At 69.1% G+C, this 56,287-nt stretch carries 56 protein-coding genes (1 of these 56 cut by a window edge); 34 read left to right on the top strand and 22 right to left on the bottom strand.

Features of this window, described 5'->3' with window-relative positions; all coding sequences use genetic code 11:
- Positions 1–2,150, top strand: the 3' portion of a protein-coding gene (locus GZ67_RS0112860; protein WP_029263841.1) for a TM0106 family RecB-like putative nuclease. It extends 1,321 nt beyond the left edge of the window; 2,150 of the gene's 3,471 nt are visible here — the last part of the coding sequence; its start codon lies off the left edge, out of view; the stop codon is at positions 2,148–2,150.
- 58 nt (positions 2,151–2,208) lie between these two features.
- On the opposite strand, the gene upp is transcribed toward GZ67_RS0112860, so the two are convergent.
- Entirely contained in the window at positions 2,209–2,841 is a 633-nt protein-coding gene (gene upp / locus GZ67_RS0112855) for a uracil phosphoribosyltransferase (RefSeq protein WP_029263842.1), read from the bottom strand.
- A gap of 81 nt (positions 2,842–2,922) precedes the next feature.
- Between upp and tadA the strand changes: the two genes are divergently transcribed.
- On the top strand, positions 2,923–3,378 hold the full coding sequence (gene tadA / locus GZ67_RS0112850) for a tRNA adenosine(34) deaminase TadA (RefSeq protein WP_029263843.1): 456 nt from the start codon (positions 2,923–2,925) through the stop codon (positions 3,376–3,378).
- A gap of 26 nt (positions 3,379–3,404) precedes the next feature.
- Here tadA and GZ67_RS0112845 read toward each other — a convergent pair whose 3' ends face one another.
- Both GZ67_RS0112845 and GZ67_RS0112840 read right to left on the bottom strand, forming a co-directional pair.
- Entirely contained in the window at positions 3,405–3,830 is a 426-nt protein-coding gene (locus GZ67_RS0112845) for a hypothetical protein (RefSeq protein ID WP_029263844.1), read from the bottom strand.
- A gap of 14 nt (positions 3,831–3,844) precedes the next feature.
- Positions 3,845–4,816, bottom strand: coding sequence for a cation diffusion facilitator family transporter (locus tag GZ67_RS0112840; RefSeq protein ID WP_029263845.1), 972 nt, complete (start codon positions 4,814–4,816; stop codon positions 3,845–3,847).
- A gap of 59 nt (positions 4,817–4,875) precedes the next feature.
- On the opposite strand from GZ67_RS0112840, the gene proC reads away from it, so the two are divergent.
- Positions 4,876–5,715: a pyrroline-5-carboxylate reductase gene (gene proC / locus GZ67_RS0112835; protein WP_029263846.1), complete on the top strand. Its 840-nt coding sequence runs from the start codon at positions 4,876–4,878 to the stop codon at positions 5,713–5,715.
- 3 nt (positions 5,716–5,718) lie between these two features.
- Positions 5,719–6,006 carry a DUF1905 domain-containing protein gene (locus GZ67_RS0112830; RefSeq protein WP_029263847.1) on the top strand — a complete coding sequence of 96 codons (288 nt, stop codon included), beginning with the start codon at positions 5,719–5,721 and terminating at the stop codon, positions 6,004–6,006.
- 15 nt (positions 6,007–6,021) lie between these two features.
- Here GZ67_RS0112830 and GZ67_RS0112825 read toward each other — a convergent pair whose 3' ends face one another.
- The 4 genes from GZ67_RS0112825 to GZ67_RS0112810 all read right to left on the bottom strand — a co-directional run bounded on the left by GZ67_RS0112825 (position 6,022) and on the right by GZ67_RS0112810 (position 10,544).
- Positions 6,022–7,614, bottom strand: coding sequence for a hypothetical protein (locus GZ67_RS0112825; RefSeq protein WP_029263848.1), 1,593 nt, complete (start codon positions 7,612–7,614; stop codon positions 6,022–6,024).
- Positions 7,596–8,372 carry an ABC transporter ATP-binding protein gene (locus tag GZ67_RS0112820; protein WP_029263849.1) on the bottom strand — a complete coding sequence of 259 codons (777 nt, stop codon included), beginning with the start codon at positions 8,370–8,372 and terminating at the stop codon, positions 7,596–7,598. The genes GZ67_RS0112825 and GZ67_RS0112820 overlap by 19 nt, the downstream gene beginning before the upstream one ends.
- A 77-nt stretch (positions 8,373–8,449) precedes the next feature.
- Positions 8,450–9,121: a potassium channel family protein gene (locus GZ67_RS0112815; protein WP_029263850.1), complete on the bottom strand. Its 672-nt coding sequence runs from the start codon at positions 9,119–9,121 to the stop codon at positions 8,450–8,452.
- A complete protein-coding gene (locus GZ67_RS0112810; protein ID WP_029263851.1) occupies positions 9,114–10,544 on the bottom strand; it encodes a TrkH family potassium uptake protein in 1,431 nt (476 codons plus the stop codon). The genes GZ67_RS0112815 and GZ67_RS0112810 overlap by 8 nt, the downstream gene beginning before the upstream one ends.
- A gap of 106 nt (positions 10,545–10,650) precedes the next feature.
- Here GZ67_RS0112810 and GZ67_RS0112805 point away from each other — a divergent pair, with 106 nt between their 5' ends.
- The gene (locus GZ67_RS0112805) at positions 10,651–11,058 is read left to right on the top strand and encodes an ArsR/SmtB family transcription factor (RefSeq protein WP_029263852.1); all 408 of its coding nucleotides are present in this window, start codon (positions 10,651–10,653) and stop codon (positions 11,056–11,058) included.
- Positions 11,059–11,065: 7 nt separating this feature from the next.
- Here the strand turns inward: GZ67_RS0112805 and GZ67_RS0112800 are convergent, their stop codons facing one another.
- Positions 11,066–11,893: an ABC transporter permease gene (locus tag GZ67_RS0112800; RefSeq protein WP_029263853.1), complete on the bottom strand. Its 828-nt coding sequence runs from the start codon at positions 11,891–11,893 to the stop codon at positions 11,066–11,068.
- Positions 11,890–12,783 carry an ATP-binding cassette domain-containing protein gene (locus tag GZ67_RS0112795; RefSeq protein WP_029263854.1) on the bottom strand — a complete coding sequence of 298 codons (894 nt, stop codon included), beginning with the start codon at positions 12,781–12,783 and terminating at the stop codon, positions 11,890–11,892. Before GZ67_RS0112795 ends, GZ67_RS0112800 begins: the two co-directional genes overlap by 4 nt.
- Before the next feature lie 102 nt (positions 12,784–12,885).
- Between GZ67_RS0112795 and GZ67_RS0112790 the strand changes: the two genes are divergently transcribed.
- From GZ67_RS0112790 to GZ67_RS0112750, 9 genes are all read left to right on the top strand, one after another.
- Positions 12,886–13,818, top strand: a complete 933-nt coding sequence (locus GZ67_RS0112790; protein WP_029263855.1) for a TetR/AcrR family transcriptional regulator — start codon at positions 12,886–12,888, stop codon at positions 13,816–13,818.
- A 139-nt stretch (positions 13,819–13,957) separates the two neighbouring features.
- Positions 13,958–14,149 carry a helix-turn-helix domain-containing protein gene (locus GZ67_RS0112785; RefSeq protein WP_017204627.1) on the top strand — a complete coding sequence of 64 codons (192 nt, stop codon included), beginning with the start codon at positions 13,958–13,960 and terminating at the stop codon, positions 14,147–14,149.
- 113 nt (positions 14,150–14,262) lie between these two features.
- Complete coding sequence (locus GZ67_RS20450; RefSeq protein WP_003792170.1) at positions 14,263–14,361, top strand: 30S ribosomal protein bS22; 99 nt, start codon at positions 14,263–14,265, stop codon at positions 14,359–14,361.
- 78 nt (positions 14,362–14,439) lie between these two features.
- Entirely contained in the window at positions 14,440–14,742 is a 303-nt protein-coding gene (locus GZ67_RS0112775; protein WP_029263856.1) for a rhodanese-like domain-containing protein, read from the top strand.
- Positions 14,739–15,035 carry a glutaredoxin family protein gene (locus GZ67_RS0112770; protein WP_029263857.1) on the top strand — a complete coding sequence of 99 codons (297 nt, stop codon included), beginning with the start codon at positions 14,739–14,741 and terminating at the stop codon, positions 15,033–15,035. Before GZ67_RS0112775 ends, GZ67_RS0112770 begins: the two co-directional genes overlap by 4 nt.
- Complete coding sequence (locus tag GZ67_RS0112765) at positions 15,032–15,334, top strand: Dabb family protein (protein WP_029263858.1); 303 nt, start codon at positions 15,032–15,034, stop codon at positions 15,332–15,334. The genes GZ67_RS0112770 and GZ67_RS0112765 overlap by 4 nt, the downstream gene beginning before the upstream one ends.
- Positions 15,335–15,507: 173 nt before the next feature.
- Entirely contained in the window at positions 15,508–16,326 is an 819-nt protein-coding gene (locus tag GZ67_RS0112760; RefSeq protein WP_029263859.1) for a basic amino acid ABC transporter substrate-binding protein, read from the top strand.
- A 34-nt stretch (positions 16,327–16,360) separates the two neighbouring features.
- Positions 16,361–17,158 (top strand): amino acid ABC transporter permease, encoded by a 798-nt coding sequence (locus tag GZ67_RS0112755; protein WP_029263860.1) that lies wholly within the window; start codon positions 16,361–16,363, stop codon positions 17,156–17,158.
- On the top strand, positions 17,155–17,910 hold the full coding sequence (locus GZ67_RS0112750; RefSeq protein ID WP_029263861.1) for an amino acid ABC transporter ATP-binding protein: 756 nt from the start codon (positions 17,155–17,157) through the stop codon (positions 17,908–17,910). The genes GZ67_RS0112755 and GZ67_RS0112750 overlap by 4 nt, the downstream gene beginning before the upstream one ends.
- Positions 17,911–18,010: 100 nt before the next feature.
- Here the strand turns inward: GZ67_RS0112750 and GZ67_RS0112740 are convergent, their stop codons facing one another.
- From GZ67_RS0112740 to GZ67_RS0112715, 6 genes are all read right to left on the bottom strand, one after another.
- Positions 18,011–18,190 carry a YegP family protein gene (locus GZ67_RS0112740; protein ID WP_029263862.1) on the bottom strand — a complete coding sequence of 60 codons (180 nt, stop codon included), beginning with the start codon at positions 18,188–18,190 and terminating at the stop codon, positions 18,011–18,013.
- An 85-nt stretch (positions 18,191–18,275) separates the two neighbouring features.
- Positions 18,276–19,367 (bottom strand): ABC transporter ATP-binding protein, encoded by a 1,092-nt coding sequence (locus GZ67_RS0112735; protein WP_029263863.1) that lies wholly within the window; start codon positions 19,365–19,367, stop codon positions 18,276–18,278.
- Positions 19,364–20,155, bottom strand: coding sequence for an ABC transporter permease (locus tag GZ67_RS0112730; protein WP_029263864.1), 792 nt, complete (start codon positions 20,153–20,155; stop codon positions 19,364–19,366). Before GZ67_RS0112730 ends, GZ67_RS0112735 begins: the two co-directional genes overlap by 4 nt.
- Positions 20,152–21,090 carry an ABC transporter permease gene (locus tag GZ67_RS0112725; protein WP_036304219.1) on the bottom strand — a complete coding sequence of 313 codons (939 nt, stop codon included), beginning with the start codon at positions 21,088–21,090 and terminating at the stop codon, positions 20,152–20,154. Before GZ67_RS0112725 ends, GZ67_RS0112730 begins: the two co-directional genes overlap by 4 nt.
- Positions 21,087–22,226 (bottom strand): ABC transporter substrate-binding protein, encoded by a 1,140-nt coding sequence (locus GZ67_RS0112720; RefSeq protein WP_029263866.1) that lies wholly within the window; start codon positions 22,224–22,226, stop codon positions 21,087–21,089. The genes GZ67_RS0112725 and GZ67_RS0112720 overlap by 4 nt, the downstream gene beginning before the upstream one ends.
- 220 nt (positions 22,227–22,446) lie before the next feature.
- The gene (locus GZ67_RS0112715; protein WP_029263867.1) at positions 22,447–22,962 is read right to left on the bottom strand and encodes a GNAT family N-acetyltransferase; all 516 of its coding nucleotides are present in this window, start codon (positions 22,960–22,962) and stop codon (positions 22,447–22,449) included.
- A 66-nt stretch (positions 22,963–23,028) separates the two neighbouring features.
- Between GZ67_RS0112715 and GZ67_RS0112710 the strand changes: the two genes are divergently transcribed.
- Positions 23,029–23,856, top strand: coding sequence for a sulfite exporter TauE/SafE family protein (locus tag GZ67_RS0112710; protein WP_029263868.1), 828 nt, complete (start codon positions 23,029–23,031; stop codon positions 23,854–23,856).
- Positions 23,857–23,995: 139 nt separating this feature from the next.
- On the opposite strand, the gene aspS is transcribed toward GZ67_RS0112710, so the two are convergent.
- Positions 23,996–25,777 (bottom strand): aspartate--tRNA ligase, encoded by a 1,782-nt coding sequence (aspS, locus tag GZ67_RS0112705; protein WP_029263869.1) that lies wholly within the window; start codon positions 25,775–25,777, stop codon positions 23,996–23,998.
- Positions 25,778–25,893: 116 nt separating this feature from the next.
- On the opposite strand from aspS, the gene GZ67_RS0112700 reads away from it, so the two are divergent.
- Positions 25,894–26,292 carry a DUF5684 domain-containing protein gene (locus GZ67_RS0112700; protein ID WP_029263870.1) on the top strand — a complete coding sequence of 133 codons (399 nt, stop codon included), beginning with the start codon at positions 25,894–25,896 and terminating at the stop codon, positions 26,290–26,292.
- A 1-nt stretch (position 26,293) separates the two neighbouring features.
- On the top strand, positions 26,294–26,923 hold the full coding sequence (locus GZ67_RS0112695) for a histidine phosphatase family protein (RefSeq protein ID WP_029263871.1): 630 nt from the start codon (positions 26,294–26,296) through the stop codon (positions 26,921–26,923).
- 95 nt (positions 26,924–27,018) lie between these two features.
- Here the strand turns inward: GZ67_RS0112695 and GZ67_RS0112690 are convergent, their stop codons facing one another.
- Positions 27,019–27,912, bottom strand: coding sequence for an NAD(P)/FAD-dependent oxidoreductase (locus GZ67_RS0112690; protein WP_029263872.1), 894 nt, complete (start codon positions 27,910–27,912; stop codon positions 27,019–27,021).
- Positions 27,913–27,967: 55 nt separating this feature from the next.
- Between GZ67_RS0112690 and GZ67_RS0112685 the strand changes: the two genes are divergently transcribed.
- The 6 genes from GZ67_RS0112685 (at position 27,968) to GZ67_RS0112660 (ending at position 33,483) form a co-directional block, all read left to right on the top strand.
- Positions 27,968–28,372 carry a MerR family transcriptional regulator gene (locus GZ67_RS0112685; protein ID WP_029263873.1) on the top strand — a complete coding sequence of 135 codons (405 nt, stop codon included), beginning with the start codon at positions 27,968–27,970 and terminating at the stop codon, positions 28,370–28,372.
- Positions 28,373–28,435: 63 nt separating this feature from the next.
- Entirely contained in the window at positions 28,436–29,086 is a 651-nt protein-coding gene (locus GZ67_RS0112680) for a TlpA family protein disulfide reductase (RefSeq protein ID WP_029263874.1), read from the top strand.
- Positions 29,087–29,102: 16 nt separating this feature from the next.
- A complete protein-coding gene (locus GZ67_RS0112675; RefSeq protein ID WP_029263875.1) occupies positions 29,103–29,888 on the top strand; it encodes a cytochrome c biogenesis CcdA family protein in 786 nt (261 codons plus the stop codon).
- Positions 29,869–31,716 carry a cytochrome c biogenesis protein ResB gene (gene resB, locus GZ67_RS0112670; protein ID WP_029263876.1) on the top strand — a complete coding sequence of 616 codons (1,848 nt, stop codon included), beginning with the start codon at positions 29,869–29,871 and terminating at the stop codon, positions 31,714–31,716. The genes GZ67_RS0112675 and resB overlap by 20 nt, the downstream gene beginning before the upstream one ends.
- Positions 31,717–31,720: 4 nt before the next feature.
- Complete coding sequence (gene ccsB, locus GZ67_RS0112665; protein WP_029263877.1) at positions 31,721–32,695, top strand: c-type cytochrome biogenesis protein CcsB; 975 nt, start codon at positions 31,721–31,723, stop codon at positions 32,693–32,695.
- 152 nt (positions 32,696–32,847) lie between these two features.
- Entirely contained in the window at positions 32,848–33,483 is a 636-nt protein-coding gene (locus tag GZ67_RS0112660) for a response regulator (protein WP_029263878.1), read from the top strand.
- 16 nt (positions 33,484–33,499) lie between these two features.
- Here the strand turns inward: GZ67_RS0112660 and GZ67_RS0112655 are convergent, their stop codons facing one another.
- Complete coding sequence (locus tag GZ67_RS0112655; protein ID WP_029263879.1) at positions 33,500–35,068, bottom strand: SLC13 family permease; 1,569 nt, start codon at positions 35,066–35,068, stop codon at positions 33,500–33,502.
- Positions 35,069–35,164: 96 nt separating this feature from the next.
- On the opposite strand from GZ67_RS0112655, the gene GZ67_RS0112650 reads away from it, so the two are divergent.
- Both GZ67_RS0112650 and GZ67_RS0112645 read left to right on the top strand, forming a co-directional pair.
- Complete coding sequence (locus GZ67_RS0112650) at positions 35,165–36,826, top strand: AbgT family transporter (RefSeq protein WP_051662523.1); 1,662 nt, start codon at positions 35,165–35,167, stop codon at positions 36,824–36,826.
- Positions 36,827–36,895: 69 nt separating this feature from the next.
- Positions 36,896–38,401, top strand: coding sequence for a leucyl aminopeptidase family protein (locus GZ67_RS0112645; RefSeq protein ID WP_029263881.1), 1,506 nt, complete (start codon positions 36,896–36,898; stop codon positions 38,399–38,401).
- A 129-nt stretch (positions 38,402–38,530) separates the two neighbouring features.
- On the opposite strand, the gene GZ67_RS0112640 is transcribed toward GZ67_RS0112645, so the two are convergent.
- Together GZ67_RS0112640 and GZ67_RS0112635 are read right to left on the bottom strand one after the other, a co-directional pair.
- Complete coding sequence (locus GZ67_RS0112640; protein ID WP_029263882.1) at positions 38,531–40,504, bottom strand: YhgE/Pip family protein; 1,974 nt, start codon at positions 40,502–40,504, stop codon at positions 38,531–38,533.
- On the bottom strand, positions 40,501–43,287 hold the full coding sequence (locus GZ67_RS0112635) for an MMPL family transporter (protein ID WP_029263883.1): 2,787 nt from the start codon (positions 43,285–43,287) through the stop codon (positions 40,501–40,503). Before GZ67_RS0112635 ends, GZ67_RS0112640 begins: the two co-directional genes overlap by 4 nt.
- Positions 43,288–43,418: 131 nt before the next feature.
- On the opposite strand from GZ67_RS0112635, the gene GZ67_RS0112630 reads away from it, so the two are divergent.
- A complete protein-coding gene (locus tag GZ67_RS0112630) occupies positions 43,419–44,042 on the top strand; it encodes a TetR/AcrR family transcriptional regulator (RefSeq protein WP_029263884.1) in 624 nt (207 codons plus the stop codon).
- On the opposite strand, the gene GZ67_RS0112625 is transcribed toward GZ67_RS0112630, so the two are convergent.
- On the bottom strand, positions 44,029–45,468 hold the full coding sequence (locus GZ67_RS0112625; protein WP_051662522.1) for an MFS transporter: 1,440 nt from the start codon (positions 45,466–45,468) through the stop codon (positions 44,029–44,031). The two genes, GZ67_RS0112630 and GZ67_RS0112625, sit on opposite strands and share 14 nt — an antisense overlap.
- A 78-nt stretch (positions 45,469–45,546) precedes the next feature.
- Here GZ67_RS0112625 and GZ67_RS0112620 point away from each other — a divergent pair, with 78 nt between their 5' ends.
- Positions 45,547–46,173, top strand: a complete 627-nt coding sequence (locus GZ67_RS0112620; protein ID WP_029273905.1) for a helix-turn-helix domain-containing protein — start codon at positions 45,547–45,549, stop codon at positions 46,171–46,173.
- Between the two features lie 31 nt (positions 46,174–46,204).
- On the opposite strand, the gene GZ67_RS0112615 is transcribed toward GZ67_RS0112620, so the two are convergent.
- On the bottom strand, positions 46,205–47,188 hold the full coding sequence (locus GZ67_RS0112615) for an o-succinylbenzoate synthase (RefSeq protein ID WP_029263887.1): 984 nt from the start codon (positions 47,186–47,188) through the stop codon (positions 46,205–46,207).
- A gap of 242 nt (positions 47,189–47,430) precedes the next feature.
- Between GZ67_RS0112615 and GZ67_RS0112610 the strand changes: the two genes are divergently transcribed.
- The 7 genes from GZ67_RS0112610 to GZ67_RS0112580 form a co-directional block, all read left to right on the top strand.
- On the top strand, positions 47,431–47,763 hold the full coding sequence (locus tag GZ67_RS0112610; protein WP_029259789.1) for a PadR family transcriptional regulator: 333 nt from the start codon (positions 47,431–47,433) through the stop codon (positions 47,761–47,763).
- 1 nt (position 47,764) lies between these two features.
- On the top strand, positions 47,765–48,760 hold the full coding sequence (locus GZ67_RS0112605; protein ID WP_029263888.1) for a permease prefix domain 1-containing protein: 996 nt from the start codon (positions 47,765–47,767) through the stop codon (positions 48,758–48,760).
- 84 nt (positions 48,761–48,844) lie between these two features.
- Positions 48,845–49,765, top strand: coding sequence for a 1,4-dihydroxy-2-naphthoyl-CoA synthase (locus GZ67_RS0112600; RefSeq protein WP_029263889.1), 921 nt, complete (start codon positions 48,845–48,847; stop codon positions 49,763–49,765).
- A gap of 13 nt (positions 49,766–49,778) precedes the next feature.
- The gene (locus GZ67_RS0112595; RefSeq protein WP_029263890.1) at positions 49,779–50,933 is read left to right on the top strand and encodes an AMP-binding protein; all 1,155 of its coding nucleotides are present in this window, start codon (positions 49,779–49,781) and stop codon (positions 50,931–50,933) included.
- Between the two features lie 27 nt (positions 50,934–50,960).
- Positions 50,961–52,037: an AAA family ATPase gene (locus GZ67_RS20210; RefSeq protein ID WP_029263891.1), complete on the top strand. Its 1,077-nt coding sequence runs from the start codon at positions 50,961–50,963 to the stop codon at positions 52,035–52,037.
- A 5-nt stretch (positions 52,038–52,042) separates the two neighbouring features.
- Positions 52,043–52,834, top strand: coding sequence for a methyltransferase domain-containing protein (locus GZ67_RS0112585; RefSeq protein WP_029263892.1), 792 nt, complete (start codon positions 52,043–52,045; stop codon positions 52,832–52,834).
- 130 nt (positions 52,835–52,964) lie between these two features.
- The coding region (locus tag GZ67_RS0112580; protein ID WP_156036633.1) for an Ig-like domain-containing protein at positions 52,965–56,287 on the top strand (3,323 nt) is incomplete at its 3' end.

Here is a 56,287-nt window from a genome sequence, read left to right as displayed (position 1 = left end):
TGCGCGTCGGTTCGCGCTCGTACTCGATCAAGAAGCTCGAGCCGCTGCACATGGGCGAAGACGTGCGAACCAGCGACGTGCAGAAGGGCGACGACTCGATCGTGCAGTACGTCGCGGCCCGTGAGCTCGCCGCTGCGGGGGAGCAGGCCGGGGCAGACGCAGTTCTCGCGGACCTCGCCGACTACAACCGCTACGACTGCGTGTCGACCAGGCGTCTGCGCAACTGGCTGATCGACATCGCGCGCAAAGAGGGCGTCACACCGGCTCCGCCCGACGCAGCCGACGAGGTCATCTACGAGCCGTCCCCGCGCTCGGTCGCACTGCTCGCAGATGCCGAGCGCGCGGTCGAGGCGGGTGGCGACGGGCTCGTCCATCGACTCGCGGCCGCCGCGATCGATTATTTCCCGCGCGAGGCGAAGAGCTTCTGGGTGTCGCATTTCCAGCGGCTGCGCGAACCGGTGACCATGTGGGACGGCACGCGTGATGTGGTGCGGGTCGACCGTCCGTCCTCGACCGTTCGTCGCGACTGGAGCATCGGTGAGGGGCGGCGGGTGATGTCCCGCGATGTCGAGATCCGCGGCGAGGTTTCGCCCGGCACGACGCTCGGCGCCGGGTCGCAGCCGTTCGCACTCTACGGAGTTCCGGCGCCGTTCGACACCGAGGTCCCGTCGCGTGCGGTGCATGTGCCGCACACGGTCACGGTGGCGGAGGTGCTCGACGACGGCTACCTCATCACCGAGTCGGCGGTCCAGGGACAGACGTGGGACGAGTTGCCGCTCGCCCTCACCCCGGCCGCACCACCGCGTGTCGTCTCCCTCCAGGGAGCGATCGACGAGTGGGCCGATGCGGTGCACGCCGCAGCTCCGGGGTTCCCGGACGACGCCGCGACCGACATCCTGCGCCGGATTCCTCCGCGCACCGTGTCGGGGAAACCTCTCACCGCTGCCGGCGCCGACACCGTCGGCGCGATCGTGTCGGCGGTGCTCGACCTCGACCGCAGCTATCTCGCCGTGCAGGGCCCTCCGGGAACGGGGAAGACCTATACCGGGTCCCGGGTGATCGCACGGCTCGTGAACGAGCACGGCTTCAAGGTCGGCGTCGTGGCGCAGTCGCACGCGATCATCGAGACGCTGCTCGAGCGGGTCGTGGCCGATGGGGTCGCACCGGCTCAGGTCGCCAAGGCTCCGAAGGATCCGGATGCGGCGCACTCGTATACGACCATCCCGAAGCCCGGGATGGCGGCCTTCCTCGCCGAGCACGCCTCCGAGGGTGCCGTCGTGGGCGGGACCGCCTGGGACTTCAGCAACACCCAGCGGGTCGACCGCGACGGGCTCGACCTGCTCGTGATCGACGAGGCGGGGCAGTTCTCGCTCGCCTCGACCATCGCGGTCGCCGCCGGGGCGAAGCGGCTCCTGCTCCTCGGCGATCCGCAGCAGCTTCCGCAGGTGAGTCAGGGCGCCCACCCCGAACCGGTCGACGCCTCCGCGCTCGGCTGGGTGATGGATGGCGACCCGGTCGTGCGGCCGGAGTACGGTTACTTCCTCGCGCGCTCCTGGCGGATGCATCCCTTCGTCGCGGCACCGGTATCCACGCTCGCCTACGCGGGACAGTTGGCGTCAGCCCCCGGTACCGAGCTGCGGGCGGTCCAGGGGATCGAACCTGGTCTGCACGTCATCCCCCTGCGGCACCGCGGCAACTCCACGCAGTCGCCAGAGGAGGCGGCCGAGGTCGTCCGGCTGGTCCGTGACCTGGTCGGTCGATCCTTCACCGACAACGACGAGTCCAGGTCCACCCGGCCGCTCGTGCCCGCCGACATCATCGTGGTCACGCCGTACAACGCGCAGCGTCAGCTGGTGCTCGATGCGCTCGCGGCGGCGGGATACCACGACGTCCCGGTCGGCACGGTCGACAACTTCCAGGGCAAGGAGGCGGTCGTCTCGATCACCTCGCTCGCGGCCTCCAGCGGGCGGGACGCTCCGCGCGGCCCGGAGTTCCTGCTGCTGCAGAACCGACTGAACGTGGCGATCTCCCGCGCGCAGGTTGTCGCCTACCTGATCCACTCGCCTGCACTGCTCGACGATCTGCCGTACACCCCGGAGGGAGTCGCTCGCCTCAGCGCGTTCGCCCGTCTGGTCGGTGCGGCGGACTGAGTGCCCCGCTTCGACGGGCTCTGTGAGACGACCGCGTCGCGGGGTGCAGTCGGCCGGGTCAGACCGTGCCGTAGAGCCGATCGCCGGCGTCGCCGAGCCCGGGCACGATGTACCCCTTCTCGTTGAGACGCTCATCGAGCGCACCCAGGACGAGGGTCACATCACGGTCGCCGGCCATGGCTTCGATCGCGGCCACGCCCTCCGGCGTACCCAGCAGGCAGATCGCGGTGACGTCCTTCGCGCCGCGGTCGAACAGGAACTGGATCGCCGCGGCGAGCGAACCGCCGGTGGCGAGCATCGGGTCGATCGCGAAGCACTGACGGTCGCTGAGGTCGTCGGGGAGACGCTCGGCGTAGGTCGTCGGCTCGAACGTCGTCTCATCGCGGACCATGCCGAGGAACCCGACCTCGGCGGTCGGGAGCAGCTTGACGAGGCCCTCGAGCATGCCGAGGCCGGCGCGCAGGATCGGCACCACGATCGGTCGCGGCTCGGAGATCTTGACGCCCATCGTCGTCGTCACCGGCGTGGTGATCTCGACAGGGCTCACCTTCACGTTGCGGGTCGCCTCGTACGCGAGCAGCGTGACGAGCTCCTCCGTGAGCTGCCGGAACACCGGCGAAGGGGTGCGCACGTCGCGCAGCACCGAGAGCTTGTGAGTGATGAGAGGGTGGTCGGCCACGTGAACGCGCATGGATACAGGGTAATGCGCCGCGCCTCCGGGAACGACATCGAGGGCACCGGCGGCGGCCGGCGGCTGTCGTAGGCTCGACGCATGACCGCTGCCGACGACCTCGCGATGCGGCGTGCGCTCGAGCTCGCTGCCGAGGCCGCGGCAGCGTCGGAGATCCCCGTCGGCGCCGTGCTCCTGGACGCGGCCGGGAGGATCACCGCCGAGGGGCGCAACACCCGCGAGGCGACGAACGATCCGACCGGGCATGCCGAGATCGAGGCGCTGCGGCGCGCGGCGGCATCCGTCGGGTCCTGGAATCTCGAGGGGCACACGCTGGTCGTGACCCTCGAGCCGTGCATCATGTGCGCCGGTGCGATCCTGCAGGCACGCGTCGGTCGGGTGGTCTTCGGTGCCTGGGATGACAAGGCGGGTGCGGCCGGTTCCATGTACGACGTGCTGCGTGATCGGCGGCTGCCCTATCGGGCAGAGGTGATCGGCGGAATCGAGGCGGAGGCGGCGACGGCACTGCTGCGGACGTTCTTCGAGCAGCGGCGCTGAGCCGCAGCGCGCACGCGTCGGGCTCGTCAGCCCTCGGATTCGACGGTCCACCAGGTGACGTCGACGACGCACAGCCCGTCGTCGGTCTCCTGGTAGAAGACGTAGCCGGGGAATTCCACGCCCCCGGCCACCCGCTCCGTGGGCAGGGAGAGGCCGATGTTCCAGCGTGGCTCCAGGGGGACCTGATCCGGCCAGTAGTCCGCCACGAAGCGTTCGGGCTCCTCCGCGGACAGCCCTTCCCAGTCCGCCGGTTCGCGAAGCTCCGGGTCGTGACCCTCGCACATGTACGAGTCGGCTTCGCCTTCCGTCGCTGCGTCGATCAGGCCCTCGGTAGTCTCGATCACCCCAGCTCCGTCGTCGCCCCAGAGCATCGTGTTCAGGGAGCAACCGGAGAGCAGGACGGCCAGACCGGCCGCGCCCAGGAGCCCGACGAGTTTCTTCGCCTGCATCATGTCGGACTCCGTGATCAGTCCGACGACTTCAGCACGAAGACGTCGGTCGATGGCTCGGGGTCGATCGCCGGGCGGTACACATCCGGCTCGATGTACACGATGCGCGCGACCGGCACGGCGTCGCGGATACGGGCCTCGATCGCGTTGATGTCATCGGCGGCCTCGCGCAGCGGCTTGTCGGCGTTGAGGGCGATCTTCGCGGCGACCATCAGCTCGTCCGGGCCGAGGTAGAGGGTCTTCATGTGGATGATCTTCTCGATCTCGTCGCCGGCGTTGATGGCATCGACGATCCGGTCGTGGTCGGCCTGGGTCGCGCCCTCACCGACCAGCAGGCTCTTGGTCTCGATGCCCAGCACGATGGCGATCAGCACGAGCAGCACACCGATCATCACGGTGCCGAGTGCATCGAACACGGGGTTTCCGGTGAGCAGTGTGAGCCCGACTCCGAGCAGGGCGAAGGTGAGACCGGTCAGAGCGCCCACGTCTTCGAGCAGCACGACCGGCAGCTCGGGGGCCTTCGAACGGCGCACGAACGACACCCACGACTGCCCCTTCTCCCGCACGAGGTTGCTCTCGCGCACGGCCGTGCGCAGGGAGAACGACTCCAGCCCGATCGCGACGGCGAGGACGACCAGGGGCAGCCACCACCAGGTCTTGTCCAGCTCGTGCGGGTTCGTGAGCTTGTCGATGCCCTCGTAGATCGCGAACAGGCCACCGACCGAGAACAGGATGATCGAGACGACGAACGCGTACACGTAGCGTTCCCGGCCGTAGCCGAACGGGTGTGCGCGGTCGGCCTCCCGCTGGGCCTTGCGTCCGCCGAGCATCAGGAGCAGCTGGTTGCCCGAGTCGGCGACGGAGTGGATGGCCTCGGCGAGCATCGAGGCGGAGCCGGAGAGGGCCCAGGCGATGAACTTCGCGATGGCGATACCCAGGTTCGCCAGGAACGCCGCGACGATGGCCTTGTTGCCTCCGGATGCACTCATGGGACGAGTCTAGAACCGCCCGCCCGAGGTTGCGGGAGTGCCCGCCGTAGGATGACGACATGGCTCACTCGCTTCCTTCTCTCGCTTTTCTCGGTGCCGGTTCGATGGGCGGTGCGATCCTCCGGGGTGTGGTCGCCTCCGGCATCCGGATCGACGGCGGGATCACCGCGACGAACCGCACCGCGGCGAAGGCCGAGGCGTTCGCCGGCCTCGACGGGGTCACGAGTATCGCGCTCGTCGAACGGCCGGACGGCAACGCCGAGGCCGCCGCAAGCGCGCGGATCGTGCTGGTCGGCGTCAAGCCCGCGATGGTGCCCGACCTGCTGCGCGAGATCGCTCCGCACCTGACGGACGACGCGATAGTGGTGAGCGTCGCCGCCGGCGTCACGCTCCAGACCTTTGCCGACGTGCTCGGCGCCGACGCCCGCGTCATCCGCTCGATGCCGAACACGCCGTCGACCGTGCGTAAGGGCGTCACGGGTCTCGCTGCCGGTTCCGCCGCCACCGCCGAGGATCTCGCCCTCGTCCGCCGGCTGTTCGAGACCGTCGGCGCGGTCGTCGAGGTTCCGGAGTCGCAGATCGACGCGCTGTCCACGATCTCGGGCTCCGGGCCCGCCTACGTGTACCTGCTGATCGAGGAGTTCACGAAGGCCGCTGTCGGCATGGGCTTCGCTGAGGCCGACGCCCGGCTGATGGTGGAGCAGACCTTCATCGGCGCGACCGCGCTGCTCGACGCGTCGGGGGAGGACCCCGCCGAGCTGCGTCGTCGTGTCACGAGCCCCAAGGGAACCACCGAGCGTGCGGTCGCCGTTCTGCAGGACGCGCAGCTCGACCGCACCTTCGCGGATGCCGCGGCCGCAGCCCTCGCGCGGGCGAAGGAACTCGCCGCCGGGGCCTGATCCATGCAGCTGCGGATCGAGGGAGTCATCTGGTACTGGCGCGGGCCGGCGCCGTTCCACTTCGTCACCGTGCCGCCTGCCGAGAGCGAGCTGATCCACGAGGTCGCGTCGATCGTCACCTACGGGTGGGGGATGATCCCCGCATCCGTCACCATCGGTTCCACCACCGTGACCACGGCCCTCTGGCCGAAGGACGGCGGCTACATCGTGCCGATCAAGAAGGTGCTCCAGGACCGCGAGGGCCTGGGCGTCGATGACGTGGTCGAACTCGTCCTCGACATCGACGCCTGACCGCCCGACCTCCGCTCAGCTCTCGCTGGAGACCTCGGCGAGAACTTCCGGCCAGCGCCGGTTCAGGATGCTGCCGCCCAGCACCGCCCCGCCCCACAGGGCCGCGGCGCCGAGCACGACGCCGCAGCCGAGGCTCACCCAGCCGAGCGCAGGATTCCAGATGCCGGCGATGGCGAACCCGAGCGCCGGCGCCCCGAGCACGAGCGTGATCGGCCCGATGATGATCATCGCCAGCAGCGACTGCACGCCGCCGGACGAGCCACGACCGAGCGGATTCGCCTCGGGTGCGGGCGCGCGGCCAGGAAGGAAGCTGCCCACCCAGGCCCCGGCGCCTGCCGAGATCGCCGTCAGGCCGAAGGCCGACCCGATGCTTGCGGGGAGCAGGTCCCATCGGCCGGCGATCAGGCAGGTGGCCGCGCACAGCAGCAGCGTCACGGGGATCGCGATCAGCCCGAATCCGAGCAGTCGCCCTGCCCGATCCGCGGCGCCGCTGACGCCGTTCAGGATGTGGGCCGCGACCGCGTCGTTGTCGTAGGCGATCGCCATCTGCACGATCGTGCCGGTGAGGAGCGCGTTGATCGTCGGGATGAGGATGATGGCCGGACCGAACCCGATGGACTCGTCCTGCAGCCCGTTCATCAGGGAGAGCCCGATGAAGATCGCGGGCAGCAGCAGGAGCATCACGATGTTCACGATCTGCCGGGGGTCGCGCCGGAAGTATCGCAGCGTGCGGGCGGCGATCGCCCCGACCGGGCTGGCCGGCAGTATCCGGTCGAGCAGCCCGGCCGAGCGCACGCGTCCGCCGCCGGCGTCCTGGATGGGGGCGACCAGGCGCGCAGCGAGCAGGCCCTGTGCCGCGAACCACAGGGCTGAGACTGTGGCGAGAGCGATGAGCAGCCGGAGCGCCGCCGTGAGGAAGTCGCCCTGAGCCACGGATCCGGAGACGCCGAAGACGGCGCCCATCGGAGTCCAGGCGGCGATGTCGGCGATGGTCGTGAAGGCTCCGCCGACATCGTTCACCCGGACCAGCGCGCCGATCCCCACGTTGAGCAGGACACCGGACGAGGAGAGAAGCACCACGCCGACGATCACCACCAGGTCGCGGGCGCTGCGTCGGGCGAGCCAGCCGGCCAGCACACCGCTCACCACGCGCGCGCCCAGCACGCAGGCGGCCACGGCGACGGGGATCATGATCAGGGCGGTCAGCAGCGCAGGCAGGCTCACCGACCAGCCGAGGAGCATGAGCAGGAGTGCGACGGTGGTGCCGATCCCGCCCACCGTCGTCGCCCCCGCGACGACGAAGCCCGGCAGCAGGGAGCTTGCGGTCAGGGGGAGCAGCGCGAACCGTTCCGGCGCGAGCGAGTCATCGGCACTGACCAGGATCGACCCGACCCACCAGCCGAGGACGATGACGGTGCCCGCCAGCACGATCGCGGTGACGGCGGCGTCAGGGGCGGCGAACCGCAGCGCCACGAGTCCCGCCGTCAGTGCGGCGAGGAATCCGAGGGCGATCAGTCCGGTGATGATCAGGGTGACGACCATCCAGGGATTGCGCGACAACTGGTGGCGCAGCTGGCGCCAGCGCAGGCTTACGAGGAGCGCAACCATGCGAGCGTCTCCGTCCCGAGGTCATGCGCCCCCACCAGGGCGAGGAACCGCTGCTGCAGCGACAGTCCGGCGCGCACCTCGTCGAGAGTGCCGTTCGCGAGCAGGCGTCCCTCGGCGACGATCGCGACCCGATCGCACATCGACTCGACGAGCTCCATCACGTGGCTGGACAGCACCACGGTGCCGCCGCCGTCGACGAACGCCCGGAGGATCTGCCGGATCGTCTCGCCGGACACCGGGTCGACGGCTTCGAGCGGCTCGTCGAGGATCAGCAGACGAGGTGCATGGATCAGCGCGCACGCCAGGCCGATCTTCTTGCGCATGCCCGCCGAGTAGTCGACCACGAGCCGGTCCCGAGCATCGGTGAGGCCGAGCGCGGCGAGGAGCTCGTCACTGCGCGAGACCACCTCGGCTTCGGCCATGCCGCGCAGCAACCCGGTGTAGCGCAGCAGCTCGGCACCGGTGAGGCGGTCGAGCATGCGGATGCCGTCGGGGAGCACGCCCATCCGGGCCTTCGCGTCGGCGGGGTTCTGCCATACGTCCGCGCCCAGCACCCACGCGGCGCCGGCATCCGGCCGCAGCAGACCCGTGGTCATGGCGAGCGTCGTGGTCTTGCCCGCGCCGTTGGGGCCGAGGAGCCCGAGCATGGATCCGGCCGGCACATCGAGGGAGAGGTCATCGACCGCGATCTTCTGCCCGAATTGCTTGCGGAGCCCGCGGAGGGCGAGGACGGGAGGGGCCGCTGCGTTGTCGGTCATGCGTCCCATCCCACCACGGCCGTGCACGACGATGCATCCGCCGCGAGGGGGAGTCGAGGGATCGAACGTCTCCGAGGTCAGCGGTCGAGGCCGGCGAAGCGCTCGATGTCGCTGTTGGTCCCCGAGACGATGATGAGGTCGTGGTTCGTGACGATGGTGTTCGCCTCGGCGTAGCGGAACGGCTTGCCGGGACTCTTCACACCGACGACCGTGACCTTGTACTTCGAGCGCACGCCCGACTCGTTCAGGCCGACGCCGCGGATGAACTTCGGCGGGTACATCTTGGCGAGGACGAAGTCGTCGTCGAAGCGGATGAAGTCGAGCATCCGCCCGCTCACGAGGTGCGCCACGCGCTCGCCGGCCTCGCGCTCGGGGTAGATGACATGGTTCGCACCGACACGGGCGAGGATCTTGCCGTGGGACTGCGAGACCGCCTTGGCCCAGATCTGCGGCACCTTCAGGTCGACGAGGTTCGCGGTGATCAGCACGGACGCCTCGATCGAGGAGCCGACCGCGACGACGGCGACCTGGAAGTCCTGGGCGCCGACCTGGCGGAGGGCGTCGATGTTCTTCGCGTCGGCCTGCACCGTGTGGGTGACGCGGTCGGACCACTTCTGCACGAGTTCGAGGTTGTCGTCGATCGCGAGCACCTCGCGGTCGAGGCGGTCGAGCTCTCCGGCGCAGGCAGCGCCGAACCGACCGAGACCGATGACGAGGACGGGAGCGTCGCCCCGGAGGACTTCAACCAACGATCGGCCTTTCCACGGGCAGTGAGTAGTACTGCGTTCGCGATGTCGCGGCGACCGCCGCGGCGAGTGTCACTGTACCAACGCGCCCCATGAAGATGGTCGCGGCCATGACGTACGAGGCCGAATCAGGGAGCTCTGCCGTGAGCCCCGTGGACAGGCCGACGGTGCCGAACGCCGAGATGACGTCGAACAGCACGTGACTGATGTCGTCCTTGGTGATCTGGGAGATCGTGATGGTCGAGAGCGCGACGATGGTCGCGCCCCACGCGACGACGCTGAGTGCCACGCGCTGCACGTCGCTGGGGATGCGGCGGCCGAAGGCCTCGACCGACTGGCGGCCCTTGGCCTCGGACCAGACGGCGATCGCGAGCACGGCCAGAGTGGTGACCTTGATGCCGCCAGCGGTCGAGGCGGAGCCGCCGCCGACGAACATCAGCATGCTGGCGGCCAGCAGGGACGAGCCGTTCAGATCGTCCATCTCGATCACGTTGAAGCCGCCGGATCTGGTCATGGCGGAGAGGAAGAAAGCTTGGAAGGTGGTGTCGGCCGCATCCATCGACCCGAACGTCTTCGGGTTGTTGAACTCGAGGACGACGAAGACCGCGGCGCCCAGGATGAACAGCAGCACCGTGGTGACGAGTGTCAGCTTGGTGTGCAGCGACCACCGCTTCACGTGCCAGACGTGCTTCGCGAGGGTGTAGATCACGGGGAAGCCGATGCTGCCGAGGAACACGCCCACCATGAGGAGGAACAGCACCAGGTAGTCGTCCGCGAACACGGCGACGCCGCCGTCGTTCGGAGCGAAACCGGTGTTCGTGAACGCCATGGCCGCGAAGTAGGGCGCCTCCCAGAGCGCGGCGATGGGGTCGACCTTCGCCATCACCAGCGCCGGGTACAGCAGGGCTGCCAGCGATGCCTCGATGATGAGGGCCGAGACGGCGACCGTGGTCAGCAGCTGCCCGACCTCGCCGAGTCGCACGGTCTGGCTCTCGTTCACCACGCCGCCGTGTGCCCGCAGAGGATTGGTGTCGCCCGCCGCCAAGAGCTTGGCCCGCAGCCCGAGCCGCTTCGAGATCAGCATCCCCATGAGAGACGCGAGCGTGAGGACGCCGAGGGCGCCGATGTTCACCCCGAGGAAGATCAGGACGTGGCCGAAGGGTGACCAGTGGTTGGCCATGTCGACGGTGGCGAGGCCGGTGACGCAGATCGTCGACACGGCGGTGAAGAGCGCATCGCTCAGCGGTGTGACCGTGCCGCTCGCGGAGGCGATCGGCAGCGACAGCAGCACCGTGAACACGAGGATCAGGAGCGCGAACACGACGATCGCGAAGCGGGAGGGCGAGGACGTGACGAGGTGCTTCACCCGTCCGGCGGCGCCTTTGAGGGCCTGTCGTGGGGACGACGCCGAAACGATGCCCGACATCGCTGCCCCCTCGTGATTCTCTCTTGCCCGCGCGCTGCGGACACGCGGCGCCTGTCGCCGAGCCTTCGTCATGGTACTCCGTGCCGGAGCCGACTACCCTGATCACATGACGGACATCTTCGACGTGATCGCAGACGGTACGAGGCGCGACATCCTCCAGCTCCTGCTGCGACGCACGGAAGAAGGAGAGACGGGCACCAGCGTCAGCCAGATCGTCGCCGACCTCGGCATCAGCCAGCCCACCGTGTCGAAGCACCTGAAGGTGCTGCGCGATGCCGAGCTGGTCTCGGTGCGCGAAGACGGACAGCGTCGTTTCTACAGTCTCGCCGTCGAGCCGCTCGAGGTCGTCGACGACTGGCTGGTCCCCTTCCTCGTCGATGCGTACGGCGACGAGGCCCCCGACATCGACTACCCCGTGAACGACAGCGCCGCGCACGCCGCGGAGGTCGTCGGTCGCGCCGCGGCCTCCGCGAAGCATGCCGTCGCCAACGCACTCAAGCGCCTCGGCGCCTGAGGCATCCTCAGCGACGTCCCGCCTTGCGGCGGAAGAGCCACGCGCCCCACGTCACCGCGATCAGCAGGATGACCAGGCACCAGCCGATCGCCCACCAGGCTTCGCCCTGCAGGGGCGTATCCATCAGGAGGGCGCGGATCGTCTCGACGATGGGCGTGATCGGCTGGTTGCCCGCGATCGGCTGCAGCCACTCCGGCATGCTCGCGACGGGCACGAACGCGCTGGAGAGATAGGGCAGGAACAGCAGGACGAAACCGTAGCCGTTCGCGCCCTCCGGGCTTCCTGCGGCGAGACCGATCGCCGCGAACAGGTAGGTGATCGCGAGGATGTAGAGGGTGATGAGGCCCGCCAGCGCGATCCATTCCCCGAGGTCCGCGGTGGGTCGGAACCCGACCAGCACGCCGACGCCGATCACGATCGCGGTGGCGACCAGGTTCCGCAGCACACTGGCGACGACGTGCCCGGTGAGCACGGCGCCTGCACGCAGGGGCATGGTGCGGATCCGATCGATGATGCCGGTGCGCATGTCGTTCGCGACATACACGGCGGTGGACGATGCTCCGAAGCCGGCGCAGGTCAGGATGATGCCCGGCACGACGTAGTCGACGTATGCGCCCGAAGGGTCGATGGCGCCGCCGAAGACCCACGTGAACATCAGCATGAGCATCACCGGCAGCATGATCGCCATCAGCAGCGATTCGCCGTCGCGCACGGAATGGCGCAGGCTCCGTCCGACGAAGACGGCCTCGGCGGCGAACCCGCGCAGCCTCGGACGCGGAGAGGGCGCGGAGGGGGTGGATGCCGTCGGTCGAGGCGTGGCCAGGGTGGCGTTCATGCGTTCTCCTTCACGGGTCGAGAAGTCGAGGTGGGCGAGGTGACGGCGAGGAAGACGTCGTCGAGGGTGGGGCGTCGCAGCGTGATGACACCGTCGGCGCCCTCCTCGTCGAGCAGGTCGAGCGCTCGTCGCAGGTCGGCGACCGTGCCGTCGGTGGGGATCCGTCGGCTGAGTGCGCCGTCACCGTCATGGAGCTCGACCGTGTCTCCGCCGATGCGCGCCTTCAGCTCCGCCGGTGTGCCGAGCGCGGCGATGCGGCCGTCGTGCAGCACGGCGATCCGGTCGGCGAGCTGATCGGCCTCCTCCAGGTACTGCGTCGTGAGGAACACCGTGGTGCCTGACGCCGCGAGCGTCCGGATGATGTCCCACAGGTCGCGGCGGCTCCGGGTGTCGAGGCCGGTCGTCGGTTCGTCGAGGAAGAGTACCTCGGGGGTCACGACGAAGCTCAGGGCGAGGTCCAGTCGACGGCGCATCCCCCCGGAGAACGTGCGCACGGTGCGGGCGGCGGCCTCGGTCAGATCGAACTGGGTGATCAGTTCGGTCGCACGACGCGCGGCGGCTGCGCGGCCGAGCCCGGCGAGCCGGGCGAACATGACCACGTTCTCCGTCGCCGTCAGGGCGTCGTCGACGGCGGCCGCTTGACCGGTGAGGCTGATGCGGCGTTGCACCTCGACCGCGTGGGTGTGCACATCCCACCCGGCGACGGCCACCGCACCGGCGTCGGCACGGGTGAGTGTGGTGAGGATGTTGATCGTGGTCGTCTTTCCCGCCCCGTTTGGTCCGAGCAGGGCGAAGACCTCTCCGCGTCCGACGGTGAAGTCCAGGCCGTCGACGACGGTCTTCTGGGCGAAGGCCTTGTGCAGGCCGCGCACCTCGATGGCTGTGTCCATCAGGTGATCCTTTCTGTGTATGAAGGAAACTGTGTATGAGCAACGCAACTGTGTATGACCGTAACACACTGTTTATGAAATAAACAGAAGTAGGATGAGCGCATGACTGAGACCGAGCCGCCGGAGCTGCCACGGGGGATCGCGCTCGCCTGGGGTGTCGCCGCGAACCCGCAGCGCGGACCCAAGCGGGAGATGAGCGTCGAGAAGATCGTCGACGCCGCCGTCGAGCTGGCCGATGCCGAGGGGATCGGCGCCGTGTCGATGGCGGCGGTGGCGGCGAAGCTCGGCTTCACGCCCATGTCCCTCTATCGCTACGTGACCGCCAAGGACGATCTGCTGCTGCTCATGCAGGAGGAGGCGACGGGGCTTCCGCCGGCGAGCCACCTCGAGGTCGACGGATGGCGCGCACGATTGCTGGCGCTGTACGAGGCGCAGATCATGCTCTACCTGCGCCACCCCTGGATGCTCTCGCTGCCGATCACCGGATCGCCGATCACTCCGAACAGCTCCGCCTGGCTCGATGCAGGCCTCGCCGCGCTCGAAGAGACCCCGCTGACCGCCGAGGAGCGGCTGGCCGTCGCGCTCGCCATGACGGGGCATGCTCGCTGGTGCGGGATCGTGCTGGCCGGCTACACGGAGCAGGCCCGCGGCAGCGGCCTCACTCCCGACGAGGTCTCTGCGCGCGAGGCCGAGCTCTTCGATCGGGTGATCACCGCGGAGGAATTCCCTGCTCTGCGTCGCGCGATCGAAGACGACGTGTTCCTCTCCGCGGCCGACCCCTTCCGCTTCGGGGTCGAGCGGACGCTCGACGGCGTTGCTGCGTACATCGCCGCCCTCGAGCATGGTGAGCCGCGATCCGTGGCGACCGACTGGGTCGACCTCGAGCCCGCAGAGCTCGCGGGGGACCGCCGCCTGAAGGAAGCACAGAGGGCGGTGCGCGAAGCGGAGAAGGCTCTGCGCGCGGCCCACAAGATCGAGCGGCAGGCGCTTCGCGAGGCGCGCGAACGACTGGCCAAGGCGAAGAAGCCGGCCTGACCCGCGTCCCGGGTTCAGTGCGTACCCTCGTCGCGGGTCAGCGACCGCGCATTCGTCCCGTTGATCACACGGGCCACATGGGTTTACATGCGTCCCAGCTACCCCATAGAGTGTGCACATCGAGAAAGGGGTACGTGGGATGCCCGAGGTTCCAGATGTCCGATTCCTCACGGTGGCCGAGGTCGCCGAGCTGATGCGCGTGTCCAAGATGACCGTGTACCGGCTGGTTCACGCCGGGGAGCTGCCGGCCGTTCGCTTCGGCCGCAGCTATCGCGTGCCCGAGTCCGCCGTGGCCGATGCGCTGCAGCGGCCCATCGCCGACGTCGGTTGAGGCGCGCGCGGCGGAGCCCGTCGGGTTTGCTAGACTGACCCGAGGCATTTTCCGTGCCCGTACCCGGGTGTCCGATTTCGGCGACACCCAGCCACTGACTTAGTGAGGTTTCCGTGGGTTCTGTCATCAAGAAGCGCCGCAAGCGCATGGCGAAGAAGAAGCACCGCAAGCTGCTTCGTAAGACTCGCCACCAGCGTCGCAACAAGAAGTAAGCGACCAGACACGAGCGCCTGTCTTCGGACGGGCGCTTTGTGTCTCTGCCCGCAGCTCCGTACCGCCGAGAGGATGTCATGAAGTCGATCACCGTCGCCGAACTCGCCGAGCGGTCGGGTGTTCCGCTCATCGACGTGCGGGAGGTGGACGAGTTCGCCGCAGGCCATGTGCCCGGCGCCGTCAACATCCCCATGTCCGAGATCGGCAACAGGCTCGATGAACTGCCGGCGGAGTCGTTCGACGTCATCTGCCAGGCCGGCGGTCGCTCCGCCCGCGTCGTCGAGGCGCTGGAGTCACGCGGCTTCGATGCCACCAACGTCGAGGGCGGCACGGGGGAGTGGATCTCCCAGGGGCGCGCTGTCGAGGTGCCGTCGGCGTGACCACGCTGACCCTGATCCGCAAGCCCGACTGCCATCTGTGCGAGGTGGCCTCCGACGTGATCGACGCTGTCGTCGCCGAGCTGCCCGACGCCGCCGCGGAGCAGATCGAGATCGTCGAGGCGTCCATCCAGGACGACCCCGCACTGTATGAGCTGTGGTGGGAGAAGATCCCCGTCGTCCTGATCGACGGCGATCTGCACGCGCACTGGCGCGTATCGCCCGAACGACTGCGTGAGGCGCTGGAGGCCGCGGTCCGCGGTGAGGCGCGAACCGAGACGAAGGAATCCCTGTGACCATCCGCCATGTCGTGATGTGGAAGCTCGCGGCCGAAGACGCCGCCGTGCGTGCCGAGCAGGCGGCCGAGGTCGCTCGTCGCCTCAACGCCCTGGAGGGTGTCGTGCCGCAGCTGCTGTCGATCTCCGCCGGTGCCAACGAGGCCTACCCGGAGACGAACTGGGACGTGACGCTCGTGGCCGACTTCGACTCGGTCGCCGACATCGACGCGTACCAGGTGCATCCCGCGCACGAGGAGGTCGCCGGTTACATCCGCTCGGTGGTCGCCTCACGCGCAGCGGTCGACTTCGAGGTCTGAGACCCCGTCGCACGCGCTGCGGGACTTGATTTCACGTCGCCACTGACGTGCACTTGCAACGCAAACGTGATACGTCGACCGACTGATGTCATTGGTCACGCGACGAGCCGCATGTTTAGATGTTCTCCTACCCGTCCGTGGGCACACCCCGCCCTCGTCCTACAGGAGCCGACATGCCTCGTCGTAACCTCATCGCCGGTCTCGCCCTCGTGGCGACCGCCACTCTCGCGCTCGCCGGCTGCGCGACCGGTTCGTCCGATGCGGGAAGCAGTGACGCTCCCGCCGCGGGCGAGGAGTACGGTCTGATCGAGGCCGGCACGCTCACGGTCTGCTCCGACGTTCCCTACCCGCCCTTCGAGGTCGAGGACCCGTCCAGCGACATCGAGTACTCCGGATTCGACATCGATCTCCTCGCGGCGATCGCCGAGAAGCTCGATCTCAAGGTCTCCGTGCAGGACGTGGGCTTCGACCCGCTGCAGTCGGGTGCGATCCTCGTCTCGGGTCAGTGCGACATCGGTGCGTCGGCCATGACGATCACCGAGGAGCGCAAGGCCAACATCGACTTCTCCGACCCGTACGTCGACTCGCTGCAGTCGCTGCTGGTCCGTGCCGATTCGGACATCAAGTCCATCGACGACCTCGACGGCAAGAACGTCGGCGTGCAGCAGGGCACCACCGGCGAGTCCTACGCGACCGAGAACGCCAAGGGCGCCCAGCTCGTGCAGTATCCGTCGGACGGTGAGCTGTGGCCGGCGATGCAGGCCGGGCAGATCGACGCGATCCTGCAGGACCAGCCCGTCAACTACGTGCACGAGCAGGACGACCCCGCGTACAAGATCGTCGAGACCTACCCGACCGACGAGTCGTACGGCTTCGCCTTCGCCAAGGGCGAGAAGGACGAGCTCCGTGAAGCCATCAACAAGGCGCTCAAGGAGCTCCAGGACGACGGCGGATACCAGGAGATCTACGACGAGTACCTCGCGGCCAAGTGACCGGCGGCGTCGGTAGAGCGGGAGGACCTCGACGATGGCGTTGAGGCGTACCACCAAGGGCAAGCTGTATCGGTATTCGGTCTATGCGGTGCTGATCGCGATCGCCGTCTGGGCGATCGTGACCACCGACTGGGCGAAGATCGGACCGCTGTTCTTCAACCCCGAGATCGCGGCGAAGATGTTCCCCGGGATCATCACGACCGCACTCGTGAACACCCTGTGGTTCACGGCCGTGGCGTTCGTCGGCGGCCTGTTGCTCGGCGTGCTGCTGGCCCTGATGAAGCTGTCGGTCATCGCGCCGTTCCGCTGGATCGCGACGTGCTGGATCGAGCTGTTCCGGGGACTCCCCGCGATCCTCACGATCTTCGCCATCGCCTTCATCCTGCCGATCGCCGTGGGCGTTCCCGGGACGAAGCTCGGCGGACCGGTCGTGCTCGGACTCATCGGTCTCATCCTCGTCGCCTCGGCGTACATGGCCGAGACGATCCGCGCCGGCATCCAGGCGGTCCCCAAGGGACAGACGGAGGCCGCGCGCTCGCTGGGTATGTCGCCCATGAAGACGACGTTCTGGATCGTCGTGCCGCAGGGTTTCCGGATCATCATCCCGCCGCTCACCAACGAGTTCGTGCTGCTGCTGAAGGACACGTCCCTGCTGTTCATCGCCGGGTCCTTCATCTGGTCGAAAGAGCTCACGAACTTCGCGCGTGACGCGAGCACCCAGAACGCGAACGGAACGCCGTTGATCATGGCGGCGATCCTGTACCTGATCGTGACGATCCCGCTCACGCGCTTCAGCGCGTGGCTGGAACGTCGGATGGCGAGGCAGCGATGATCACCGAACTGATCGATGTGCATGCCCCGGCGATCGACGTGCAGGGGCTGGTGAAGTCGTTCGGCGACAACGAGGTGCTCAAGGGCATTGACCTCACCGTCACCAGGGGCGAGGTCGTCTGCGTGATCGGGCCATCGGGCTCCGGCAAGTCGACGCTGCTGCGGTCGGTGAACCTGCTCGAGGAGCCGACCGCCGGCAAGGTGCTGATCGAGGGGATCGACATCACCGATCCCGACGTCGACATCGACGGTGTGCGCACGCGCATCGGCATGGTGTTCCAGAGCTTCAACCTCTTCCCGCATCTGGATGTGCTCGGCAACCTGACGGTCGCCCAGCAGCGGGTGAAGAAGCGCTCGAAGAAGGAAGCCGAGCTGATCGCGCGCGCCATGCTGGAGCGCGTGGGACTGTCCGAGAAGTCGGATGCCTACCCCGGACACCTGTCCGGCGGGCAGCAGCAGCGCGTCGCGATCGCTCGTGCGCTGTGCATGAACCCGGACATGATGCTGTTCGACGAGCCGACCTCGGCACTGGACCCCGAGCTGGTCGGCGAGGTGCTGCAGGTCATGCGCTCACTGGCCGACGAGGGGATGACGATGCTCGTCGTCACGCACGAGATGGGCTTCGCGCGGGAGGTCGGCTCGCGCCTGATCTTCATGGACGGCGGACACATCGTCGAAGAAGGAGACCCGCGCGAGGTGCTCGCGAACCCGCAGCATCCGCGCACGAAGGACTTCCTGGCGCGCGTGCTCTGAGGTTGCGGCGGCACGGTCTGCCGAGACCCCGCCTTCACGACGAGACCCCCTGGTGCAGACGTCTGCACCAGGGGGTCTCGTCGTGAAGTGGGCTCTTGAGCTAGTCGACCTCGACGACCTCGGCGTCGGCGGCGTTGCGGCGGACGGCGTCGATGCCGTTCAGCGCGCCGGACTTCGACGAGTAGCCCTCACCCGTCGCGATGACCTCGCCGTTGCCGGCCTTCAGACGGAACCGGTACTCACCGGACTTGTCGGTGTACAGCTCGAACGTGCCTGCCATGAGGCGTCCTTTCTCTTTCGGATGGAGGGAACCCGCCCTCGCGGCTCACGCTAGCGGTCCCGGTATATCGGAGGGAAGGGCGGCTTCACCCGCGCGGGTGAACCGCGACCGGCTCCGGGGCGACGGCGATGCGCACCCGGTCGCCGAACGAGGGATGGATGCCGGGGGCGTGCTGCACCCGGACGAGCTCGCCCGACTCGGTGCGGACGAGGGTGCGGCGCATGCTGCCGAGGAAGGTGCTCTCCTCGACCAGGGCGTCGGTGGCGGCATCCGCCTCCGACGCGAAGTGGACGTTCTCCGGTCGGAGGTACACATCGACCGGGCCGTCTGCCGGCGACTGCAGCGGCAGGCGCTGCCCCCACACCAGCACGTGGTCGCCCTCGGCGACGCCGGAGACGACGCTGGAGAGCCCAACGAAGGCCGCGACCCCCGCCGTCGAAGGGGTCGTGTACAACTGCTCCGGAGAGCCGATCTGCTCGATCCGCCCCGCGTTCATCACAGCGATCCGGTCGGAGACGGCCAGCGCCTCCTCCTGGTCGTGCGTGACGAAGACTGTCGTGATGCCGAGGCGCAGCTGGATGCGGCGGATCTCATCGCGCAGCTGCACGCGCACCTTGGCGTCCAGTGCCGACAGCGGCTCATCGAGCAGAAGCACCTTGGGCTCGGTGACGAGAGCCCGCGCGAGCGCGACCCGCTGCTGCTGCCCGCCGGAGAGCTGGTGCGGGAACCGGTCGGCGAAGTCCGCCAGGCCGACCAGCGCGAGGGCATCGAGCGCGCGCTTCTGCGCCTCCTGCCTGCCGACGCCGCGCCGCCGCAGACCGAATGCCGTGTTGTCGACCACCCGCAGATGGGGGAACAGCGAGTACGACTGGAAGACCATGCCGATGTCGCGCCTGTTCGTCGGCACGCGCGACACGTCGCCGCCCCCGAGCAGCACCGCACCCTCGTCGGCGCCCTCGAGCCCGGCGAGCACGCGGAGCAGCGTGGTCTTGCCGCATCCCGAGGGGCCGAGCAGCGAGACGAACTCGCCGGGTGCGATGTCGAGGTCCACCCCGTGCAGCACGCGCGTGCCGGCGTAGCTCTTCACGATGCCTTGCAGCTCGACGCGGGTCCCCTCACCGGCTCGTGCCAGGAGCAGGTTGTCCTTGGTGCGCGGCAGCGCCTGGTCGAGGGTCATGAGCGGGCCTTTCCGGTGCCGCGGGCGACGCGGCCGATGAGGAGGAGCAGTAGGAAGACGAACGCCAGCGCCAGCAGGGTGAAGATCGCCGGCGCGTAGGGATCCTGCTTCTGCACGACGACCATGGCGGTCTGGAACACCGGGCGGTTCAGGAGCGAGGCGATCGTGAACTCGCCCAGCACGACGGCGATCGAGATCAGCGATGCCGCGAGGAGCCCTTGCCGGAGATTCGGGGCGAGCACCTTCAGGATCACGGTCGGCCAGCTCGCGCCGAGTGAGCGTGCGGCTTCGGAGAGGGTGCGCAGGTCGGCGGCATCGATCGAGGCCTGGATCGATCGGGAGGCGTAGGGGAGAACGGTGATGCCGTAGGCGAACGCGAGGGTCCAGGTGCCCGTGCCCAGCGTCCGCCCGATCTGCAGATAGAGCGGCGCGAGCCCGACGACGAGTACGATCGCGGGGATCGAGATCGGCAGCAGCGCCGCGAACTCGAATGCGGGCTTGAGCTTCGGGAAGCGCAGGTTGACCAGGATCATGGTCGGCGCCAGCAGGAGCAGCACGATCACGACCGTGACGACCGCGAGGATGAGCGAGTTGCCCAGGCCCGTCCAGATCGGCTTGATGGCGGCGGAGGCGGCCGGATCGAAGAGGGCGGCCCAGTGTTCGAGAGTCGGTCCCTCCTTCCCGCGGAGCGTGAACAGGAAGGTCGAGGCGAGGGGGATGGCGAAGAACGCGCCGACGATGATGCCGATGACCCAGCGGGTCGTGCGAGAGGGACCGAGGCGACTCATGACTGCCACCGGGCGGCGCGGCGCTGGATGAGCGAGTACAGGGACATCACGACCGCCACCACGACGATCATGCCGAGTGCGAGGGCTCCGGCGAGGTTCTCCCGCCCGAGCAGCGTCTCGCTCGTGAGTGCGGTGCGGATCTGCAGCGGCACGATCTGCGAACCCTGGCTCGCGAGAGCGGCGGCCGTCGCATAAGAGGAGAACGCGTTGGCGAACAGTAGCAACAGGCTGGCGAGGAACGAGGGGGCGAGCACGGGGAGGCCGATGCGCAGCCAGAAGCTGGAGCGGCTACCGCCGAGCGTGAGGTTGGCCTCGGCCCACTGCGGCTTGAGCGCGGCGAGGGCGGGCATGAAGGTGATGACCATGAGCGGGATCTGGAAGTAGATGTAGGGCAGGATCAGCCCGGGCAGCTCGTACAACCAGGCGCCGTTCGCGAAGATGTCGATGCCGAACGCGTCCTGGAGGAACAGGGTGACCACGCCCTGGATGCCGATCGTGGCGATGAAGGCGAATGCCAACATGACCCCGCCGAACTGGGCGAGCACTCCGGCCGCGGCATCCACCGACTGGCGCATCGCCCCGTCGGGGTTCATGCCGAGGAGGGCGTAGCAGACGAGCGCGCCGACGACCGCGCCGACGACGGCCGTGAGCAGGGAGAGCCAGGCGGAGTTCGCGAAGGTGTTCAGCACGACCGGGTCGCCGAGCGCCGCGACGTTCGTCCAGGTGAAGGCGCCGTCGCCGTCGAAGAAGCCGGAGCCGATCGCGAGGATGGTCGGCACGGCGAGGAACAGCAGGACGTAGGCCGCGAACGGGACGAGCCCGAGCCACGCGGGGGACGGGCCGGACCGCCGGGCCCTCGCATGCTGCGAAGGCCCGGCGGCCGTGGCGGGGGCGGATGCCGCAGCATCCACCCCCGGTGCGGAGATGGTCGTCACTGGACGGCCGCGGCCCACTTCTCACCGAGCAGCGTGCCGGCGTTCGTCGACTGCTCCTCGGTCGGCACCACGGTCTCCTCGGGAGCCTCGGGGAGCGCAGCCGCGAGGTCGGCGTCGATCGTGCCCGCCTCGGTCATGGCCTCCATGCGCACCGGACGCGCGCCACCCTTCAGCCAGAGGTTCTGCACCTCGTCGCTGTAGAGGAACTCCTGCCACAGGCGGGCCGCCGCCGGGTTCGGGGCGTCGACGTTGATGGCCTGGTTGTAGTAGCCGGCGTATCCGGTGCCGTCGAGCACGACGACCTTCCAGTCCTCGTTGTCGGCCGTGTGCGAGGCGTTCAGGTAGTCCCAGTCGAAGACGACCGGGGTCTCGCCGCTCGCGATGGTCGCCGTGGTGACATCCACCTTGAGCAGGTTGCCGGCCTTCTGCATGTCCGAGAAGAAGTCGATGCCGGGCTGGAAGTCGTCGAGCGTGCCGTCGGACTGCACGGTGGCGAGGCCCACGGCGGCGAACGCGGCGCCGGCCTGGGTCGGGTCGCCGTTGATCGCGACGGCGCCCTTGTAGTCGGCCGACAGCAGGTCGGCGAGCTCGGACGGCGCGTCGAACTTTGACGAGTCGTACCCGATCGACATGTATCCGCCGTAGTCGCCGACGAAGAGTCCGGTCGGCTCCTTGAGCTCGTCGGGGATCTCGTCCCACGTCTGCACCTTGTAGGGAGCGAACGTGTCGGTGTTCTGCAGTGCGACGGTCAGTCCGAGGTCGAACACGTCGGGCGCGGTGTCGAGGCCCTTGTTGGTCTCGGCGGCCTGGATCTCCTCGGCACTGGAGACGTCGGGCGAGGCCTCGTTGATCGTGATCTCCGGGTACTTCTCGGTGAACAGGTCGAGGATCTCGCCGTAGTTCGCCCAGTCGCGGGGAAGGGCGATGACGTTGAGCGACCCCTCTTCCTTGGCAGCGGCCTCGAGATCGGCGAACGTGCCGAAGTCCTCCACGGACGTGGCCGCGGCGGCATCGACCGTCTCGCTGCTCGACGCCGGCGCGTCGGTGGCGGACGCGCAGGAGGTCAGCGCGAGTGCGGCCGTGGTGGCCAGGGCGATGCCGGCGCCGATGCGCGCGCGGCGGGTGAAGCGAGCCATGAGTGTCCTCTCGGTGTCCGGCGGGGGTGCGCCGGTTTCGGGTTGCGAGAGGACACTATGAGGCCCAGGTTGCCGACCGTCCCGGGTCGGGTGAACGGCGAGTGTCGTTGCGGTGGCGGGACGGAAGCGGGGTGCGGTTCGCTCGGCCTTCCGCGCTTCGCTCGGCCCGAATCCGAGAATCAGGCCGAGGATGCTGCGATCGGCCGCGCGAACGGGACGGTCAGACCTGCGGGACGTTGTACTTGAAGCCGCGGTGTGAGCCCACGTAGCCGAGGCGCTCGTAGAAGCGGTGTGCGTCGGTGCGGGCGGCATCCGAGGTGAGCTGCACCATCGACGCGCCGACAGCGGGGGCCGCCGCCTCACCCACCCAGCGCATCACCGCGGAACCGATGCCCGACGACCGCAGCCCGCTGTGCACCCGTACCGCCTCGACCAGCAGTCGCCGCGCGCCGCGGCGTGACATCCCGGGGATCGAGGTGAGCTGCAGCGTGCCGATGACCGCGCCGTCGAGCTCGACGACGAGCAGGTCGTTTGAGGGCTCGGCCAGGATCTCGGTGAGGGCCTGAGCGTAGACAGGGCGATCCTCGTCGGAGGCCACATCGCCTCGCGCCGCGCTGATCGGGTCGTCCGCGAGCAACGCGATCACGGCATCCGCATCGTCGACCACCGCACGGCGGAGCACCGCCGTCCCGATGCGCGATTCGAACGAATGGGGCAGCGGGAGGGCGTCGAGCATGCGACCAGTCTGCCAGCGGGCGGAGCGGATGCCGGCGTGCGGCCGACTCTCTGGAATCATGGCCGAGTGGATATCGGCGCCGTGCTCGGACTGGAGCAGCTCACCTGGGGGATGCTCCTCCTCGTCGTCATCGCCGCGTTCTGCGCCGGGTGGATCGATGCGGTCGTCGGCGGGGGAGGCCTGCTGCAGTTGCCGGCGCTGCTGCTGATCCCCGGCATCTCGCCCGTGCAGGCGCTGGCGACCAACAAGCTCGCCTCCGTCTTCGGCACCGCGACCAGCAGCGTCACCTACTACCGCCGCGCCAAACCCGACATCCGCACGGCGTTGCCGATGGCGGCGATCGCGTTCCTCGGCTCGTTCGGTGGCGCGGCCGTCGCGACGGTACTGCCGCCCGCCGCGTTCAAGCCCATCATCGTCATCGCTCTGCTGGTCGTCGCCCTGTTCACCGCGTTCCGACCGCAGATGGGCGCGGCGACGAAGCTGCGGTACCACGGGCACAAACACCACATCATGGCGGGTGCCGCCGGGCTCGGCATCGGCTTCTACGACGGGATGATCGGCCCGGGCACGGGCACTTTTCTCGTCATCACGCTCGTCGCCCTGCTCGGTTACGACTTCCTGCAGGCGAGCGCGAAGGCGAAGATCGTGAACCTCGCGACGAACGCGGGCGCGCTGATGCTGTTCATCCCGCACGGGGCGGTGCTGTGGCTGCTGGGCGGCATCCTCGCGGTGGCGAACGTCGCGGGCAGTTACCTGGGGTCGCGGATGGCGATCTCGCGGGGGACGACCTTCATCCGTGTCGTCTTCCTCGTGGTCGTGGTCGGCCTGATCGCGAAGCTCGGGGTCGACGTGTGGAACGAGAACATCGTCCCCGTGCTCGCGCTCCTCGGCTGAACGGCGTTTCGTCTCGTCGCTGCGCTCCTCGCTCAACGACCGAGGTTGGCGTTGGCTGGGCGTTGCGCTCCTCGTTCAACGACCGAGGCCCCTGGGAGGAACCCGGTCGTTGAGCGAGCGGAGCGAGACGAAACGGTCGTCAGGCCTCGTCGTCTTCGGGCTCGAAGTCGACGCCGGCCTCGGCGCGCTGCGCGTCGGTGATGGGCGCGGGAGCGGACGTCAGCGGGTCGAAGCCGTTGCCGGACTTCGGGAACGCGATGACCTCGCGGATCGACTCGGTCTTGGACAGGTGCTGCAGCACGCGGTCCATGCCGAGCGCGATCCCGCCGTGCGGCGGGGCCCCGAACTTGAACGCGTCGAGCAGGAAGCCGAACTGCTCGTCGGCCTGCTCGTCGCTGATGCCCATGACCTCGAATACGCGCTTCTGCACGTCTTCGCGGTGGATGCGGATCGAACCGCCGCCGAGTTCCGAGCCGTTGCACACGATGTCGTACGCGTAGGCGAGGGCCGAGCCGGGGTCGGTGTCGAACGTGTCCTGGAACTCGGGCTTCGGACCGGTGAAAGCGTGGTGCACGGCAGTCCAGGCGCCTGCACCCACGGCCACGTCGCCCGAGGCCACGGCGTCGGCGGCCGGCTCGAACATCGGAGCGTCGACGACCCAGGTGAAGGCGAACTCATCCGGGTTCAGGTAGCCGAGGCGGCGACCGATCTCGACGCGCGCGGCGCCGAGCAGTGCGCGGCTCTCCTTGGTCGAACCGGCGGCGAAGAACACGCAGTCGCCCGGCTCGGCCCCCACGAAGGCGGCGAGTCCGGCCTGCTCCGCCTCGGACAGGTTCTTCGCGGCCGGGCCGCCGAGCGAGCCGTCCTCGTTGAACAGGACGTACGCGAGACCACGCGCACCGCGCTGCTTCGCCCAGTCCTGCCAGGCGTCGAGCTGCTTGCGCGGCTGGCTCGCACCACCGGGCATGCGCACGGCACCGACGTACTCCGCCTGGAACACGCGGAACGGGGTGTCCTGGAAGTACTCGGTCGCCTCGACGAGCTCGAGGCCGAAGCGCAGGTCGGGCTTGTCGGAGCCGTACTTGGCCATGGCGTCGGCGTACGTGATGCGCGGGAGCGGGGTCGCGACCTCGACGCCGATCGTCTTCCACATCGCGACGATGAGCGACTCCATCAGCGTGATGACGTCTTCCTGGTCGACGAAGCTCATCTCGATGTCGAGCTGCGTGAACTCGGGCTGGCGGTCGGCGCGGAAGTCCTCGTCGCGGTAGCAGCGCGCGATCTGGAAGTACTTCTCCACGCCGCCGACCATCAGCAGCTGCTTGAACAGCTGCGGCGACTGCGGCAGGGCGTACCAGCTGCCCGGGCTCAGACGTGCCGGCACCAGGAAGTCGCGGGCGCCCTCCGGGGTCGAGCGCGTGAGGGTCGGCGTCTCGACCTCGGTGAAGTCCTCGGCGTGCAGCACGTCGCGGATCGCCTTGTAGACGTCCGAGCGCAGGCGCAGGTTCGCTGCCTGGGCAGGACGACGCAGGTCGAGGTAGCGGTACTTGAGGCGGGCTTCCTCGCCGACGGTCTCGGTGTCGGCGACAGCCGTGGAGACCTGGAAGGGGAGCGGCGCGGACTCGTTGAGCACCTCGACGTCGGTCGCGATGAGCTCGATCTCGCCGGTCGGCAGGTTCGGGTTCGCGTTGCCCTCGGGGCGCCGCGACACCTCGCCGGTCACCTTCAGGACGAACTCGTTGCGCAGCGGGTGGGCGATCTCCTCGTCGCGGATGACGACCTGGGCGATGCCCGAGGCATCCCGCAGATCGATGAAAGCGACTCCTCCGTGGTCACGACGGCGGTCGACCCAACCCGAGAGGGTGACGGTCTGACCGATGTGCTCGGCTCGCAGAGAGCCTGCCGAGTGGGTGCGAAGCACGGAGTATTCCTTCTGATCTGGGAAATGGGGAACCCGGCCATTCTACGGGGGTGCGCGACTCCTCCCGGCGGGGTGGGCCGACGATCAGTAGGGTGGCTGTGAACGGAAGGTGCCCCATGAATCTCACCCTCGTCCCCGCGGCCGACGTCCCGGTCGTCCCCGACTTCGTCAGCCAGATCTTCTCCGGAACCTCCGGCGTGGTGGCGCTGATCTTCTACATCCTCCTCGCCGTCGCGTGGTGGAAGGTGTTCACCAAGGCCGGATACCCTGGCATCCTCGCCCTCATCCCGATCGTCAACGCGATCTTCCTGCTGCGGATCGCCGGGATGTCGGGCTGGTGGGTGCTGCTCTATCTGGTGCCGATCGCCAACGTGGTGCTCGCGATCGTCGTCGCCGTCAAGGTCGGCGCGCGCTTCGGCAAGGGCGGGGTATTCTCGTTCTTCCTGCTCTTCGTGTTCTCGTTCATCGGATACTTCATCCTCGGCTTCGGCGACTCCCGCTACCGCAAGGCGTGACATGACGGCGTCTCGTCTGCACCTCGTCCGACACGGTGAGGTGCACAACCCTGCGCGCGTGCTCTACGGCCGTCTCCCCGACTACCACCTGAGCAAGGCGGGCCGGGGGATGGCGGCGGCTGCGGCCGATCACGTGGCGTCACTCGATCGTCCCGTCGTCGCGCTGTACGCCTCGCCTCTCGAGCGGGCGCAGGAGTCGGCGGAGCCCTTCGCCGAGCGGTTCGACCTCGTGCCCGAGACGGACATCCGCCTGATCGAGCCGGCCAATGTGTTCGAGGGCACGCAGATGCGTCGCTCCCTGATGAACCCGATGAATTGGTGGCATCTGCGCCAGCCTTCGCTGCCGAGCTGGGGCGAGCCGTACACCTCGATCGCGGAGCGGATGCTCAGCGTGATGGACGAGGCCTGGGATGCCGCGCCGGAGGGGGACCTCGTGATGGTCTCGCACCAGGCGCCGATCTGGATCACGCACCTCCGGGTCGCGGGTCTGCCGTTGCGGCACGACCCGCGCACCCGTCGCTGCGCGCTGTCGAGCGTCACCTCGTTCGAGCGGGTCGGTGATGTGTGGCGCGAGGTCGCTTACGCGGAGCCCGCCGCGACGGGCTCCGCTGTCGACGTCGGCGCGGTCTGACTTTCGTTCGCGTGGGCATTTCGTCTCGCTGCGCTCGCTCAACGACCGAATCGGTCGTTGAGCGAGGAGCGCAGCGACGAGACGAAACGTCCCGCTCAGGCGAGCGACTGGATGGTGCCGACTGCGGCGAGCTGACCGGCGGCGGCCGCGAGCAGCACCGAGGCCATCGGGCCGGGGAGGCTGGCGCGGTGGGCGAGGTCACCGGCGGCGAAGATGCCCGGGATAGAGGTGCGGCCGAACTCGTCGATCTCGATCGAGCCGGACTCGAGCATCGCCAGCCCGAGGTCCGCGGCGAACGGTGCCCGCTGGCGCATCGCTCCCGCGGCCACGAAGATGCCGGCCGCCACGCGCTCGCCGTCGTCCGTGCGGATCCGCACGCCCTCGGTGTCCTCCTCTACCGAGACGACCGGGGTGCTGCTCACCCGCACACCCTTCGCCTCCAGCGTCCGCACGTCTTCGTCGGCGAACGCCTCGTCGACGGGGAACACGGTGATGTCGCCGACGATCCTGCCCAGCAGGCCGATCAGGTGCTCCGCCCGTGGCGCTGCGCCGACGATGCCGATCGGCTTGTCCGCGTGCTCGTGTCCATCGCAGAACGGGCACATGAATGCGCGCGTGCCCCACAGATCCTGCAGTCCGGGGACGTCGGGCAGATCGTCCGCGACTCCCGTGGCCAGGATCACGCGACGTCCGTCGACCGTCGAGCCGTCGGCCAGGGCGACCTGGAAGCCCCCCTCGCTTCCGGAGATGCCGGTCGCACCGGTGTCGCGGACCTCCACGTCAGCGTAGGCGGCGAGCTCGGCGCGGGCGGTGGCGCGGAGCTCCGCCGGGGGTGCGCCGTCTTCACCGATCATGTTGTGCATGTGCAGGACGGTGCCGTTGCGGTACTCGCCCGAATCGAGGAGCAGCGTCGAGCGGTGCATGCGTCCGAGGGTCAGAGCGGCCTGCAGTCCTGCCGGTCCTGCGCCGATCACGATGGCGTCGTACATGGTGGTCCTTCCGGTGGATGTTGCGTTCTCCGCCAGTCTGTGACTTCATGTCAACATGAAGTCAAGCGCTGAGCATCCGTGGTCCGTCGGCGATGTCGCTGCCCGTTTCGAGCTGCCCACGAACGTGCTGCGGCACTGGGAGTCGGTGGGTCTGCTGCGGCCGCCGCGTGACTCTGCCGGTCGCCGCCGCTACGGCGAGGACGAGGTCGTCCGCATCGCCGTGATCCAGCGCAGCAAGGCCGCCGGGATGACGCTCGACCAGATCGCCGTGCTGCTCGACGACGGAAGTGCGGGGCGGCATCAGGTGCTGCAGCAGCATCTGGACGACCTCGATCGGCGCATGGAGGAGATGCGCCGGTCGCGTGAGATGACCGAACATGCCATGGGCTGCCGGGCTCATGACATCGCGACCTGTCCGCGGTTCCGGGCCGGCGTCGACGACGTCCTGGCGCGGTTCTGACCGGGGTCTCAGGCCCTTCCGCATCCACCTCGTGCATAGGATCCTCTGCGTAAACTCGGAGTCGTGCCACGCGATTCGACGGTCCGTCAGATCCGCAGCGGCCGCTCCTCCCGCACCCGGCGTTCACGCCGTGCGGTCGGTGCCGCGCTCGCTGCGGTGCTCGCCATCGGTCTGAGCGCCTGCGCTCCCGATCCGGTCAGCCAATCCTTCCTGAGCGGCGAGAACACCGGCTACGTCGCGGCCGACGGCGCGATCGTCGAGATCCCCGTCGCCGAGCGCGGCGAGCCCGTGGAGTTCGGGGGAGTCACCGAGACCGGCGAGAAGTTCGACAGCGCCGACATCGCCGGCGACGTCACCGTCGTCAACTTCTGGTACGCCGGGTGCGCGCCGTGCCGGCTCGAAGCCGCCGACCTCGAAGCCGTGTGGCAGGACTTCTCAGGCGAAGACGTCTCGTTCGTCGGTATCAACACCCGCGACCAGGCCGACACCGCCGTCGGTTTCGCCGAGGAGCACGACATCACGTACCCGAGCCTGATCGACGTCGACACCGCCGAGGCCAAGCTCGCGTTCGCGAAGGTCACGCCGATCGCCGCCACCCCGACCACGCTCGTACTCGACAAGCAGGGGCGTGTCGCTGCGCGCATCATCGGACCGATCGACGGCCCCTCGATCCTCTCGACGCTCGTCAAGGACGCGCTCGCGGAGGACCCGTGAACACCCCGGTAGCGCTGTGAACCCCGAAGCGATCATCGGGTCCGGGGCCCTCTGGATCGCGATCCCGGTCGCGATGCTGGCGGGACTCGTCTCGTTCCTGTCTCCGTGCGTGCTGCCGCTCGTTCCCGGCTACCTCGGCTTCCTCGGCGGTGCCGTGGCGCCCCGCCAGGTCGCTTCCGGCGGCGGCGACGGACGCGCCACGACACAGACGGCTGAGACCGCGACACGCGGCCGGCTCGTCCTCGGCGTGCTGCTGTTCATCTTCGGCTTCAGTCTGGTCTTCGTCTCCATCACCGCCCTCGGGGGCGTGGCGAGCGTCTTCCTGCTGCAGTGGGGCGAGATCATCACGCGCATCCTCGGTGTCGTGATCATCGCCATGGGCCTGGTCTTCCTCGGCCTGTTCGGCTTCGCGCAGCGCGAGCTGCGCTTCCACGTGGACTCGAAGGCCGGCATCATCGGCGCTCCGCTGCTGGGCATCGCGCTCGGCATCGGCTGGGCGCCGTGCCTGGGCCCGACGCTCACGGCGATCTTCGCGCTGTCGTTCAACGCCGGCGACCCGGTGCGCGCGGGGTTCCTCGGGCTCGCCTACTCGCTCGGGCTCGGCATCCCGTTCCTGCTCGTCGCGCTCGGCTTCGGCTGGGCGACGAAGGCGATCGGCTTCCTCCGCCGCCACATCCGCGTGGTCAACGTCATCGGAGGGGTGCTGCTGATCCTGCTCGGCATCCTGATGGTCACCGGCCTGTGGACCGACATCATGTCTCGACTGACGGCGGTGATGGGCAGTGTCGTCCTCCCGCTCTGACCGTTCCGAGAAGAACCGCCCCGAGAAGAAAACGACCAAGAACAAGGGTGCCGTGAACAGCGACTCCAGCGATCCGCTCCGCCCGTCCGACCACGTCGACGGCGACGACTCGATCACCCAGCCGCGCCTCGGCTTCGTCGGCTGGCTGCGCTGGGGCTGGCGGCAGCTGACGTCGATGCGCACGGCGCTGGTGCTGCTGCTCGTGCTCGCGATCGCGGCGATCCCCGGCTCGATCTTCCCCCAGCGCATGGCCGACCCGAACGGCGTCACGCAGTGGGAACGCGACAACCCCGATCTCTTCCCGGTGCTCGACGGACTCAAGATGTTCGACGTGTACCTGTCGCCGTGGTTCTCGGCGATCTACCTGCTGCTGTTCGCCTCGCTCGTCGGCTGTGTGATCCCCCGCATCAAGCACCACGCCAAGGCACTGCGCGCTCGTCCTCCGCGCACCCCCGCACGACTGCAGCGGCTCGAGGACTACCGTGCCGTCACGCGCGATCCCGCCGCCGACTCGGGAACGAAGACGGGCGACGCCGAGGCAGAAGCCGCCGCGTCGATCGACGTCGCCACCACGCAGCTCAAGGCTCTCGGCTACCGCGTGGAGCGCTACGACCGCGGCCGCGCGTTCTCGGTCTCCGCCGAGCGCGGCTACTGGCGCGAGACCGGCAACCTGCTCTTCCACCTCGCGCTCGTCGGGGTGCTGGTCACCGTCGGTGTCGGCGGCGGCTTCTCGTACACGGGCCAGCGGGTGCTGGTCGAGGGCGAGACCTTCGCGAACACCCTGCTCGACTACGACTCGATGAACCGCGGCCGCTTCGTCGCCGACGACGCCTTCTCGCCGTACTCGATGCGCCTCGACTCGTTCGACGTGACCTATCAGCCCTTCGGCGAGCCGGGCTCGGGACAGGCGGGCGACTTCTCGGCCAACGTCACGGTGCAGGAGAACGGCGAGGAGCGCACGGGAGCCGTCAAGGTCAACGAGCCGCTCGGCGTCGCCGACGACGACGTGTTCCTGCTCGGCAACGGCTACGCGCCGACCGTGACCGTGCGCGACCCGGACGGCAACGTGGTCTTCACCAACAGCACGCCGTTCCTCCCGCAGGACACGAACATGACCTCTCTCGGTGTGCTGAAGATCCCGGACGGCCTGGCCGAGCAGGTCGGCCTGGTCGGGTTCTTCTACCCGACGACGGGTGTGCTCGAGAGCGGGGCCTTCTTCTCCGCCTACGGCGACCTCACCAACCCGACTCTCACGCTCGATGTGTACACCGGCGACCTCGGCATCAACGAGGGCGTGCCGCGCTCAGTGTACGTGCTCGACACCACCGGCATGACCAAGCTCACCGGTCGCAGCACCGACGTCGAATCGATCGAGCTCGTCCCCGGGCAGACCGCGCAGCTGCCGAACGGCCTCGGCTCGGTCACCTTCGAGGACGAGTCCCCGGCCGGGGCGACGGATTCCTCCGAATCGGTGAAGAGATTCGCGTCGCTGCAGATCCACCGTGACGAGTCGGGTGTGTGGGTGCTCGGCTTCGCGCTGCTGGCGCTCGGCGGGCTCATGATCGCCCTGTTCGTGCCGCGTCGGCGCGTGTGGGTCAAGGCCACCGCGCACGACGGGGAGATCGCGCTGGAGTACGCCGCGCTCGCTCGCGGTGAGGACCCGACCCTCGCGGCCGCCGTGGACGATCTCGTCGCCGGTCACGCCCGGCTCCTCGACGCGGCGGGCGGCACCGTCGTGCGCGCCGAGACGGATGCCGCCGACGACGACATCGCCGAGGATCCCGCAGCGCCGGACGCCCCGGCTCCCGACACCCGGAAAGTAGACTGACACCATGCTCGAGCTCAACGTGATCTCGCCGGTCCTGCTGTGGACGGCGATCGCGATCTACGCGGCGGCCTTCGTGGCCTACGCCTTCGATCTCGCACGGCGCTCGCAGGCCACGGCCGACGCGCAGACCGTTCGCGAGCCGGCGCTCGTCGGCGCCGGTGGGGGCACCGCCGTCACCGCCACGGGCGCACCTGGTGCAGAGGTGCCGCCGCAGCGCTTCGTGATGGCACGGATCGGCACCTCGCTGACGGTGCTCGGCTTCGTCTTCCACCTCGCGGCAGCGGTCACCCGCGGTATCGCCGCCGGCCGCGTGCCCTGGGCGAACCTCTACGAGTTCGCGATGATGGGCACGCTGCTCATCGTGGCCGTCTTCCTCGTGGTCCTCACGCGCCTCGACCTGCGCTTCCTCGGCACCTTCATCACCGGTCTCGTCGTGGTGCTGCTCGGCCTCGGAGCGACGAACTTCTATGTCGACGTCTCGCCGCTCATGGACCCGCTCAAGAGTGTGTGGCTCGTCATCCACGTGTTCGTCGCCTCGCTCGCCACGGCGTTCTTCGCCCTCGCTTTCGCGCTCTCGGTGATCCAGCTCATGCAGTCGCGTCGGGAGCGTCTCGTCGCCGAGGGCGCTGCGAAGACGGGTCCCGGGTTCCTCCGCACCTTCCCGACGTCGGTGCGTCTGGAGAGCCTGGCGTACATGTTCACGATCATCGGGTTCATCCTCTGGACCTTCACGCTGATCGCCGGATCCATCTGGGCGTACTACGCCTGGAGCCGGTTCTGGGGCTTCGACGTCAAGGAGACCTGGACCTTCGTGATCTGGGTCATCTACGCGGGGTACATCCACGCGCGTGCGACGCGCGGCTGGCGCGGCAACCCTTCGGCGTGGCTCGCGATCGTCGGCTTCTCGGCCGTGATCTTCAACTTCACGATCGTGAACGTCTTCTTCAAGGGCCTGCACGCCTACTCCGGCCTGAGCTGAGTCTCGCCGACTGGCACACCTGAGACCCGTCCGCGGCACGATCCGCGCGGACGGGTCTCGTGCGTCCGACGCGCGCGGACACATGCCGCCGAAACCGCGAATACGCGGTTGTATGCTCATCGCAGGGGAGCGCGCCGGAGGCAGGAGCCCACATGCCCGTACTCGTCGGAATCGTCGAAGATCACCCTGCGATGCTGTTCGGCATCGCCACGATCCTCAATCGCAGCGGGGGCATCCGGGTCGCGGCCAGCGGTGCGACGGCTGCCGAGGTCGCGAGCCGCGCTCGGCGGCTCGACGTGATCCTGCTCGATCTCTCGCTGTCCGACGGTTCCACTCCGTCTGAGAATCTGCGCACCCTCGAACCCCTCGGCGCGAGCGTCGTCGCCTACACCGCAGGCGATCAGCCGCATCATCTCCGCGAAGCGGCGCGAGCGGGTGCCGTGGGCATGATCAACAAGTCCGACTCCCTCGAGGTGATCACCTCCTCGGTGCGACGGGCGGCGCAGGGCCACATCCTCGCCACGACCGAGTGGGCGGCCGCCCTCGACGCGGATCACCAGTTCGTCGCTGCGCATCTCAGCCGCCGGGAATCCGAGGTGCTGTCGCTCTACGCTTCGGGAGAGACGGCCGAGAGGGTGGCGCAGGCACTGTTCTTGTCCCGTGAGACCGTGCTCGATCACATCCGTCGCATCCGAGCGAAGTACGCGGCGGTCGATCGCGCCGCACCGACCAAGGTCGACCTGTTCCGGCGGGCCGTGGAAGACGGGCTGGTCCTGCAGAACCGGTGAGGGAGGCCGGACTCGCTCAGCCCGTGAACGGCCAGATCAGCGGTACGTAGAACACCGCGACGACGAAGAACAGGACCGTCAGCGGCCAGCCGAAGCGCGCATAGTCGCCGAAGCGGTAGCCGCCGGGCTCCATCACCATGAGGTTCGCCGGCGTCGCGACAGGGGTGAGGAACGCCGCCGCCCCGGCGATCGTGAGAGCCATCAGGAACGGCAGCACCGACGCATCCATCGCGGCCGCCAGAGCGACGGCCACCGGAGCCACGATGAGCACGGTCGCGGTGTTGCTGATGAGCTGCCCGAGCACCAGCGTGATCAGCACGATCACCGCCACGGCCGCGTGCGGACCCGCATCGCCGAGGACCGAGCGCAGCCCGTCGGCGATCAGCTGCGCGGCCCCGGTCTCCTGGAAAGCCGTGGAGAGCGGGATCATTCCCGCCACGAGGATGACCGTCGTCCAGGAGATCGCGCGGTAGGCCTGGGTCATCGAGACGACACGGGTGAGGATCAGCGCTCCCGCGGCGAGCAGCCCCGCGATCGCGGCCGGCACGATCCCCGTCGCGAGCAGCACGATCATCGCGAGCAGGATCACCGCCGTCCGCTTCGCGCCCGCACCGAGCGGCACGGAGCGGCGGAGGGTGAGTGGCGCGTCGACCACCAGGACCTCGTCGCGCTGGGAGGTGTGCCGTTGGAGGTCGTCCCAGGAGCCGTCGAGGAGCAGGGCATCGCCGGCCTGCAGGTCGGTGCCGGACTCGTCCAGCGCCTCCTGCCCGCGCCGCACACCGAGCACGACGAGGTCGCCCGACGGTGTGCACATCCCCGGGAACACGTGCAGGCCGATCAGGCTGGAGCGCGGCGGCACGACGACCTCGGCGACTCCGCGCGAGGCGGACACCAGTGCCCGGTCGGGCGAGAGCGCATAGTCGGCGCGCAGCAGGGACGCGAGGCGCTCGAGGTCGATCGGTGCGGATGCCGGAGTGCGCTCCGGCAGCAGCCGGTTGCCCAGGAGCAGGATGATCGCGAGCGTGCCGACGAGCAGCGGGAGCCCTGCGAGCGCGAACTCGAAGAAGCCGAACGGTCGGGCGCCGTTGTCGGTGGCGACCTCGGACACGATGATGTTCACCGGCGTGCCGGTAAGGGTCAGCATCGACCCCGCGTGGGCCGAGAAGGCGAGCGGCATGAGCATCTGCGAGGGGCGGATCCCTGCGCGGGCGGCGACCACGACGACGAGCGGCAGGAGCGATGCGACCGAGCCGTTCACGCTGATCACCGCCGTCATCGCGGCGGTCAGCAGCCCGATCGTGAGCAGCAGCCGCCGACGGCCGGTGCCGGAGTGGGCGACCACCTCCTGCCCCGCCCACGCGATGATGCCGGTCGATTCCAGCGCCTCGCTGACGACGAACAGGGAGGCGATGAAGAGCACCGTCGGGTCGCCGAATCCGGCGAGAGCCGAACCCAGGTCGAGCACGCCGGTCAGATAGAGAGCGACCGAGACACCGACGGCCACGACACCGAGGGGGATGCGGTTGGAGACGAAGGCGATCACCGCGCACAGCAGGATGACGAGGGTCGCGACGATCGGGTCCACGGCCCCACGATAGGGCGCGCCCCGGATCACGGCGACCCCCCTAGTTCTAGGGGGTGTGCTTGCAGGAGCTTCTCGCTCGACACGATCATGGGGGCTATGGCTGCGGAGAAGTCGGTGAGTGCCTCGGATGCCGAGAGCAAGGGGTTCCTGAACTGGATCGAGAAGGTCGGCAACAAGGTGCCGGATCCGACGATCATGTTCGTCTACCTGATCGGTCTGATCGCGGTGCTCTCCGCCATCCTGTCCTGGGTGGGGGTGTCGGTCACGGACGACGTCGTGATCCCGGTCCCGAAGGACGAGTTCTCCCAGGTCAACGAGCAGTTCGGTGGCAACTGGGAGATCTACGACACCACGACCGGCATGCCCGCGGAAGTTCCCGACTACACGATCGAGGAGCAGACCTTCGAGGTGCGCAACCTGCTGTCCATCGACGGCATCCGCTTCTTCTTCTCGTCCTTCGTCGACAACTTCGCCGGCTTCGGCGTCGTCGCGGTGGTGCTCATCGCGATGGCCGGTGTCGGCGTGGCCGAGCACGCAGGACTCATGGGGGCGATGATCCGCCGCGTGGTCAAGGTCGCACCGCGTCGCTGGCTCGCGTTCATCCTGATCTTCGTCGGTGTGCTCTCCTCGGTGGCGACGGATGCCGGCTACTTGATCCTGGTTCCCTTGGCTGCCGCCGCGTTCTTCACCGTGGGGCGGCATCCGCTCGCGGGTCTCGCTGGTGCGTTCGCCGGCGTCGGGGCGGCGTTCGGCGCGAACCTCCTCATCACACCGAGCGACAGCATGCTCACCGAGATCACGAACGAAGTGCTCACGAGCGCCGGGATGCAGCCGATCGAGGTGACGCAGAACTTCTACTTCGGGATCGTGTCGACGTTCCTGCTCACGACGGTGGCGCTGCTCGTGACCGTCCTCATCACCGAGAAAAGGCTCGGAAAGTACGACCGCAAAGAGATGACGATCGCGGACGAGGCCGAGAACGTCGACCACGACGCCGAGGCCCGTGGGCTGAAGTTCTCGTTCTGGGCGCTGCTGTGCTTCGTCGCCGTGATCCTCGCGCTCACCCTGCCGCCCGGCGCGCCGCTGCGCGACCCGGAGACGGGCGACATCATCGGCACCACGCCGTTCATGGCCAGCCTGGTCTTCATCATCTCGCTCGCGTTCCTCGTGTGCGGCCTCGCGTACGGGGCGGGGGCGAAGACACTGCGCGGTGGCTCGGCCGCGGTCGGTGCGATCGCGAAGACGTTCGGGAGCCTGGGCGGCCTGCTCGTGATGTTCCTGATGATCGCCCAGTTCATCGCCCTGTTCAACTGGAGCAATCTCCCCACCGTCGCCGCCATCTCGGCCGCCGAACTGCTGGAGCAAGCGAGCGTGCCCGCGATCGTGCTGCTGCTCGCGTTCATCGTCGTGATCGTGATCCTCGACTTCATCCTTCCCGGCCTGGTTCCGAAGTGGGTGATCTTCGCCCCGGTCTTCATCCCGATCTTCGCGACGCTCGATGTGGCGCCGCAGACGCTGCTCGCCGCCTACCGCGTCGGTGACTCGCCGGTGAACGTGCTGACCCCGCTCATGGTCTACCTGCCGTTCATGGTCACGGTCGCACAGCGCTACAAGAAGGAGGCCGGCATCGGCACGATCATCGCGCTGATGATCCCGTACGCGGTGTGGATGCTGCTGTCGTGGACGGCGCTGTACGTGGTCTGGTTCCTCCTCGGCATCCCCTGGGGCCCCGGCTCACCGGTCGACATGGTCGGCTGACCCGTCTCCCGTCCCGGCAGGGTGCAGGGACGGATCTCGACGCCGCATCGCAGAACAAGGAGCAGACTCATGGACCGCAGGCCGAACAAGCTGATCCCCGCCGATCTGAAGACCACACCGGGACTGGACGCCGTCGATGCGGTCCGGATCCGGGTGGGTGAGGTCGCCGCCGATGTCGGGGCGATCGGGATCGGGGTGTACTCCGACGGAGAGGTGCCCGCAGACATCGGGTTCGATCGCGACGCACTCGAGAACGCCGGCTTCACGGCGAAGCCGGGTACCACGATGGTGCTTCCGCGCGCGGGAGAACCCGACCTCGTCGCCGTCGGTCTCGGGGCGAAGGCCGATGCCGGGGCGGGCGGCCTGCGCGACGCCGCCGCGACTCTCGCCAGGGCCGCGTCGCGGCGGGAGACGCTGGGTCTGCGGCTCGACGATCTCGCGGGAGTGGATGCCGCAGCTGCCGTGCGCGCGCTCGCCGAAGGGGCGCTGCTCGCCCGCTACCGCTACACGGTGCTGAACGGGTCGTCGAAGCACGTCCCGCTCGCGGCGTTCACGATCGACGTCCCCGGAGGGACGACCGAGCCCGTCGCCGCTGCCCTCACCGCCGTGCGTGCCGCCGTCGTCGCCCGCGACCTGGCGAACACCCCTCCCGGACATCTGACCGCGGTGAACATGGGCGAGATCGCCGTCGAGCTCGGCGCCCGCTTCGGATTCGAGGTGGAGCTCTTCGACAAGCAGGCGCTCATCGATCTCGGCTGCGGCGGGCTGCTCGGCGTGAACCAGGGCTCGGTGGAGGAGCCGCGCATGATCAAGCTGGTGTACACCCCCGACGGCGGCGGTGCCGGTCATCTCGGGCTCGTCGGTAAAGGCATCATGTACGACTCGGGAGGCATCAGCCTCAAGCCCAGCGACCCCATGCACCTGCTCATGAAGATGGACATGGGCGGCGCGGCCGCCGTGCTCGGAGCCTTCGTCGGGCTTCGCGACGCCGGGGTCACGGCCAAAGTGACGGGCTGGCTGATGTGCACCGACAACATGCCTTCGGGCACGGCGTACAAGCTCGGCGACGTGCTCACCGCCCGCGGCGGCACCACGATCGAGGTGAAGAACACCGACGCCGAGGGGCGCCTCGTGATGAGCGATGCGCTCGTGCTCGCGACCGAAGACGAGGTGGATGCCATCATCGACATCGCGACGCTGACCGGTGCCGCGCTGGTGTCGCTCGGCGCCGCGACCGCTCCGGTCTTCGGCAACGACCAGGCGACGGTCGATCTGGTGCGGACGGCATCCGCTGCGGTCGACGAGTCGGTGTGGCAGCTGCCGCTGGAGCAGAAGTACCGCAGGCAGCTCGACTCCGAGATCGCAGACATCGCGAACCTCGGCGGTCCGTTCGCAGGGGCGACGACGGCAGCGCTGTTCCTGGAGCACTTCGTCGGCGGCACTCCCTGGGCGCACCTCGACATCGCCGGCACGATGCAGACCGAGAAGGACGACTCCTGGCGGACGGCCGGTGCCACGGGATTCGGGGCGCGGCTGCTGCTGGAGACGGCGCGCACCTTCGCGCCGGCATCCTGACCTCCTCGGTCTCGCTGACGCGGCGAAAACGGAGACCGAATGCAGTCGGCCCGGCGTGTCATGATGTGACGCGCCGGGCCGGGAGCGGATGGTCTCCGTTTTGGCAGGGGTCCAGGGGGAGGGGGCGGGTCAGGCGGTGGCGAGGACCGCCTTGGCCGAGGTCGTCCGGCGCAGAGTGACTGCGAGTGTGGTCGCCACGAGCGACAGCACACCCCAGACCACCAGCGCCGCGACCGCCGAACCGCTGCCGGCGATCAGTCCGGCAAACGCCGGGGCGGTGGGCAGCGCGGCACCGATGCTGGAGAGCCAGCCCGGAACCGTCGAGATGAGTCCGGTCGCGATGGCGAGCACACCGACGAGCGCGGAGATCCAGCGCCCGACGCCGCCGAACAGGGCCACGAGCGCCTGGTTCACGGCCGCGAACGCCACGCCGGCGAGCACGGCTGTTCCCGCGAACGCCCACCACGCTGCGGCGTCGTAGCTCGCGACGATCTGCACGATCAGCGACACCAGCAGCCCCTGCCCGGCCCCGATCAGGGCGGCGGGTGCGAACGCACGCAGCGTCAGGGCGGCGGACGAGCGCCGGGACGTGAGGGTGCGGGCGGTGTGGGCGCGCATCACGATGAAGGTGGCGAGTCCGCCGAACCACAGCACGACAGCGGCCAGCAGCGGGATCGCCGTCGGTCCGAAGATCGTGTCCATCGAGGAGTTCGACGACACCGGGTCGGCGATCACCGAGGCGAGCGACTTCGAGTCGCTGTCGCTGAACGAGGGGAGGGAGTCGGATGCTGTGCGCAGCCCACCCGCGAGGTCGCCGGTCCCGGTCGCCAGGGTGTCGATCCCGGTCGCCAGCTCGGTCGTGCCGTCGGCCAGTGCGGTCGCGCCGGTGGAGAGCTGGGTCGCGCCCGTCGCGATGCCGCGCGCGCCGGTGGCGGATGCGGCGATGCCCTGGTCGGCGAGCTGGGTCAGACCCCCGGAGAGCTGGGTGGCTCCCGCGCCCGCCTGGGTCATGCTCGAGGCGATCGTGCTGAGCGAGCCGGGGAGGGCGGTGATTCCGCCGGCGACCTTCGGGCTGTTGAGCACACCGGAGGCGGTTCCAGCCGAGGTCGCGACCGCGCCCGCGTCCGTGGCGAGCGAGGTCAGGAGGTCGCACTCATCCTGGTCAGCGACCGGCGGCGTGCAGGCGGTCTGCGCCAGCCCGCCCAGCTTCTGCGCGAGAGCGGCCGATCCGCTCGCTGCACTCTTCGCCGATGTCGACGCGCCCTGAATCGCTCCGACGAGCTGCTGTGTCCCGCCGACGCTCTGCTGCAGCTGGTTGCCGCCGCCGGTCAGCCCCGAACCGATCTGCGCAGCACCCGCCGCAGCCTCCCGCGTCTTCCCGGCGATCGTGTCGAGGCCCGTGGCGAGCGACGACGCACCCGTCCCGAGCTCGCCCGCGCCCGAGGCCAGCTTCGTGGCACCGTCGGGGATGGCTGCCGCTCCGGTCGCGGCGTCCCGCGCACCGTTCGCGAGCTTCAGCGCCCCGTCGGCGGCTTCGCCGATCTGGTCGCCGATGGTGGTGAAGCCGACCAGGATGTTCTCGGTCGTCGCCTCGGACAGCATGGTGCCCATCGTCGAGGCCGCGACATCGGCGATCTGGCCGGTGATGAGGTCGTCGGCGACGAGGCCGTCGTCGGGAGTGGTCACGGTGATGGTGGCCTGCTCGGCCTCACCGCCGCCGTCCGAGATCGCCTGACCGGCCGAGGTGGCCGCCGCGGAGAACTCTTCGGGGATCGTGATGACCGCCTGGTACGAACCGTCGGCGAGACCGTCGGCCGCATCGTCTTCGTTCGAGATCACCCACGTGAGGTTGGAGTCGAGGTCGTCCGAACCCTCGACGAGACCTGCGGCCAGCTGGCGTCCGAGCGGGGTGACCTGGTCGTCGATGGTCACCGGCTCGTCGAGGTTCACGATGGCCGCGGTCATCGAGTCCAGACGCTCGGTCGGGTTCTGCAGGGCCGCGACCAGGATGCCGCCGACCGCCGCCGGCAGCAGCAGCACGCCGAGGATGGTCAGCCACGTGATGGGCTTGCGGGAGCGCGCACGCTCGATGGGGAGGGTCATGCGGTCACCTCGGTGGATTCTGCGGCGCTCCGGCGAGGAGCGCGCGTGTCGAGAGTCTGTGCGTCGGGCCAACCGGCCTCCGCGAGAGTGGTCTGTGCCGCGTCGGCATCGGACGCGGTGGCGAACACCGCGAGCGTGCGGGAGGCCGCGGCATCGCGCAGCATCGCGGCCGCCTGGTCGCGCTGGCCGCCGGTCAGGCGATCGATCCCGTCGATCACGACGATCTGCGACTTTCCGCGCAGTGCCTCGGCGAGGTCCGCGAGGGCAGCGTCGGCGTCGTCGACCAGCACGCAGCCGACGTGTGCGCGCACCCAGGCGCCGCGTCCGGGCAGCAGATGGCCCGCGACGCGGAGCCGTCCGTCGGTAGGTGTCACCCGGCCCGCGATCGTGAGCGCCAGCGCCCGTCGTGCCCGCACGTCGCCACCGGTCGCGATGAGTGCTCCGCCTTCCGGGATGCGCAGCGAGAGGTTCTCGACGATCGGCGCATCGGCGCTGATGTCGAGATCATCCGCGGCGACGATCGAGCCATCTCCCGGCCATTCGGCCAGGTGGCGCTCGCGTTCCACGGCCTCGCCCTCGACGTCGACGCGCGGGAGGATCTTCTCCAGCCACGCGGGCAGCTCCCAAGCGCGCTCGCCGAGGATCGCCATGAGGGCGGGGATCAGTGTCATCCGCACCAGGAAGGCGTCGATCGCGATGCCGGCCGCGAGGCCCAGGGCGATGGGTTTCAGCGACGAGTCGCCCTCGGGGACGAACGCCACGAAGACCGCGAACATGATGAGTCCTGCGGCCGTGACGACCTTGGCCGAGCCCGTGAAGCCGCTGCGGACGGTGCGCAGCGCGGCAGCGCGTCGCGTCGCCCGATCGGGGCTCTTCGAGTCGGGGTCGTGCACGAAGTCCTCGCGCATCCGCGAGACGAGGAACACCTGATAGTCCATCGCGAGCCCGAACAGCACGCCCATCAGGATGATCGGCATGAAGCTGATGATCGGACCGACCTTGGCGACGTGCAGCAGATCGGCGAACCAGCCCCACTCGAACACGGCGCCGACCACGCCGAACGCGGCGACGATCGAGAGCAGGTAGCCGGCGGCCGCGGTGATCGGCACCCACAGCGAGCGGAAGACGATGGTGAGCAGGATGAGCGAGAGCCCGATCACGAAGATGCCGAACGGCAGCAGCGCATTGCCCAGCTGGTCGGAGATGTCGATGCCGACGGCGGTGAAGCCGGTGACCTTGAGGTCGATCCCGAACTCATCGAGCCACTCGTCGTGATGGCTCCGCAGCTCGCGCACGAGGTCGGCGGTCGCCGGGTCGTCCGGGGCGGTCTCCGGGACGATCTGCACGATCCCGGTGTCGGCCGTCTCGTTCGGCGTCGCGAGGGCGACCTCCTTGACGCCGGGAACCTCGGCGACGGCATCCCCGAGGTCTTCCATCAGCGTGAGCGGGTCGGTGGAGGTGACGATGGTGCCGGTGAGGATCATCGGCCCGTTGAACCCCGGCCCGAACTCGTCGGCGACCAGGTCGTAGGTCTGACGCGCCTCCGAGTCCTTCGGCAGCACGCCCGCGTTCGGAAGTGCGAGGTTGAGGCTGAGTGCGGGGATGGCCACGATGCCGAGGCCGATCACGACGGCGAGCGAGACGAGGATCGGGCGCTTGGTGACGCCGTTCACCCACCGCGCGCTGCCCTTCGCGCGCACCGGAGCGGCGGGCGCATCGTCGCTGTCTGCGTTCTTCTTCGCCTTCGGCGCGCGCCTCGGGCGACCCACCACCTTGCCCTTCATGAAGCCGAGGAATGCCGGGGTCAGCGTGACCGCGATCGCGACCGCGACGGCGACCGAGACGGAGGCCGCGATGCCCATGGTCGTCAGGAACGGGATGCCGGCGAAGCCGAGGCCGATCAGTGCGATGAGCACCGTGACGCCGGCGAACACGACCGCGGATCCGGCCGTTCCGACGGCACGCGAGGCGGACTCTTCGGGATCGACGCCCTCGCGGACCTGATCCTGATGTCGCGCCATGATGAACAGCGCGTAGTCGATGCCGACCGCGAGCCCGAGCATGAGTGCGAGCAGCGGGGTGGTGGACGACACGGTCGCGAAGGCCGTCGCGGTGAAGATGCCCGCCATCGAGATGCCGACGCCGAGGATCGCCGTGAGCAGCGGCAGCCCGGCCACCACGAAGGAGCGGAAGGTCACGATCAACACGAGCAACGCGATCAGGAGGCCGACCGCCTCAGTGAGCGTGACACCGGGGATCGAGATCGCGAAGAGGTCGCCGCCCAGCGAGGTCTGCGCACCATCGGGGAGCTCGGCGTCGAGGTCGCTCACGACTGAGCGCAGGGCGTCCTTCGTCTCGTCCGAGACATCGGTGGACTCGCCGTCGAACTGCACGCGCACGATGGCGGCGGTGTCGTCGTCGTTGATCATGCCCTCGACCATCTCGTCGTAGGGCGAGGTGGCGGCGAGCACACCGTCGAGGTCGCCGAGTTCATCGACGGCATCCTCGATGTGGTCGCGGTAGTCGTCGGCGGTGATCTCGTCGCCGTCGGCTGCCACGACGATGAACTGCGCGTTCGTGCCGCTCACCTGCGGGAACGACCGCGAGAGCTGCTCGAGGCCGGCCTGCGATTCAGTGCCGGGGATCGAGAACGTGTTGTCGGTGCCCGCTCCCAGCACGAGTGCTCCGGCTCCGGCGATGCCGAGCGCGAGCAGCCAGGACACGAGGACTCGCCAGGGGTGCCGGAAGGACCAGCGGCCGAGCGAGGACAGGAGTGTGGACACGCGTTCCTCCGAGGGGTACTGATTGGATACACAGGTGTATCCGATACATACATGTATCGTAAATTGACCGGCACGTCGGAATCTGTGTGCCGGGTGTGAATCGTGCGAGAGTGAAGGGTCAGGAGGTTTCGATGTCGACACCCGCAACCCGCAGCCGTGAGAACACGCGTGCCCGTCTGCTCGAGGCCGCCGCGCAGGTCTTCGCCGAGGTCGGTCTCGACGGCGCCTCTGTCGAGGCCGTGTGCGAGCGAGCCGGATTCACCCGCGGTGCGTTCTACTCCAACTTCGAATCCAAGGACGAGCTGTTCCTGATGCTCGCCGCGAGCGTCTCCGACGTGCGCGTGAGGGGAGTGCGCACCCGCGTCGAGGAACTGACGGCGGAGGGTGCCCTGGTGGAAGGGTGCGATCCGATCGAGCTCGTGCAGCAGATCATGGAGCTCGGCGGCGATGACCGCCTCGGCGTGATGCTGCTGAGCGAGATCCGCATCCGGGCTCTGCGCGACGCGAAGTTCGGCGAGGCGTACCTCGCGCAGGAGAGCGAGATGGTCGCGAGCATCGCGCAGATCATTGACGACATCGTCTCGGTGAGTGCGCTGAAGCTGCGCCTGCCGGCCGAGACCGCGGCACGCATGCTCATGATCCTCTGGGAGGGCATGACCGTGCGCGGGGCGATGGCCGGCCAGGACGACGCGCAGCTGCGCCAGGCGGGCAGCGAGCAGCTCGGCCGTCTCGTGCAGCTGATCATCGAGTCGTAGCGCGCGTCGCCGGAGCATCGGTCGCGGAATCGCTCGATCGTGCGCGGTTCGGCGCGAGCGACAGCAGGGCGCCGGCTGCCAGGAGCGCGGCCGTCACGAGGAACGTCGTCCGCAACGCAGAGGTCAGCGCGTCCGGGGAGGCGGCTGCGATCTCGCCGGAACCGGATGCTGCCGCGAAAAGCGCGGCGAGCACGGAGGCACCGGTGACGAGACCGAGATTGCGGGAGAGTCCCAGGAGGCCCGAGGCCGCACCGCGACGGTCGGCGGGGGTCGAGTTCAGAACGCCGGTGTTGTTGGCGGCGAGGAACAGCTGGTAGCCGGGAGCGAGCAGCACGGTGCCCGTGACGTAGCCCGGCAGCCCGCACCAGGCCGGCAGCAGCGCGAGCGCGAGTGCCCCGAGGAGCATGCCGCCGAGTCCGACCGACGTCATGCGGTGCGTGCCGAACCGGTCGACCGCGCGTCCGGCCAGCATGCCGGTGCAGATCGAAGCGAGTGGACCGGCCGCCATGACGGCGCCGATCGCCGCCGGCGGCAGGTGCAGAGCGCCCGCGAGGAAGAAGGGGCCGACCACGAGGGTGCTCATCATGACGGTGCCCACGATGAGGTTGAGGATCGCGCCGAGCGAGACGCGGCGGTTCCTGAGCAGGGTCGGCGGCAGCAACGGGTGTTTCGCGCGACGCTCGCGCATCACGAACAGTCCGGTGGCGACGACCGCTCCGCCGAGGAGGGGCAACGTCGGCCACGAGGCCTGATCGCCCGGTGCGGTGACGCCGAGCGTGTAGAGGGCGACCGCCACGGTCAGCAGGACCATGCCCGGAAGGTCGAAGCCGCGTCGGGGGCTGACTGCCTGCCGTGCTTCCGCTCCGGTCACCGCCGCCAGGGCTGCGGCGAGGAGTCCGAGCGGCACCATGGCGGCGAAGATCGCCGACCAACCCGCCACCGTGATGAGGAGCCCGGCGAGCACCGGACCGGAGGCGGTCCCCACCGCGGCCGTGGTGCCGAGCAGGCCCATGACGCGGCCGAGACGATCCGACGGCACCAGGTCGCGGGCGCGCGCCAGGGGGAGTGCCATCATGACGGCGGCACCGATGCCCTGCAGTGCGCGGGCGGCGATCAGCATCCACAGCGACGGCGCGATCGCACTCAGTGCCGCCGCGATCGTGAAGACACCCATGCCGAGCAGCAGCACCCGACGGCGCCCGATCAGATCGCCCAGGTGCCCCACCGTGAGGCTCGTCGCCGTCATCGTGAGCAGGTACGCGAGGGCCACCCACTGCGCCTGCGCGAAGGTGCCGTCGAGTTCGACGGCGATCGTGGGGAGCGCGACATTCGCGGCGCTCGTCCCCAGCGATGCGACCAGGACGCTGAGGGCGAGCCCGGCCGTGCCCGCGCGAAGGAGGGGTGTAGGGGTGGAAGTCTCCGTCATACCGTCAGCATCGATCGCGGAACGTCCCGCCAGCAACTAGTGTTGCCGAAACCGGGACTCCTGTGGTCCTATGAAGCCATGGAAGAACAGGAATCGGTGCTCGACGCGACACTGGAACAGATCGGCCCCCGTCTCCAGTCGCTGCGCGCTCGCCGAGGGCTGACGCTCGCCGAGGTCGCCACGGCCACCGGGATCTCGAAGAGCACGCTCTCCCGCCTGGAGACCGGTCAGCGGCGGCCGAGCCTGGAGCTGCTGCTGCCCCTCGCGCGGATGTATCGGGTCTCCCTCGACGACCTCGTCGGTGCTCCCGAGACCGGAGATCCGCGCGTACGACTACGCCCGCGACGCGTCAACGGTCGGACCGTGGTGGCGCTCACTCGCCAGCCGGGGGAGAGGCATGCGTGGAAGATCATCGTGCCGCGGGAGGCGTCGGAGCCGAAGGTCACCGCGCACGAAGGTTCATCCTGGATGTACGTGCTCACCGGCCGCATCCGGCTCATCGTCGGCGAGCGCGACGTGATGCTCGACGCGGGAGAGGTCGCGGAGTTCGACACGCGCACCCCGCACTGGTTCGGCGCCGACGGCGAGCAGGATGCGGAGATACTGACCATCTTCGGCGCGGACGGCGACCATGGCCCACGGGGCGCTGACCTTGCGACGCGTCACCTCGCCGAGATGCTCGGCGAGCAGGTGGAGACGCACTGACCACCGGTGGGGTGTCGCGCGCAGTATCGGTTCAGTTCGCGGTGGACGTCAGCTCGTAGTGGCAGCGGGCGAGCCGGGCGAGCCACCATTCGCGACGCTCGTCTGATGCTGCGAGGCGGGGGAGTGCCTCGGAGTCGGGCGTCACGCGGCCTACCGGGATCGAGCCGTCGACCGGACGCAGGTCGGCCACGTCGTCGAGGAAGAGTGAGGCGGTGCCGAGTCCGCAGTCGTAGTCCAATGTCGGGAGGGCTGCGGCCAGTGCGGCGCCCTGCGACAGGCCGATCGCCGTGTCGAGTGCGCTCGAGACGACGACCGGGAGCCCCGCTGCCGTGACGATCTGCAGCGCGTGCGTGATGCCGCCGAGCGGCTGGGCCTTGATGACGAGCAGATCGGCCGCACCGGCGCGGGCGACGGCGAGCGGGTCGGAGGACTTGCGCACGCTCTCGTCGGCGGCGACCGGGATGCCCATGTACTTGACCCGCTTGCGCAGATCAGCCAGCTCCGGCACGGTCGCGCAGGGCTGCTCCACGTACTCCAGGTCGTACTCGCCCAGGGCGTGGACGGCGTGTTCGGCCTCGTCGACGTTCCAGGCGCCGTTCGCATCCACCCGGATGCGTCCCTCCGGCCCCATCGCCTCACGCACGGCGCGGATCCGCGCCACGTCATCGGCGAGGCTCTGACCAGGCTCGGCGACCTTGACCTTGGCGGTGCGGCATCCGGGGAACCGGTCCAGCACGTCGGCGACGCGGGCGGCTTCCACCGCGGGGATTGTCGCGTTCACACCGATCCGGTCACGCAGTGGCGCCGGCTGCTCGCGCCACGCGAAGTCGATCGCCGCAGCGAGCCAGGTCGAGGCCTCGGCATCCTCGTACTCGGTGAACGGCGAGAACTCCGCCCATCCCTCCGGCCCCTCGAAGAGGAGGGCCTCCCGTACCTCGACGCCGCGGAAGCGGCTGTGCATCGGGAGGGCGACGACCCTGGCCGAGTCGATCAGGTCTGCGAGCGGCGGGATCATGTGCCCATTCTGCTCCGTGGAAGCCCCCGGCGCCGCTCGTCCCCCGGGTGAGTCTCCCCGCCCCCCCCGCCCCGCCCCTCTCCCGAGCGCACGGCTTGTTGCCGAGCGCACGGCTTGTAGACGCCACGAAGCCGTGCGCTCGACGAGAAGCCGTGCGCTCGGCGATCCCGAGGGGGAGGGGGGTAGGTCAGGCATAAATGTGTGATTGACAATGGTGTGTGACGCACAGTAATGTGATCGACATGAACGAGACGCTCGACACGCACCTGCAGGAACTGCGGCGCGGCACCGTGGTGCTCGCCTGTCTGCAGCTGCTGCGCACGCCGGGTTACGGATACTCGTTGCTCGAGCAGCTCGAGCAACGAGGCTTCGCGACCGATGCGAACACGCTGTACCCGCTGCTCCGTCGACTCGAGAAGCAGGAGTACCTCACGAGCGAGTGGAACACCGACGAGGCCCGGCCCCGCAAGTTCTACCGCACCTCGGATGCCGGCATCCGCCTCGCCGACACCCTCACCGACGAATGGCGGTCGCTCACCACGGCGATCGCCTCCCTCACCGCAGAGGAGAACTGACATGACCACCACAGCCACACTCACCGAGCGCTACATCAGCGCGACGATCCGCAGCCTCCGGCCCGAGGCACAGGACGACGTCCGCGCCGAGCTCGAAGCATCCATCGCCGACGCGATCGAGGCGAGGCTCGAGCAGGGCGAGGCGCCGGAAGACGCCGAGCGCGCCGTCCTCACCGAGCTCGGTGACCCCGGAGTCCTGGCCGCCGGGTACGCGGATCGCCCGTTGTACCTCATCGGCCCGCGCTTCTACCTGACCTGGTGGCGGCTGCTCAAGCTGCTGCTGATGATCGTCCCGGTCTGCGTCCTCGGCGGCGTGGCACTGGGGCAGACCATCTCCGGTGCCCCCGTGGGCGAGATCATCTCGACGTCGATCGTGGCGACCGGCGGGGCAATCCTCCACATCTGCTTCTGGACCACGCTCGTCTTCGTGATCCTCGAGCGCTCGAACAGCACGACGGCGATCGAGAAGTGGGATCTCGACCAGCTGCCGGAACCGACCGAGAAGGGAGTGGGGCGCAGCGAGCTGATCGCGTCGCTCGTCTTCCTCGGCATCGCGATCGGTGCTCTCCTCTGGGATCGCTACCGCGGCTTCGTCCACGTCGACGGCGAGACCTTGCCGATCCTGAACCCGCAGCTGTGGCCGTGGGGGATCGGCGTCCTGTTCCTGCTCATCGTCGCGGAGGCCGTGTTCGCGGTCGTGCTCTACCGCAGGGGCCGCTGGACCACGGGGCTGGCCGTGACGAACACGATCCTCGCCCTGGCGTTCCTCGCCTGGGTGCTCGTCCCGCTGCTGACCGGAGACCTGGTGAATCCGGAGTTCCTCGCGCAGATCACCGCGGCCGGCGGGGAGGGCTTCGCGGCCGGACAGGCGGAATCGGCCGACGAGGGCGGGGTGTTCCGCATCCTCGCCGTGCTGCTGGGATTCGGTATCGCGCTCGGCGTCGGCTGGGACATCGTCGACGGCTGGATCAAGACGGTCCGCGCTCGTCGTCGCTGACCACGCGCGATCGAGGAAGCGCCGTCCTGGTCGGGGCGGCGCTTCCTCCGTTGCCGGGGGCAGGCGAGGAATAGGGTGGATGCCGTGACCAGCGCATTTGTCTCCGACCTGTTCGATCCGGCTGAATGGGTGCTCGCGCCCGGCGCCGAGGACTACACCGACATCACCGCCCACGTGTCGCACGACGGCGGGGTCGCGCGCATCGCCTTCAACCGTCCGGAGGTGCGCAACGCCTTCCGCCCGCACACCGTCGACGAGCTCTACCGTGCGCTCGACATCGCCCGGCAGGATGCGCACATCGGAGCGGTGCTGCTGACCGGAAACGGCCCGAGCCCGAAGGACGGCGGCTGGGCGTTCTGCTCGGGTGGGGACCAGCGCATCCGCGGTCGCGACGGCTACAAGTACTCCGATGCGGAGACGGCGATCGTCGACGGTGCGAGCCGCGCGGCTGTCGGCCGCCTGCACATCCTCGAGGTGCAGCGGCTCATCCGCTTCATGCCCAAGGTCGTCATCGCGGTTGTGCCCGGGTGGGCTGCCGGCGGCGGGCACTCGCTGCACGTGGTGTGCGACCTCACGATCGCTTCGGCCGAAGAAGCCCGGTTCAAGCAGACGGATGCCGACGTGGGCAGCTTCGACGCCGGGTACGGTTCGGCGTACATGGCACGGCAGACCGGACAGAAGTTCGCCCGCGAGGTGTTCTTCCTGGCCGAGGAGTACTCCGCACAGCGTGCCTACGAGGCCGGCGCCGTGAACCGCGTGGTGCCGCACGCCGATCTCGAGCGCGAGGCCCTGAAGATGGCGCGCACCGTGCTCACGAAGTCGCCCACCGCGATCCGCATGCTGAAGTTCGCCTTCAACGCGGTCGACGACGGTCTGGTCGGACAGCAGGTCTTCGCCGGCGAGGCGACCCGTCTGGCCTACGGAACCGACGAGGCCGTCGAAGGTCGCGACTCCTTCCTCGAGAAGCGCGACGCCGACTGGTCGTCGTTCCCCTGGCACTACTGAGCCGGAGACCCGCATGACCGCCCTGACCCCCACGGACGCCGAAGATCCGGATCTGCTGCGGGAGGCCTTGCAGCGCGCGCTCGAGGGCGGACCTGCGCTGGGGCTCGGCATGGTGGCCGGTGCGCCCGAGAACGTGGCGGACGGCATCGCGGCGGTGATCGCGACCTCGGGGTCGAGCGGGATACCGAAGCGGGTCGCGCTGAGCGGTGAGGCGCTGCGCGCGAGCGCCGAGGCGACGGCGGCGAGGATCGGGAGCGGCCGCTGGCTGCTTGCTCTGCCGGCCGGCTACGTGGCAGGGCTCCAGGTGATGGTGCGCTCTATCGTCGCGGGGACCCGGCCGGCCGTGCTCGACGGCCGGTTCTCGCCTGCGTCCTTCGCCGATGCGACACTGGCGATGATGCGTCCGTCGTCGGGGGCGGGGATTCCCGACCTCTACACCTCGCTCGTCCCCGCACAGATCGCGACGCTGCTCGACGCCGCTGGCGACACGGCCGTGCGTGCCGCGCTCACGGCGTACCGGGCGATCCTGGTGGGCGGACAGTCGCTGCCGGAGCCGCTTCGCGAGCGCGCGGCCGACCTGGGTGTACGGGTGGTCCGAACCTACGGCTCCACCGAGACCAGTGGGGGCTGTGTCTACGACGGCGTGCCGCTCGACACGGTCGGCGTGCGCACGGTCGAGGGGGAGTTGCGCATCGCGGGGCCCATGCTCGCCGAGGGCTATCTCGGTGACGCCTCGTTGAGCGCACGCACCTTTGTCCGGGACGAGCACGGCATCCGCTGGTATCGCACGGGCGATCTCGGTCTGATCGAAGACGGCGTGGTGCGCGTGCACGGCCGAGCCGACAACGTGATCGTGTCGGGCGGCATCAACATCTCCCTCGATCGGGTGGAGCGGATCGTCCGGCGGGTCCCGGGATTGCACGAGGCCGTCGTGGTCGGCGTGGAGGACGAGCACTGGGGCGAGGCATCCGTGATCGTCGCCGCGCGTGGTGAGGTACTGAGGCGGAGCGAGTCTGAGCAACTCACTCAGGCCCGTGACGCTGTCGCGGAAGAACTCGGCAAGCACGCGCGTCCCTCCCGCCTGATCCTGGTCGACGAGATGGATGTCCTGGCGTCGGGCAAGCCCGATCGCGAGGCCATCCGGCGGGCCGTCGCCGACCTGCACTGAGTGCGATCCACTGCCAGACTGAGTCGCATGGATGTGCTGCGGCTGGCCGGAGCGCCGGGTGTGGGAAAGAGCACCGTCGCGTGGGCTGTCGCCGAGCGTCTCGCATCCGACGGAGTGCCGACCGGCTACCTCGATATCGATCAGCTCGGCATGTGCTACCCCGCTCCGCCCGATGACCGCGACCGCTGGGTGCTGAAGGAGACGGCGCTCGCCCGGCTCGCCGTGCGGTTCCGCGACGCGGGCGTCGAGCGCCTCGTCGTATCCGGAGTCGCCGATCCATCTCAACCGCCCCCGGTGAACGGGCATCCGACGCTCTCCCTGTGGCTGGATGCGGACGAGGAGACGAGACGGAGACGATTGGCTCCCCGGCGGTGGGAACGCGAACAGGTGGATGCCGCGCTCGCGGCCGGCACCGAGGAGGCGAGCGCCGCACACTCCGCCTGGGAACGTCTGGACACCGAGCGGTCGACCATCGAGGAGTCGGTGCAGGCAGTGATCGCGCGGCCGGCAGTCGGGGCGGAGGTGGCATCCGACGTCGTATTCTTCGAAGCGCATGCGACCGGTCGAGTCATCTGGATCACCGGTCCGAGGTGCGCCGGTGCCTCACATGTCGGCTGGGAGCTGGCTCGCACGGAATGGGCTGGGGGCGAGCGCACGGGGTTCCTCGATGGCGCCCAACTGAGCTTCGTGTGGAATGCCGATCCTGTGGACGGAGCAGCGGCCGCAGCGGTGCTGCAGGCGGTGTTCGCTGAGGTGGGGGCGAAGACCGTGATCGCGGTCGCGCCGTTCGAGATCTCGCCGAAAGACGTGCGCGCTGCTTTCCCGCGAGCGGACGTCCGGTTCTTCCGACTCGATGCCGACGATCGCACGCGCCGCGGCCACGCCGTCCGGAGAGCGGAAGGAGCGGACGGCGCGGTGCTCGCTGGTGACGACCTGATCGGGGCGGATGCCGAGGCGATCGAAAGGATCGTCGCGGTCGGGGCGCGTCAGCGCGCGTCGCCGTTGCGCATCGGTGAGGTCCTCGTCGACCTGCCGACGTCCGCGGTGACGTCGGTGGTCGACAGAGTGCGGGAATTGGCCGGTCTGGCCGCTCTGCCAGACTGAAACGCATGGCCTCGTACACGCACGGACACCACGAATCAGTTCTCCGCTCGCACAACGTGCGCGACATCGCGAACTCCGCCGCCTACCTCCGTCCGCACCTCACGGACACGACCCGGCTCCTCGATGTCGGGGCCGGCCCCGGCACGATCACCGTCGACTTCGCCGGGGCCGTCGCGCATGTCACCGCGACCGAGATCGACGACAACGCGCTGTCGCTGTCGCGTGGCCTCGCCGAGGAACGCGGCCTGACCAACCTCGACTTCTCGGTCGAGGACGTGCACGCGCTGAGCTTCCCTGATGACTCGTTCGACGTGGTGCACGCGCACCAGGTTCTGCAGCACGTCGGCGACCCGGTGCAGGCGCTTCGCGAGATGCGTCGGGTGACCGTCCCCGGCGGACTCGTCGCAGCCCGCGATGCCGACTACTCGGGCTTCATCTGGTTCCCCGTCCTGCCCGAGCTCGACAGGTGGTTGGCGCTGTACCAGGCGGCGGCGCGTGCGAACGGCGGCGAGCCGGATGCCGGGCGCCGGTTGCTGGCGTGGGCGCGGGCCGCGGGTTTCGATGACGTGACCGCGACGGCATCCACCTGGTGTTACGCATCGCCGGCGGAGCGCGCCTGGTGGGGTGGGATGTGGGCGGACCGCATCCTCGAGTCGGCACTCGCGCGGCAGCTCGTGGACAGTGGCATGGCCACTCCGGCGGACCTGCAGGAGATCAGCGATGCGTGGAAGCGCTGGGCCGACGACGGCGACGGCTGGTACCTCGTGCCGCACGGCGAGATCCTCGCCCGCGTCTGACCCCGCGCCCGCGTTTAGCGCGGCGCATTATATCGGTATTTTCGCGGTAACCCTATGTTTCCGCTGAGTGTCGTAATACTCTTCGATCGTTACGTGTGCCCCAGCGCGGAACAGTCGAGGGGAAAGAGCAATGAAGCGGATCACTCGCGGGACAGGTGCGGTTCGCCGGGCTGCCGTGGCCACTGCGGCCCCTCGTGCCGCGGCCCCACGAAAGACGGCTGCGACTCTGGCGCTGCTTCTCGGCGTGGCGTCGGCGTTGACCGCGGGCTTCGGCGGGTCGGAATCCGCTTCGGCAGCGGAGGTCGCGTGTGTCCCGACGGGCGCGTACGTGCATTGCGTCGACTTCACCTACACCGGCGGCGACCAGACCTTCACCGTCCCCACAGGCGTCACGCAGGTGAGCGCCACGCTCACGGGTGCCGGCGGCGGGGGCCAGTGGGCGGGCGCGGGTCAGGGCACGCAGGGCGGCGGTGCGGGCGGGCAGGCGGTCGGTGTGCTGCCGGTCACGCCGGGAACGTCTTTCACTGTCACCGTCGGCCAGGGCGGTGCGCCGTTGCAGGGGGCTCCGACTTACGGCGGCGGTGCCGTCGGTGGCGGCGCGGCCACCGGAAACGTGCGTCCTGGGGGAGCCGGTGGAGGCATGAGCGCGATCTGGCAAGGCGGGTACGGCGTCACTCCCTTGCTCATCGCCGGCGGTGGAGGTGGTGCACCCGGAGGAAGCAGTGCGGCCGGTTCCGCCGGAGGCGCCGGAGGAGGCACCGCGGGAGCCCCGGCGCCCGCAGAAGGGCTAGCCGAAACAGGACGCGGCGGTAGCCAGACTGCGGGCGGAGCAGCGGGGACGGGTGCGTGTACGGCTGGTGCTCCGGCGGCGGGGACGCAATATGCGGGAGGTGTCGGTGGGGGCGCTTCGAATTTGAGCATCGACGGCGGCGGTGGCGGCGGTGGCGGCTACTACGGGGGCGGTGGCGGTCGGTGTCTGGCTCTGCTGGGTATCGGCGACGGCGGAGGCGGCGGCGGGTCAGGCTTTGCGGCTCCTGGTGTGGTCGGCGCGGCGCTCACACTGGGTGGAGGAGCAGCCGGCGGCGGAGCTGCAGCGAGCGGCGGAAATGGGACCGTGCGACTCCAGTGGGGTGCGGCAGCCGTCGTGACCGGCCCTGCCGATGGAGCGACAGTTCCGCCTCGGCCGGCATTCTCCGGCACGGGAACACCGGGCGATGCCGTCGAGATGCGCGACGACTCGGGAGCCGTGCTCTGCACAGCGACGGTTACCGCGGCGGGGACGTGGAGCTGCACCTCGACATCGGATCTCGCCGTGGGTGCCAACATCGTGCAGCCGTACACCGTGGTCAACGGCCAGGCGTTCGCCGGTAATCCGATCACCGTGACCGTCCCCTCACCGTCGACGCCGGTGATCACGGGACCCGCGAACGGTGACGTGGTAGCGGATTCCACGCCGACCTTCACGGGCACCGGAGACGATGGCGACACGATCACGGTCCGCGATGGCGGTGGCGCCGTGCTCTGCACGACGACCGTGGTGGACGGCGCATGGTCGTGCACGCCCACGACGGCGCTACCCGAAGGTTCAGCCACGGCGACGCCGACGGCGACGAACATCGATGGCACGAGCACGACCGGTGCGCCCGTCGCGTTCACGGTGGATACGGTGGCCCCTTCGGCGCCGGTGATCACTGGTCCAGCGGATGGTGCGGTGCTCACGGATGCCACGCCGACATTCACCGGCACGGGTGATGATGGCGACACGATCACCGTGACGGATGACGACGGCACCGTGCTCTGCACCGCCACTGTGGTCGACGGTGCCTGGTCGTGCACCCCGACCGATCCGTTGCCGGAGGGCGGGAGCACGATCACGCCGACTGCGACGGATGCGGCGGGGAACTCCACCCCGGGGGAACCGATCGAGGTGACGGTGGACACGGTCGCCCCGTCGGCGCCGGACATCACGGGCCCGGCGGATGGCGATGTGGTGGACACGGCGACGCCGACGTTCACCGGTACAGGCGATGACGGTGACACGATCACCGTGACGGACGGTGACGGCACCGTGCTCTGCACGACGACTGTGGTCGATGGGGAGTGGTCCTGCACGCCGACCGATCCGCTGCCGGAAGGCACGAATACGGTCACCCCGACCGCGACCGACCCTGCGGGGAACTCGACGGCGGGTGCTCCGATCGACGTGACGGTGGATACGGTGGCGCCATCCGCGCCGGTGATCACTGGCCCCGCCGATGGCGATGTGGTGACGGACGCGACGCCGACATTCACCGGCACTGGGGATGACGGCGACACGATCACCGTCACCGATGGTGATGGAAACGTGCTGTGCACGACGACCGTGGCGGCTGGCGCCTGGTCCTGCACGCCCACGGATCCGCTGCCGGAGGGCACCAGCACGATTACGCCGACCGCGACGGACCCGGCCGGAAACTCGACGGCGGGTACCCCGATCGATCTGACCGTGGACACGGTCGCCCCGTCGGCCCCGGTGATCACGGGCCCCGTGGATGGCGATGTCGTAGCGGATGCGACGCCGACGTTCACCGGTACCGGGGATGATGGTGACACGATCACCGTGACCGATGGTGACGGCACGGTGCTGTGCACGACGACGGTGGTCGACGGCGCGTGGTCGTGCACGCCGACTGATCCGCTGCCGGAAGGGACCAACACGGTCACGCCGACGGCGACGGACCCGGCCGGCAACGCTACCGCGGGCGACCCGATCGAGTTCACGGTCGACACGGTGGCTCCGTCGGCTCCAGCGATCACGGGGCCGGCTGATGGTGCGGTGGTGACGGATGCGACTCCGACGTTCACCGGAACGGGTGATGACGGCGACACGATCACGGTGACGGACGGTGACGGCACCGTGCTCTGCACGACGACCGTGGTCGACGGCGCGTGGTCCTGCACGCCGACCGATCCGTTGCCGGAAGACGTGAACACGATCACGCCGACAGCGACCGACCCGGCAGGGAACACGACGGACGGTACTCCGATCGAGCTGACCGTGGACACGGAAGCTCCGTCTGCCCCGGTGATCACCGGGCCGGCGGAGGGTGATGTGGTGGATACGGCGACGCCCACCTTCACGGGTACGGGTGATGACGGTGACACGATCACCGTGACCGATGACGACGGCACGGTGCTGTGCACGACGACCGTGGTCGACGGCGAATGGTCGTGCACGCCGACCGATCCGCTGCCGGAGGGGACGAACACGATCACGCCGACCGCGACGGATCCGGCCGGGAACACGACGGAGGGCGATCCTGTCGAGTTCACCGTCGACACCGTTGCGCCTGCGGCCCCGGTGATCACGGGCCCGGCTGACGGCGCTGTGGTGACGGATGCGACGCCGACGTTCACCGGAACCGGTGACGATGGCGACACGATCACCGTGACCGATGGTGACGGCACGGTGCT

The organism is Microbacterium sp. Cr-K20 (assembly GCF_000708325.1).
Lineage (GTDB): Bacteria > Actinomycetota > Actinomycetes > Actinomycetales > Microbacteriaceae > Microbacterium.
Note: the sequence above shows the minus strand (reverse complement) of the source record. Positions and strands in the feature narration are given on the sequence as shown.

Bases quoted from the DNA above. Each gene is read 5' to 3' on its own strand.
- upp (WP_029263842.1), bottom strand. From the start codon at position 2,841: ATGCGCGTTCACGTGGCCGACCACCCTCTCATCACTCACAAGCTCTCG.
- tadA (WP_029263843.1), top strand. From the start codon at position 2,923: ATGACCGCTGCCGACGACCTCGCGATGCGGCGTGCGCTCGAGCTCGCT.
- GZ67_RS0112845 (WP_029263844.1), bottom strand. From the start codon at position 3,830: ATGATGCAGGCGAAGAAACTCGTCGGGCTCCTGGGCGCGGCCGGTCTG.
- GZ67_RS0112840 (WP_029263845.1), bottom strand. From the start codon at position 4,816: ATGAGTGCATCCGGAGGCAACAAGGCCATCGTCGCGGCGTTCCTGGCG.
- proC (WP_029263846.1), top strand. From the start codon at position 4,876: ATGGCTCACTCGCTTCCTTCTCTCGCTTTTCTCGGTGCCGGTTCGATG.
- GZ67_RS0112830 (WP_029263847.1), top strand. From the start codon at position 5,719: ATGCAGCTGCGGATCGAGGGAGTCATCTGGTACTGGCGCGGGCCGGCG.
- GZ67_RS0112825 (WP_029263848.1), bottom strand. From the start codon at position 7,614: ATGGTTGCGCTCCTCGTAAGCCTGCGCTGGCGCCAGCTGCGCCACCAG.
- GZ67_RS0112820 (WP_029263849.1), bottom strand. From the start codon at position 8,372: ATGACCGACAACGCAGCGGCCCCTCCCGTCCTCGCCCTCCGCGGGCTC.
- GZ67_RS0112810 (WP_029263851.1), bottom strand. From the start codon at position 10,544: ATGTCGGGCATCGTTTCGGCGTCGTCCCCACGACAGGCCCTCAAAGGC.
- GZ67_RS0112805 (WP_029263852.1), top strand. From the start codon at position 10,651: ATGACGGACATCTTCGACGTGATCGCAGACGGTACGAGGCGCGACATC.
- GZ67_RS0112800 (WP_029263853.1), bottom strand. From the start codon at position 11,893: ATGAACGCCACCCTGGCCACGCCTCGACCGACGGCATCCACCCCCTCC.
- GZ67_RS0112795 (WP_029263854.1), bottom strand. From the start codon at position 12,783: ATGGACACAGCCATCGAGGTGCGCGGCCTGCACAAGGCCTTCGCCCAG.
- GZ67_RS0112790 (WP_029263855.1), top strand. From the start codon at position 12,886: ATGACTGAGACCGAGCCGCCGGAGCTGCCACGGGGGATCGCGCTCGCC.
- GZ67_RS0112785 (WP_017204627.1), top strand. From the start codon at position 13,958: ATGCCCGAGGTTCCAGATGTCCGATTCCTCACGGTGGCCGAGGTCGCC.
- GZ67_RS0112775 (WP_029263856.1), top strand. From the start codon at position 14,440: ATGAAGTCGATCACCGTCGCCGAACTCGCCGAGCGGTCGGGTGTTCCG.
- GZ67_RS0112760 (WP_029263859.1), top strand. From the start codon at position 15,508: ATGCCTCGTCGTAACCTCATCGCCGGTCTCGCCCTCGTGGCGACCGCC.
- GZ67_RS0112755 (WP_029263860.1), top strand. From the start codon at position 16,361: ATGGCGTTGAGGCGTACCACCAAGGGCAAGCTGTATCGGTATTCGGTC.
- GZ67_RS0112750 (WP_029263861.1), top strand. From the start codon at position 17,155: ATGATCACCGAACTGATCGATGTGCATGCCCCGGCGATCGACGTGCAG.
- GZ67_RS0112740 (WP_029263862.1), bottom strand. From the start codon at position 18,190: ATGGCAGGCACGTTCGAGCTGTACACCGACAAGTCCGGTGAGTACCGG.
- GZ67_RS0112735 (WP_029263863.1), bottom strand. From the start codon at position 19,367: ATGACCCTCGACCAGGCGCTGCCGCGCACCAAGGACAACCTGCTCCTG.
- GZ67_RS0112730 (WP_029263864.1), bottom strand. From the start codon at position 20,155: ATGAGTCGCCTCGGTCCCTCTCGCACGACCCGCTGGGTCATCGGCATC.
- GZ67_RS0112720 (WP_029263866.1), bottom strand. From the start codon at position 22,226: ATGGCTCGCTTCACCCGCCGCGCGCGCATCGGCGCCGGCATCGCCCTG.
- GZ67_RS0112715 (WP_029263867.1), bottom strand. From the start codon at position 22,962: ATGCTCGACGCCCTCCCGCTGCCCCATTCGTTCGAATCGCGCATCGGG.
- GZ67_RS0112700 (WP_029263870.1), top strand. From the start codon at position 25,894: ATGAATCTCACCCTCGTCCCCGCGGCCGACGTCCCGGTCGTCCCCGAC.
- GZ67_RS0112695 (WP_029263871.1), top strand. From the start codon at position 26,294: ATGACGGCGTCTCGTCTGCACCTCGTCCGACACGGTGAGGTGCACAAC.
- GZ67_RS0112690 (WP_029263872.1), bottom strand. From the start codon at position 27,912: ATGTACGACGCCATCGTGATCGGCGCAGGACCGGCAGGACTGCAGGCC.
- GZ67_RS0112685 (WP_029263873.1), top strand. From the start codon at position 27,968: ATGAAGTCAAGCGCTGAGCATCCGTGGTCCGTCGGCGATGTCGCTGCC.
- ccsB (WP_029263877.1), top strand. From the start codon at position 31,721: ATGCTCGAGCTCAACGTGATCTCGCCGGTCCTGCTGTGGACGGCGATC.
- GZ67_RS0112660 (WP_029263878.1), top strand. From the start codon at position 32,848: ATGCCCGTACTCGTCGGAATCGTCGAAGATCACCCTGCGATGCTGTTC.
- GZ67_RS0112650 (WP_051662523.1), top strand. From the start codon at position 35,165: ATGGCTGCGGAGAAGTCGGTGAGTGCCTCGGATGCCGAGAGCAAGGGG.
- GZ67_RS0112645 (WP_029263881.1), top strand. From the start codon at position 36,896: ATGGACCGCAGGCCGAACAAGCTGATCCCCGCCGATCTGAAGACCACA.
- GZ67_RS0112640 (WP_029263882.1), bottom strand. From the start codon at position 40,504: ATGACCCTCCCCATCGAGCGTGCGCGCTCCCGCAAGCCCATCACGTGG.
- GZ67_RS0112630 (WP_029263884.1), top strand. From the start codon at position 43,419: ATGTCGACACCCGCAACCCGCAGCCGTGAGAACACGCGTGCCCGTCTG.
- GZ67_RS0112625 (WP_051662522.1), bottom strand. From the start codon at position 45,468: ATGACGGAGACTTCCACCCCTACACCCCTCCTTCGCGCGGGCACGGCC.
- GZ67_RS0112620 (WP_029273905.1), top strand. From the start codon at position 45,547: ATGGAAGAACAGGAATCGGTGCTCGACGCGACACTGGAACAGATCGGC.
- GZ67_RS0112615 (WP_029263887.1), bottom strand. From the start codon at position 47,188: ATGATCCCGCCGCTCGCAGACCTGATCGACTCGGCCAGGGTCGTCGCC.
- GZ67_RS0112610 (WP_029259789.1), top strand. From the start codon at position 47,431: ATGAACGAGACGCTCGACACGCACCTGCAGGAACTGCGGCGCGGCACC.
- GZ67_RS0112605 (WP_029263888.1), top strand. From the start codon at position 47,765: ATGACCACCACAGCCACACTCACCGAGCGCTACATCAGCGCGACGATC.
- GZ67_RS0112595 (WP_029263890.1), top strand. From the start codon at position 49,779: ATGACCGCCCTGACCCCCACGGACGCCGAAGATCCGGATCTGCTGCGG.
- GZ67_RS20210 (WP_029263891.1), top strand. From the start codon at position 50,961: ATGGATGTGCTGCGGCTGGCCGGAGCGCCGGGTGTGGGAAAGAGCACC.
- GZ67_RS0112585 (WP_029263892.1), top strand. From the start codon at position 52,043: ATGGCCTCGTACACGCACGGACACCACGAATCAGTTCTCCGCTCGCAC.